We start from the raw sequence: 47358 nt of genomic DNA on the forward strand, positions 1-47358 counted from the left end.
CCCGAGCGCTCCGCGGCTCCTCCGGTCGAGCCGCAGGCCCCGCCGCCCGCCGCACCCCGGCCGCCGCGCCCCGCCGGGGGACGCCGCCCCGGGGGCCCTCGCCGCCGGCGCCGGCTCACCGCCCTGGTCCTGCTGCTCGTCGTCTGCCTCGTGGCCTACCCGCTGGCGCTGGGCTGGAAGGGCTGGTCCTCGGTCGGGCACGTCGCGGCCGCCTCGACCGGCGCGCGCCCCGCGGACACCCCGGGCACGACCTACCTCATCGTCGGCAGCGACTCGCGCGCCGGGATGTCGGAGGAGGAGCTCAGCGCCCTGTCCGCCGGCGGCACCGACGGCATGGGCCAGCGCACCGACACGATCATGCTGATGCACGTGCCGGCCGGCGGCGGGCCCGTCGCCCTCATCAGCGTGCCGCGCGACAGCTACGTCCCCATCCCCGGTCACGGGCGCAGCAAGATCAACGCCGCGTTCTCCCTGGGCGGCCCGGAGCTGCTCACGCAGACCCTCGAGGACGTCTCGGGCCTGCGCATCGACCACTACGTCGAGACGGGCTTCGGGGGCTTCGCGAAGATCGTCGACGCGGTCGGCGGGGTCGAGATGTGCCCCGCGGTGGCCGTCGACGACGTGCGCGCCGGGCTGGACATCCCCGCGGGCTGCCAGCAGATGGACGGGGCCACGGCGCTGGGCTACGCCCGCTACCGCTACACCGACCCGCTGGGCGACCTGGGACGCGCGAACCGCCAGCGGGCCCTGCTCGCGGCCATCACGCAGCGCGCCGCGAGCCCCGCGACGCTGCTCAACCCGTTCAAGGCCTTCCCGCTGGCGTCCTCGGGCGGCTCGGCCATCACCGTCGACGACGGCAGCAGCCCGCTCGCCCTGGTCACCTTCGCGCGCGGCATGCGCGCCGCGTCGGGCAGCGACGGCATCTCGATGACGGTGCCGATCAGCAACCCGGCGCTGCCCACGTCCTCCGGCACCGCCGTGAAGTGGGACAGCACCAAGGCCCTGCAGATGTTCGCCGACCTCAAGGCCGACGACACGGCCGCGCTGCGGGCGCTGCTGCCGGCCTGAGGCCGCTCAGCTCCCGATCGCCCGCGGGCCCACCGCGGGCAGCGTGACCGGCGCCCCCGGCAGGGCGACGCCCTCCGCCGACAGCGGCACCGTCAGGGCGTCCACGAGGACCTCCAGGGCCCGCGTGACCTCCCGCGCCCGCTCGGGCCCGATGAGCTGCAGCACCGCGTCGGTGCTGCGCAGCGTCATCGCCTCGATGTGCTCCAGCACGGCCCGGCCCGCGTCGGTGAGCTCGACGTGGCGGTCGCCCGGCCGCGGCGGGGCCGGCTGGACGTAGCCGTCGTCGCAGAGCTGGTCCAGCGTCGACTGCACGCTCGCGGTGTCGGCCCCGACCTGCCGGCCGATCGCGCGGGGGTGGCGGTGACCGGCGGCGACCGCCTGCAGCACGAAGATCGCCAGCCGGCGCAGCCCGGTCGCGGACTCGATCGATCCCAGCAGCGGCTCGGCGACGGCCTGCAGCCGCCCGATGCGCAGGAGCAGGGCGTCGGCCGCGGCCAGGTCGTGGGGCGGGGTGTCGACGAGCCCGCGCAGCACGGCGTCGCCCGCCGCGAGCTGGTGGCGCCCCTCGCCGGGGGCGACGACGGCCGGCGGCCGGTCCAGGGCCGCCTCGCGGGGCCGGTCGACGACGGCCTCACGGGCGGTGGCGCCGTCGCGGGGGGCGTCGAGGACGACGTCGAGGGTCTCGTCGAACGCGGGGTCGACGGTGGCGTCGACGGTCGGGCCGGCGTCGAGGCGGGGGTCGTGCGGGAAGGGGTGGGGCACCGGGCGCTCCGAGGGGTCTGGTCGGTGGCGTGCGGGGGTCGGCGGTGGAGGCGGACGGGCGGTCCAGGGTCAACGGTCGGCACCGGCCGGGAGTTCTCGGCTCCCGCCCGGCACCGTCGCCGGGGGCGGCTCAGCCGCCGAAGCCCACCCCGGGCCGGCGGGTGCGGGCGCGCAGCTTCTCGCCCTTGGCGAGCGCGCTGTCTCGCAGGGACGCCTGGAAGTCGACCATCCGCTCCTGCAGCGCCGGGTCGGACGCGGCCAGGATGCGCACCGCGAGCAGCCCCGCGTTGCGCGCCCCCGCCACGGACACCGTGGCGACGGGGACACCCGAGGGCATCTGCACGATGGACAGCAGCGAGTCCATGCCGTCGAGGTGGCGCAGGGGGACGGGCACGCCGATGACGGGCAGCGGCGTGAGGCTCGCGAGCATCCCGGGCAGGTGGGCGGCGCCGCCCGCACCGGCGATGACGACCTTCAGCCCGCGTCCGGCCGCCGCGGTGCCCCACGCGACCATGTCCTGCGGCATGCGGTGCGCGGAGACGACGTCGGCCTCGTAGGGCACGCCGAACTCCTCCAGCGCCTTCGCGGCCTCCTCCATGACGGGCCAGTCGGAGTCGGAGCCCATGACGACGCCCACGACCGGTGCTGCGCTGCTGCTCACTCGTCGATCTCCCCTGCGATGAAGGCGGCCGCGTGCCGGGCCCGGTCGCGGACGGTGTCCAGGTCGTCGCCGTAGACGGTGACGTGTCCCAGCTTGCGCCCCGGGCGCTGCTCCTTGCCGTACAGGTGCACCTTGACGCCGGGGTCGTGGGCCATGACGTGCAGGTAGGAGCGGTACAGGTCCGCGTGGCGGGGCTCCACCTCGCGCGGGCCGAGCACGTTGACCATGACGGTCCAGGGCGCGCGGGGCGCCGGGGAGCCGAGCGGCAGGTCCAGCACCGCGCGCAGGTGCTGCTCGAACTGGCTGGTCACCGACCCCTCGATGCTCCAGTGGCCGGAGTTGTGCGGGCGCATCGCGAGCTCGTTGACGAGCACCTCGCGGCGGCCGTCGCGCTCGACCTCGAACAGCTCGACGGCCAGCACGCCCGTGACGCCGAGCCCGCCGGCGATGTCGAGGGCGATCCGGGAGGCCTGCGCGGCGAGGTCGGGGTCGAGGTCCGGCGCGGGCGCCACCACCTCGCGGCAGACGCCGCCGGCCTGGACCGTCTCCACGACCGGCCACGACGCGGCCTGCCCGGAGGGGCTGCGGGCCACGAGCGCCGCGAGCTCGCGGACGAAGGGGACGTGCTCCTCGGCGAGCAGGGGCCCGCGCTCGGCCCAGTCCTCGAACCAGCCGGTCGCGGTGGCCAGCCCGGCCGGGTCCAGCTGCGGGTCGGCGACGACGAGGACGCCCTTGCCGTCGTAGCCGCCGCGCGGGGTCTTGAGCACGACGGGCCAGCCGGCCTCGGCGGCGAAGGCGCGCAGCTCCTCGACGCCCGCGACGGCCGCGAAGCGCGGGCAGGGGACGCCCAGCGCCGTGAGCCGCTCGCGCATGACGAGCTTGTCCTGCGCGTGCAGCAGCGCGTCGGCGGAGGGCTGCACGGACGTGAGCTCGGCCATGGCGCGCAACCCGGCGGGCGGCACGTGCTCGTGGTCGAAGGTGACGGCGTCGCAGTCCGCGGCGAAGGCGCGCAGCGCGTCGAGGTCGTCCGCGGCACCGACCGGGGCGGGCGAGATCACCTGCGCCGCGCTGACGTCGGGGCCCTCGGCGAGCACGCGCAGCCGCAGGCCGAGCGCGACGGCCGCGGGCTGCATCATGCGCGCCAGCTGCCCCCCGCCCACGACGCCGACGACGGGGAAGCCACCGGGCCGCGCGTAGGGGGCCGGGTCGGGGGTGTGGGTCACGTCTGCCGAGGGTAGGGCACCGTGCGGACCCGCTCCGGACACCGGCCGGCGGGTCCCCGGTCCGCCCCGGGAGGCGCCCGGCGGCACCGCACGGACGTGCTGCGGGCGCCGTCCTGCGGGAGGATCGGGCACGGGCGGCGCGGAGGACGTGCCGCCTCACCCATGGAAGGGGAACTGCCTGTGCTCACCGTGATCGCGTGTGTCGTCCTGGTCACCGTCGGCATCGTCGGAGCGATGAAGATGGAGAACCGCCTCGAGCCGTCGAAGGAGAGGACGCGCTCGGAGCGGTGAGCCGTCGGCGGCCTCCCAGCTCCGTCGGTCACACTCGGCGGGCGCGCCCCGAGGCATCCGGGGCGCCCCCCGCGCCGAACCAGCGGTGGCCGCCGGCCCCCGCCGGGACGCACGACGAGAGACGGAGCAGCGCAGACCGTGGCACCTGAAGGAGCAGCAGCACCCCGCGAGGGACTCGTGCGCCGCCTGCGCGCGACCTACGAGGTCCTGGCCCGCGAGGCCGCCAAGTTCGGCATCGTCGGTGGCGTCGCGTTCGTCGTGAACACGGGCACGTTCAACCTGCTCCGCTTCGCCGGCCCCGACCACGTCGGCGTCCTGCACGGCAAGCCGCTGACCGCGAACGTCATCGGGGTCGTCGTCTCCACGGTCGTCGCCTGGCTCGGCAACCGGCTCTGGACGTTCCGCCACCGCCGCCGGGCGTCCGCGCCCCGCGAGCTGCTGCTGTTCGCCGTGATGAACGCCGCCGGGCTCGCGATCTCCCTCGCCTGCCTCGGCTTCACCTACTACGTGCTCGACCTGCGCGGGGCCGTGGCCACCAACGTCTCGGCGAACGTCGTCGGCCTCGTGCTGGGCACCCTGTTCCGCTGGTGGGCCTACCGGCGCTTCGTCTTCACGACCGAGCTGGCCGAGGAGGGCTGGGACGTGCCGCCCGCCTCACGCGCGCCGCAGGTGGACGACGTCCGCGGCGGACAGGCTCGTCCGGGCTCCCCCGCCGCCCGCTGAGGTCCCCCCACCCGCGGGTCCGTCCCCGTCGGGGCGCAGCACCAGCCGGCCGTCCGCGTCGACGTCCTCGGCCAGCCCCTCCAGCGTCCGCCCGTCGGGCAGGTGGGCCCGCACCTGCGCGCCGAGGGTCGCGCACACCGCGCGGTAGGCCGCCGCGGTGCCCGCGGCCTCCGGGTCGCCGCCGGCCGCGGTGAAGTCGTCCAGGCGCTGCCGCAGCGCGCGCAGGTAGCGGCGCAGGACGGTGTCGCGGTCGGTGCTCGTGGCCCCCGCGAGCGCCAGCGACGTCGGGGGCGCCGACGGCCCCGGCCCGCCCGGCACCCCGGCCGCGGGCGGCAGCTCGTCGGCGCGCTGGCTGACGTTGATCCCCGCGCCGAGCACGACCACGTCGTCGCGGGCCTCCACGAGGACCCCGGCGACCTTCCCGACACCGGCGACCTTCCCGGCACCGTCGCCCGGCGTGCCGTCCGGCGGCCCGTCGACGAGCCCGACGAGCACGTCGTTGGGCCACTTCAGCCCCACCTGGACGCCGAGGCCCTCGAGCGCGTCGGCCACGGCGAGGCCCGTGAGCAGGGGCAGCCAGGACCACCGCTCGCGGGGCACGGCCGGGCGCACGAGCACCGAGACGGCGAGCGACGCGCGCGGCGGCGCCTCCCAGACCCGGCCCAGCCGGCCGCGGCCGCCGCTCTGGTGGTCGGCCACGAGGACGGTGCCGTCGGCCGGGCCGCTGCGGCCCAGCAGGTCCGCGTTCGTCGAGCCCGTGGTGGCCACGACGTCGAGGGCGGCCCAGCCGCCGTCGCCGAGCAGGGCGCGGCGCAGGGGCGTGGCCCGCAGCGGGGGCCGTCCGAGGTCGGTCCAGGCGGTGCTCACCCCGGCACGCTACGTCGCCACCCCGGCGACGGCGCAGGGGCGGCCCCGGCCCGGTCCGGCTCGTCCGCGGACCCCGGCTTGTCGACGGCCCGGTCCCTGTGGTGAGGTGAGGCTCCCCTCACCTCAGGAGTCGTCCGTGCCCGCTCGCCCGTCCCGCCGCTCCCTGCTCCTCGGCGTCCCCGCCGTCGCCGCCGTCCTGGCCGCGTGCGGCGACGGTGGCACGTCGTCCACCGGCGCAGCCTCGCCGTCGGGCTCGTCGGCGGCGGGCACCTTCCCCGTGACCGTCGAGCACGCCCTCGGGACCGTGACGATCGACAGCGCGCCCCAGCGCATCGTCACCGTCGGCTGGGGGTCGCAGGACGTGCTGTGGGCGCTGGGGATCCAGCCGGTGGCCGTGCCGCAGGTGACCTACGGCGGGCTGCCCGACGGGACCTACCCCTGGTGGGAGGGCCACTTCGACGCGGCGACGACGGCGTTCCTGCCGAGCCCCGACTCGGGCGAGCTGCCCTTCGAGCTCATCGCCGAGAAGGCGCCCGACCTGATCCTCGCCGTCTACTCCGGCATCACGGCCGAGGACTACGCGACGCTGTCGAAGATCGCGAAGACCGTCGCCTACCCGGACGCGCCGTGGAAGACGTCCTGGCAGGACCAGACCGTCCTCGTGGGCCGCGCCGTCGGCCGCGAGGCCGACGCCCGTGCCCTGGTCGAGACCGCTCAGGCCGACCTGACGTCGCGGGCCGCGGCCGCCCCGGCCCTGCAGGGCAAGACGTTCAGCTACGTCTACGGCGAGGAGAAGGGCCTGTCGGTCTACCTGCCGGGCGACTCCCGCGTCGACATGCTGCACGACCTCGGGATGGTCGACTCCCCCGGCGTGAAGACCCTGGCCGGGACGACGTCGGAGTTCTACACCGAGCTCGCCAAGGAGCGCAGCCTCGACGTCGCGGCCGACGTGGTCGTCGGCTACGGCGGGCTCACGGCCGCCCAGTTCAGCGCCGACCCCGTCTACGCGACGATCCCCGCGGTCGCCGCCGGCGCCGTCGCGTGGCTGGAGGACCAGACGCTCGTCTCGGCGACCTCGGCCACCGTGCTGAACCTGCCGTGGCAGCTGGACCGGCTCGTGCCGCTGCTGTCCGCCGCCGCGGAGAAGTCGCCCGCGTAGTCCCCTCCCGCGGCGCGGCCAGGCCCTAGGGTCGGCGCGGTGACGACCGACTCCACGACGGCCGGCTCCGCGCCGCGCCGCCCCACCGCCCTCGACGCCGTCGCCGAGGAGCACCTGGCCGGGACCCTGCGGCTGCAGCCGGCGCTCGCCCTGTCCCTCGGGGTGGCCGACGTCGCCCCGGGCCTCGGGGACCGCTCCCCCGCGGGGCTCGCGGACGTCGCCGACCTCGCCCGCGCCACCCTGCGGGCGGTCGAGGCCACCCCCGTCGCCGACGACGTCGACCGGGTGACCGCGGCGGCCCTGCGCGACCGGCTGGGCCTCGAGGTCGCCCTGCACGACGCCGGCGAGACCGTGGGTGACCTCAACGTCATCGCCAGCCCGCTGCAGGACGTCCGGATGGTCTTCGACCTCCTGCCGACCCGCACCGAGGCCGACTGGGCCGACGCGGCCGCGCGCCTGGCCGCCGTCCCCGCCGCGATCGAGGGCTACGTGGAGAGCCTGCGCACCGCCGCCGCCGCGGGCCGGGTCGCGCCCCGCCGGCAGGTGCGGGCGTGCGCCGCGGAGGCCCTCTCGCACGGCGCCGCGGACGGCATCTTCGCCGCCTACGCGCAGTCCGCGCGCACCGCGGACGGCCCGCTGCCCGCCGCGCTCGCGGGCGACGTCGCCCGGGGTGCCGAGGCGGCCGGCGAGGCCTACGGCCGCCTGGCCGAGGTGCTGGCCCGCGAGCTCCTGCCCGCCGCGCCCGAGGCCGACGCCTGCGGCCCCGACCGCTACGCGCTGTGGTCGCAGTACCAGCTCGGCGCGCGCGTCGACCTCGCCGAGACCTACGCGTGGGGCCTGGAGGAGGTCGCGCGGGTGCGCGCGGAGATGGCGGCCGTGGCCCGCGAGATCACCGGCAGCCCCGACGTCGCGCAGGCCGCCGCCGCCCTGGACGCCGACCCCGCCGTGACGATCGCGGGCGCGGAGGCGTTCCGCGACTGGATGCAGGAGCGCTCGGACGCGACCGTCGAGGCCCTGGCCGGCGTCCACTTCGACATCCCGGAGCAGGTGCGGCGGCTGGAGTGCCGGATCGCCCCCACCACCTCCGGCGGCATCTACTACACGGGCCCCAGCGAGGACTTCTCCCGCCCGGGGCAGATGTGGTGGGCCGTCCCGCCGGGGCAGACGACTTTCAGCACCTGGCGCGAGGCGACGACCGTGCACCACGAGGGCGTGCCGGGCCACCACCTGCAGATCGGCCAGACCGCCGTGCGCAGCGACGTCCTCAACCGCTGGCGGCGCTCGCTGGCCTCGTGGGTGTCGGGTCACGGCGAGGGCTGGGCCCTGTACGCGGAGCGGCTCATGGCCGACCTCGGTCACCTGCACGGCCCCGGCGAGCTGCTGGGCATGCTCGACGCGCAGCTGCTGCGCGCGGGCCGGGTCGTGATCGACGTCGGGGTGCACTGCGGGATGCCCGCCCCGGCCGAGGTCAGCGGCGGCGACTGGGACCACGACAAGGCCTGGCGGTACCTGACGTCGGTCTCCGGCAACGACGAGGGCGTCCTGCGCTTCGAGCTCGACCGCTACCTCGGCTGGCCGGGGCAGGCCCCCTCGTACAAGGTCGGCGAGCGCCTGTGGTCGTCGGTGCGCGAGGAGGTCCGGGCCCGCGAGGGCGCCGCCTTCGACCTCGCGGCCTTCCACCGGCGCGCGCTCGACCTCGGCTCCGTCGGCCTCGACGTCCTGCGCACCGCGCTGCTGCCCTGATCCCTCTGTGATCTTGCAGGTGATCCCTGCATGATCACGGAGGGGGCGGGTGGGAGGATGCCGCCGTGCCCACGTTCGTCCTCGCCTCCGCCTCCCCCGCCCGCCTCGCGACGCTGCGCGCCGTCGGGCTCGCCCCCGAGGTCGTCGTCTCCGACGTCGACGAGCCCGCGGTCGTCGCGCACTACGGCGTGACCGACGGCGAGGACGTCGCCCTGGTGCTCGCCAAGGCCAAGGCCGAGGACGTCGCGGCCCGCGACGAGATCGGCGACGACGCGCTGGTCCTGGGCTGCGACTCGGTGCTGGAGATCGACACCCCGGACGGGCGGCGCGTGCACGGCAAGCCCGCCGACGCCGCGGAGGCCGTGGCGCGCTGGAAGCTGATGCGCGGGCGCAGCGGCGTCCTGCACACGGGCCACTGGCTGGTCGACGCCCGCGACGGCGGCTCGGGCGCCACGCTCGGCGGCGTCGCCTCGGTGACCGTGCACTTCGCCGACGTCAGCGACGCCGAGGTCGACGCCTACGTCGCGACCGGCGAGCCGCTGCGCGTGGCGGGCGCGTTCACCCTCGACGGGCTGGGCGGCGCCTTCGTCCGCGGTGTCGAGGGCGACCCCCACGCCGTCGTCGGCGTCTCGCTGCCGCTGCTGCGCGACCTGCTGGGCGAGGCCGGCGTGGCGTGGACCGACGTCTGGCCCGCGCGGCCCTGAGCGGCGGTCCGCACCCGGCGGCAGTCGGTGGAGTCCAGGCCCGGGCAGTAGGGTCAGCCGTCGCGCCCCAGCCCCCGGACGGCGCGATCCCGCCCGCAGACCCCGGAGACGCCGCATGACCTCCCCCGACCCGATGCTCACCGGGACCGCCGCCGACTCCGCAGCGACCCACGACGCACCGGTGACGGGGCCCGTCACCAAGGTCCTGGTGGCCAACCGCGGCGAGATCGCCGTCCGCATCGTCCGGGCGGCCCGCGACTCCGGCATCGCCTCGGTGGCGGTCTACTCCGACTCCGACCGCGACGCGCTGCACGTGCGGATGGCGGACGAGGCGTTCGCCCTGGGCGGGGAGAGCGCCAAGGAGACCTACCTCGACGCGCAGAAGGTCATCGACGTCGCGCTGCGCGCCGGGGCCGACGCCGTCCACCCCGGCTACGGCTTCCTGAGCGAGAACGCGGGCTTCGCGCGCGCCGTGATCGCCGCGGGCCTCACCTGGGTCGGGCCGCCGCCCGCCGCCATCGAGTCCCTCGGCGACAAGGTCTCCGCGCGCCACCTCGCGGCCCGCGCCGGCGCCCCCCTCGTGGCGGGCACGGCCGACCCGGTGCCCGACGCGGACGCCGTCGTCGCCTTCGCCGACGAGCACGGCCTCCCGATCGCCATCAAGGCCGCCTTCGGCGGCGGCGGGCGCGGCCTGAAGGTCGCCCGCCACCGCGAGGAGATCCCCGAGCTGTTCGCCTCCGCGGTGCGCGAGGCCGAGGCCGCGTTCGGCCGCGGCGAGTGCTTCGTCGAGCGCTACCTCGACCGTCCGCGCCACGTCGAGACGCAGGTCCTCGCCGACGCCCACGGCGGCGCCGTCGTCGTCTCCACGCGCGACTGCTCCCTGCAGCGGCGCCACCAGAAGCTCGTCGAGGAGGCGCCCGCGCCGTTCCTCACGCCCGAGCAGGACGCCGAGCTGCGCCGCGCCTCCCTCGCGATCGTCGCCGAGGCCGGCTACGTCGGTGCGGGCACGGTCGAGTTCCTCGTCGCCACCGACGGCACGCTCGCGTTCCTCGAGGTCAACACGCGGCTGCAGGTCGAGCACCCCGTGACCGAGGAGATCAGCGGCCTCGACCTCGTCGTGGAGCAGTTCCGCATCGCCCGCGGCGAGCCGCTGGGCTACGACCACGTGAGCACCCGCGGGCACGCCATCGAGTTCCGCATCAACGGCGAGGACCCGCGCGCGAACTTCCTGCCGCGCGCCGGCCGCCTCACGCGCTTCTCGCTGCCGTCCGGCCCGGGCGTCCGCGTGGACACGGGCATCGACCCGCGTGCCGCCGCGGGCGACGGCGTCGAGATCTCGCAGAACTTCGACTCCCTGCTGGCCAAGCTGATCGTCACGGGCCGCAACCGCGAGCACGCGCTGCGCCGCGCGGCCCGCGCGCTCGGGGAGTTCCAGGTCGAGGGCGTGCCGACGGTGCTGGACTTCCACCGCGCCGTCGTCCGGCACCCGGACTTCGCGCCCGTCGCGGGCGACGACGCCACGCACTTCGACGTGCACACCCGCTGGATCGAGACCGACTTCGACGCGACGGGGCTCCCCGCCGCCGGCGCCCTCGAGGTCACCGAAGGCCCTGCGGCGCACCGCGAGACGATCGTCGTGGAGGTCGCGGGCAAGCGCGTGGAGGTGTCGCTGCCGGTCGAGACGCTGAACGCGCAGCTGACGCGCGTCGGGCACGAGCTCTCCCGCGCCGGGGTCGCGACCGGTGCGGCCGTGGCCCGCGCCTACCGCAGCACGACGCACCGCGGTGGCCGCGGCGGGCGGGGCAAGGCCAAGGCCGTCGGGTCGAGCGCGAACCCGAACGCGCTGCTGACGCCCATGCAGGGCACCATCGTCAAGATCGAGGTCGCCGAGGGCGACCACGTGGAGGAGGGCGACCTCGTCGCGGTGCTGGAGGCGATGAAGATGGAGCAGCCGCTGACGGCGCACCGCTCCGGCACGATCTCCGGCCTCACCGCGCAGCAGGGCGACACCACGACGACCGGCAGCGTCCTCTGCGAGATCGTCGACTGAGCGCTGCCCGTCCGGCGCGTCCGGGGCGGGCGCTACTCGTCGAGGGCGTCGGGTGAGCTGAGCGCGGCCCGCGGGGCGTGCCAGCCGCGCAGGATGCCGCCGATGCGCAGGGCCGCGCAGGCCGCCGCGCCGAGCAGCGACCAGGCGAGGGTGTCGGCGCCGAACTCGTCGCCCAGCACGGCCACGGACGCGCCGACCAGCGCGGGGACGGCGTAGAGCCCGCCGGTGAGGATGCTCGGGACCCGGCGCACGAGCACGTCACGCAGGGTGCCGCCGCCCACGGCGGTCAGGCCGCCGAGCAGGATGGCCTGCCCCCCACCGAGTCCGGACTCCAGCGCCGTCTGCGCGCCCGTGATGCAGAACAGCGACAGCCCGGCGGTGTCGAAGATGAGGATGGGCCGCGACAGCCGGCTCAGCAGGCGGTGCCCCCAGAACGCGGCGAGCGCGCCGGCCGTCGCCGTCGTCAGGTAGTACCAGGTCCGCAGCGACGCGGGCGGCAGCTCGCCCAGCAGGACGTCGCGCAGCAGACCGCCGCCGATGGCCGTGACGATGCCCAGGGTGACGACCCCGAAGAGGTCCAGGTGCGCCGAGCGCATGGCCGTGAGCGCCCCGTCGAGGGCGAAGGCGAAGACCCCGACGAGTTCCAGCGCGAGCAGCACGTCGAGGAGGTCCACGCGTCCAGCGTGACAGGCCGCGCGGGCCCGCCCCGCCACGCCCGCCGGGGCGGTGCGGGGTCCGTCAGTCGGACATGACGTGCAGCTGCCGCGCGGCCTCGGCGACCGAGCCGGACAGCGACGGGTAGACCGTGAAGGCGTGCGCGACGTCGTCGACGTTGAGCCGCTTCTCCACCGCCAGCGTGACCGGGTAGATGAGCTCGCTGGCCCGGGGGGCCACGACGACCCCGCCGATGACGGTGCCGGACCCGGTGCGGCAGAACAGCTTCACGAACCCGTCGTGGATGCCGAGCATCTTGGCGCGCGCGTTCGTGGCCAGCGGCAGCTTGACGATGTCGCCCTGCGCCTCACCGGAGTCGATCTGCGCCTGCGTCCAGCCGACGGTGGCGATCTCGGGCGAGGTGAACACCGTGGAGCTCACCGACCGCAGCGCGAGCGGGCGCACGGCCTCCCCCAGCGCGTGCCACATGGCGATCCGGCCCTGCATGGCCGCGACCGAGGCCAGCGGGAACACCCCCGTGCAGTCCCCCGCCGCGTAGACGCCGCGGGCGGAGGTGCGCGACATCTTGTCGACCTCGATGTGCCCGGAGTCGGTGGTCCAGACGCCGGCCTCGGCGAGACCGAGGTCCTCGGTGTTCGGCAGGGCCCCGACGGCGACGAGGCAGTGCGAGCCCTCCACCGTGCGGCCGTCGGCGAGCGTCACCGTCACCGAGTCGCCGTGGCGCACCACGGACTCGGCGCGCGAGCGGGACATGACCGTCATGCCGCGACGGTGGAACACCTCCTCCAGCACCTCGGCCGCGTCGGCGTCCTCCCCGGGCAGGACCCGGTCGCGGGAGGACACGAGCGTCACGTGCGCGCCGAGCGCGTCGTAGGCGTTGGCGAACTCGGCGCCCGTGACGCCGGAGCCGACGACGATGAGGTGCTCCGGCAGCTCCTCGAGGTCGTAGACCTGCTTCCAGGTGAGGATCCGCTCGCCGTCGGGCTGGGCGTCGGGCAGCGTGCGGGGGCGGGCGCCCACGCTGATGAGCAGGACGTCGGCCTCGACGCGCTCCCCGGCGTCGTCGCCGTCGACGACCTCGATGGCCTCGGTGCCGTCCAGGCGCGCGCGGCCGGACAGGACGGTCACGCCCTCCTTCTCCAGCCGGGCGCGGATGTCGTGGGACTGCGCGGAGGCGAGCGCCTTGACGCGCTGGTTGACGCGGCCGATGTCGACGGTCACGGACCCCTCGGCCTCGTGGTCGTCGGTCCCGCCGCCGGGGAAGCGCACGCCCAGCTCGGTCGCCCCGGACACCGTGGCCATGATCTCGGCCGTGGCGATGAGGGTCTTCGAGGGCACGACGTCGGTGAGCACGGTGGAGCCGCCCAGGCCGTGGCTCTCCACGACCGTGACGTGGGCGCCGAGCTGCGCGGCGACCAGCGCCGCCTCGTAGCCGCCGGGGCCACCGCCGAGGATCGCGACGCGCTGCTGGTTGCCGAGCGAGGACGAGGAGAAGGGGCTCACGCCCCCATGGTCGCGCAGCGCGGCGTCCTGGTCACCCCCGACCCGTCACCGTTCCCCGGCTCGTCACCCCCCGGCCGTCACCCCGACCGGTCACCCCCGACCGGTCACCCCGGACGGCCCCAGGGCCTACGCTCATGCCCCGTGCCCGCCTACGCCGCGTACGCGACCAACCTCGACCCCGAGAAGATGTCGCAGAAGGCCCCCCACTCACCCCTGCGCTCGACGGGCTGGCTGACGGACTGGCGCCTGACCTTCGGTGGCGAGGACCGCAGCTTCCAGGGCCCCATCGCCACCGTCGTCGAGGCGCCGGGCGAGCAGGTCTACGTCGCCCTGTACGACCTCACGGAGGCCGACGAGGCCCGCCTCGACGCGGCCGAGGGCATGCAGATGGGCCTGTTCCGCAAGATCCGCGTGCGCGTGCAGACCCTCGACGGCGACGTCGTCGCCTGGACGTACGCCCTCGACGACTACGAGGGCGGGCTACCCACGGCCCGCTACCTGGGCGGGCTCGCGGACGCCGCCGAGGCGGGCGGCGCGCCCCACGACTACGTGCTCGCGATGCGCGCGCGGCCCTGCCGCTCCAACGACGCCTGAGACACCCGACCACCCCGGCGCCGCGGACGGCGGCCGATCTACAGTGACGCCGTGACCGACGACGCCACGCAGGACCTCTTCCGCTCGACGGACCCCTTCGCGCTGGCGGCCACGGCCGCCGCCCGCATCGCCGAGCTGACGGGCGTCGAGCGCCACGACGTCGCGCTCGTGCTCGGGTCTGGCTGGGCCGGGGCCGGTGCGGAGATCGGCGAGGTCGTCGCCGAGGTCCCCGCCACCGACGTCCCCGGGTTCTCCGCCCCCGCCGTCGTCGGGCACACCGGGTCGATCACGTCGCTGCGGGTCGAGGTCGCCGGCGGCGAGGCGCTGCACGCGATCGTCCTGCCGCGCACCCACGTCTACGAGGGCCGCGGCGTCCGCGCCGTCGCCCACGGCGTCCGCACGGCCGCGGCGGCGGGCTGCCGCACCATCGTGCTGACCAACGGCTGCGGCGGCCTCGACCCGGTCATCCCCGCCGGCTCCCCCGTGCTCATCGCCGACCACCTGAACTTCACGGGCACCTCGCCCCTGGAGGGCGCCACCTTCGTCGACATGACGGACCTGTACTCCGCGCGCCTGCGGGGCCTCGCGCGGGGCATCGACCCGGACCTGCCCGAGGGCGTCTACTGCCAGTTCCGCGGCCCGCAGTACGAGACCCCCGCCGAGGTGCGCATGGCCGGGATCCTCGGCGGCGACCTCGTGGGCATGTCGACGGCGCTGGAGGCCGTCGCGGCCCGCCACGTGGGCCTCGAGGTCCTCGGGCTGTCGCTCGTGACCAACCTCGCCGCCGGGGTCTCCGACGAGCCGCTCTCGCACGCCGAGGTCCTGGAGGCCGGCCGCGAGGCCGCCCCCCGCTGCGCGCGCCTGCTGGCCGGGATCGTCCCGCTGCTCTGAGCACGCCGCCGCCGCCTCGGGCGGCGGCGCGGATCAGGCGTGCGCGGCGAGCACGAGGTCCAGCGCGGCCGCGGGAACGCCGCGGCCGTCGCTGCGCGGCCAGTGCACGGACACCTCGTCGTAGCCGGCCGCCTCGAGCCCCGCGGTGAACGCCGCGTAGGCGTCCGCGTCGGCGAAGGGCGCGTGGTCGTCGAGGCCGACCTGCGCGATGCGCCGCAGCTGCCTGCCGGGCGCGTGCTCGGCGAGGGCCGCGTCCATCGCGGCGCCGAGCTCGGCGTAGTCGGAGTAGGTGACCCACCCCTGCCCGAGCCGGGCCGCGAGCCGCAGGGCCCGCGGCCCCACCGCCGCGACGGTGATCGGCACCCGCGGCCGCTGGACGCAGCCGGGGATGGTGCGGGCGTCGACGGCCGCGTAGTGCTCGCCGCGGTGGTCGGTGACCGGCTCCTCGAGCAGCCGCGCGAGCAGCGTCGTCCACTCCACGAACCGCTCGCTGCGCCGGCGCGGCGTCAGCGCCGGTTCCCCGAGCACGCTCGCGTCGGCCGCCGGGGTCCCCGCGCCGACCCCGAGCTCGAAGCGCCCGGCGCAGACGTGGTCCAGCGTCATGACCTCCTTGGCGAAGGGTACGGGGTGCCGGAAGTTCGGCGACGCCACCTGCGTGCCGAGCCGGATCCGCGACGTGCTCGCCCCAGCCGCCGCGAGCAGCGGCACGGCGCCGAACCACGGCCCGTCTCGCATGTCCCGCCACGAGAGGTGGTCGTAGGTCCAGGCCGTGCGCACCCCGGAGCCCTCGGCGTCGCGGACCTGCGCGACGAAGTCGGCCGGGGCCACGTCGGGCAGCACGATGACGGACAGGTCGAGGCTCACGCCGCCGACTCTAGGGCGGCGGCTCAGCGAGCCGCGGCCCGCTTGTACTGCCGCGTCGCGAGCGGCACGAAGACCAGCAGGATGACGGCGATCCACAGCAGCGTGTAGGGCACCGCGTGCTGCAGGGGCCAGCTGCCCGCCGGGTAGCCGGGCGGCAGGTTGCCGAACTGCTCGCGCGCCGCCCGCACGAGGGAGGACACGGGGTTCCACTCGGCGATCGTCCGCAGCACGGCCGGGAAGTTCTGCGTCGGCGCGAACGTGTCGGCGACGAAGGTGATCGGGAAGATGGTGATGAACGTGAGGTTGTTGAACGCCTCGGGCGTGCGCACGATCAGCCCGAGCAGCGCCATGATCCAGGACACGGCGTAGGCGAACAGCAGGAGCAGCACGAAGCCGACGGCCGCGTCGAGGAACGACGTGCGGATCCGCCAGCCGACGACCAGGCCGGTCGAGACCATGATGATGACGACCAGCACGTTGGTGATGACGTCGGACGCCGTGCGCCCCACCAGGACCGCGGACTGCGCCATGGGCAGCGAGCGGAACCGGTCGATGATCCCCTTCTGCATGTCGTCGGCCAGGCCGGAGCCCGTGATGGTCGCCCCGAAGATGACGGTCTGGGCGAAGATGCCCGGCACCAGGAACTCCTTGTAGTCCACCCCGGGCACGGCGATGGACCCGCCGAACACGTAGGCGAACAGCAGGATGAACATGATGGGCGAGATGAGCGTGCCGACGAGGAGGTCGGGGATCCGCTTGATCTTGATGATGTTCCGCTTGGCGATGACCGAGCTGTCGGCCAGCACCATCCCGATCGAGCTCACGCGTGGGCCTCCTGCGTCCTCGTGGCGTCCCTGTCGTCGTCGGCGTCCGCGCCGGCGACCTCCTCGGCCGGGCGGCCGGTCAGGGTGAGGAAGACGTCGTCCATGGTGGGCCGGCGCAGCCCCGCGTCGAGCGGGACGATGCCCGCCGCCGCGAGCCGGCTCAGCGCCTCGACGAGGTCGGCCGTCCCGCCGCTGACCGACGCGGTGACGCGCCGGGCGCGCTGCTGGACGACGACGTCGCGCCCGACGAGGTCGCGCAGGACCCGCTCGGCCTCGCGCAGCTCGCGGTCGCTCGCGAGGACCACCTCGATGCGCTGGCCGCCCACCTGGGTCTTCAGCTCGTCGGCCGTGCCGCGCGCGATGACCCGGCCGTGGTCGATGACGATGATGTCGTCGGCCAGGCGCTCGGCCTCCTCCAGGTACTGGGTGGTCAGCAGCAGGGTGGTGCCCCGCCCGACCATCGCCGACAGCAGCTCCCACATGTCGTTGCGGCTGCGCGGGTCGAGGCCCGTGGTCGGCTCGTCGAGGAACAGGACCGGCGGGTCCGCCACCAGGGCGCCGGCGAGGTCGAGGCGGCGGCGCATGCCGCCGGAGTAGGTCTTCGCGACCCGGTCGGCGGCGTCGGTGAGCGCGAACTGCTCCAGGAGCTCGCGCGCCCGCTCCCGGGACTTCTTCCGGCCCAGGTGGTACAGCCGCCCCACCATGTCGAGGTTCTCGAACCCCGTGAGGTTCTCGTCGACCGCGGCGTACTGCCCCGACAGCCCGATGCGCCGGCGGACCTCGCGCGGGTCGGCCACCACGTCCACGCCCGCGACGGTGGCCGTGCCCCCGTCGGGCACGAGCAGCGTGGTGAGCATCCGCACCGTCGTCGTCTTGCCCGCCCCGTTCGGTCCCAGCAGCGCCAGGACCGTCCCCTCCGGGACCTCGAGGTCGACGCCCGCGACCGCCGTCACGTCGCCGTAGCGCTTGACCAGCCCTCGTGCCACCACAGCGTCTGCCATGGTCCTGACAGTAGGTGCCCCCACCGACACGTCGCCTCCCTGTTCCCGTCGTCCGTCGAGGGGGTGGACCGGCGGGTGGCGCGGAAGTCATCGGTGCGGCGGCGCGCGGTCGGCGACGGTGGTCGGCGGGCCTCAGCCGGTGCTGCGCAGCACGCCCATCATGGCCAGCTCGTCGTCGAGGAGGTCGCCGGTGCGCACGCACGCCGCCAGCCCCGCGCGCAGGCCGTCGGCGTCCAGGCCCGCGCCGACGAGCACGAGCTCGGTGCGGTGCGGGCGCCCCGCCGGCCACGCGGTCCGCTCGAAGCGCACGGCCGCACCCACCGCGTGTAGGACGAAGCGCTGCTCGTGCCCGCGCACCGCGAAGCGCACGAAGCCCTTGACGCGGAACACCCCCGAGGGCCGGGCGTCGAGGAACGCGACGAACGCCCGGGGGTCCAGCGGCTCGTCGGACGTGAACGCGACGCTGTCGTAGAGGGCGTGCAGGTGCTCGCCGTGCGACCCGTCCGCGGCCCCGTCCTCCGCTGCTCCGTCCGCGTCGTCGACCACCTCGCCCAGCGCGAGCTGGCGCTGCCGCGGCGGCGGCCGGTCGAACAGCAGCCGCGCGTCGAGCTCGCCGCGGGCCGCGGGGACCACGGGCGCCCACGGGTTCAGCTGCCGGCAGCGGGCGACGAGCGCCTCGACGGCCGCGGGCCCGACCAGGTCGGTCTTCGTGACGAGCACGACGTCGGCCATGCCGACGTGGTCGGCGAGGACCGGGTGGCGCCGCAGGGTCGCGTCGAACTCGACCGCGTCGACCGCCACGACCAGCCCGCCGTAGGTCACGCCGGGCACCGCCGAGGTGAGCACCTGGCGGACCATGGCCCCGGGCTCCGCCACGCCGCTGGCCTCGATGACGATCGCGTCGAGCGGCTCCCCCGGGCGGCGGGTGAGGGCCGTGAGCAGCTCGTCGACGCTGCCGTCCTCGGTGCTGCAGCAGAGGCAGCCGTTCTCCAGGGACACCGTGCTGTCCGCCCAGCCCGCGACGAGGAGCGCGTCGATGCCGACGGCCCCGAAGTCGTTGACGACGACGCCGAGGCGCACGTCGGTGGCCGAGCGCAGCAGCTGGTTCAACACGGTCGTCTTGCCCGCGCCGAGGAACCCCGCGAGCACGACCACCGGCACCTGCGCGACCACGACCGCTCCTCCCCCGCTGCCCGCGCAGCACCCGCCCAGGGTCCACCACGGCCCAGGGTCCCCCGCGGCGGGGCGGCACCCCCGCGCGGGGCCCGCCCGCCCTAGGCTCGCGCGGTGAGCACGCCCGCCCTGACCGAGGACCTGCGGCGCCGGGCGGAGGCCTGGCTGACCGACGATCCGGACGACACCGACCGCGCCGAGCTGTCGGCCCTGCTGGGGGCCGCAGCCGCCGGGGACGCCGCGGCCGCGGCCGACCTCGCCGGCCGGTTCTCCGGCGCCCTGGAGTTCGGCACCGCGGGGCTGCGCGGCGCCGTCGGGGCCGGGGAGCACCGGATGAACCGCGCGGTCGTGCAGCGCGCGGCGGCGGGGCTCGGGGCCTGGCTCACGGCCCGCCTCGACCGGCCCCGCGTCGTCGTGGGCCTCGACGCCCGGCACCGCTCGCGGGAGTTCGCCGACGACTCGGCCGCGGTGCTCACGGCCGCGGGCTGCGAGGTCCTGCTGCTGCCCGGTCCGCTGCCCACGCCGGTGCTGGCGTTCGCGGTGCGCCACCTGGGCGCCGACGCGGGCGTCATGGTCACGGCGAGCCACAACCCCAAGCAGGACAACGGGTACAAGGTCTACCTCGGGGGCCGGGCGAGCGACGACGACGGCCGTGGCGTGCAGATCGTCCCGCCCGTGGACGCGGAGATCGCCGCGGAGATCGCCGCGGTCGGGGCGCTGCGGGACCTGCCGCGCGCCGACGGCGGCTGGCGCGTGCTCGGCGAGGACGTCGTGGCCGACTACCTGACCGCCGTCACGACCGCGCTCGCTGACGGCGGTGGCGGTGGTGCTGGTGGGGCGACCGCCGGCCGCGGCCCGCGCGTGGTCGTCACCGCCCTGCACGGCGTCGGCGGCCCCGTCCTCGTCGAGGCGCTGCGGCGCAGCGGGTTCGAGGACGTGCACGTCGTGGCGGAGCAGTTCGAGCCCGACCCGGAGTTCCCGACCGTGGCGTTCCCGAACCCCGAGGAACCCGGCGCGCTGGACCGGGCGCTGGCCCTGGCCGCCGACGTCGGCGCCGACCTCGTGCTCGCCGTCGACCCGGACGCGGACCGCTGCTGCGCCGCGGTGCCCGGCTCCGAGGGCTGGCGCGTCCTGACGGGCGACGAGCTCGGCGCGGTGCTGGGCGACCGGCTGGCGCAGGACGGCGCCGTCCTGGCCTGCTCGATCGTCAGCTCGCAGCTCCTCGCCGCCGTCGCGCGGGCCCGCGGGGCGCGGTTCTCCCCCGCCCTCACGGGGTTCAAGTGGATCGCCCGCGTCCCGGGCCTGACGTTCGGCTACGAGGAGGCGCTCGGCTACTGCGTCGCCCCGGACGTCGTGCGCGACAAGGACGGCGTCTCCGCGTCCGTGCTCGTGGCCGGGGTCGTCCGCGACGGGCTGCGCACCGGCCGGACGCTGCTGGACCTGCTGGACGACCTGGCCCGCCGCCACGGCGTGCACGCCACGGGCCCCGTCTCGCTGCGCGTGGCCGACCTCGCCCTCATCCCCGCGGCGATGGGGCGCCTGCGGGCGGACCCCCCGCGGACCCTCGGCGGCTCGGCCGTGACCGGCGTCGACGACCTCACCGACGGCGGTGACGGCCTGCCGCCCACCGACGGGCTGCGCTTCCGCACGGCGGGCGGCGCGCGGGTCGTGGTGCGGCCCAGCGGGACCGAGCCGAAGCTCAAGTGCTACTGCGAGGTGGTCGTGCCCGTCGCGGCGGACGTCGACGGGCCCGGCCTCACCGCCGCGCGCGCCGAGGCGTCGGCCCGGCTGGACGCGCTGCGCGCCGACGTCGCCGCCGCGACCGGCCTGCAGGGCCCGCGGTGACGGAAGCTCCCGACGTCCTGCTGCGCGACGTCGTCCTGGACGGCGCGCACCGCGACGTCCTGCTGTCCGGCGGCCGGGTCGCGGCCGTCGGCGACCGGCTGTCCGCGGGCACCGTCGCCGGGGGCGTGGTGGTCGACGCCGGGGGCGCGGTGCTGCGGCCGGGGCTGCGCGACGAGCACGTCCACCTGACGCAGTGGGCCACGGCGCGGCGCCGGGTCGACGTCAGCGCGGCGGGTTCCGCGCGGCACGTCGCGGAGCTCCTCGCGCAGGCGGCACCCGCCGTGGACGGGCTGCTGGTCGGCCACGGGTTCCGCGACGCCCTGTGGGCCGAGCCGCCCCACCGCGAGCTCCTCGACGCGGCGCTGCCCGGCCGCCCCGTCGTGGTCGTCAGCCAGGACCTGCACACGGTGTGGGTCAACTCCGCTGCGGCGCAGCGCTTCGGGGTCACCGAGCCGAGCGGGGTCCTGGTCGAGGGCCCCGCGATGGACCTCATCGCCGCCGCGGGCGACGTGGAGGCCGACGTGCTCGACGGCTGGGTCCTGGCCGCGACCGACGCCGCCGCGGCTCGCGGCGTCACCGGTGTCGTCGACCTCGAGTACGCCCCGCCCGGCGACTGGGTGCGCCGCACCGCGACCCGCCCGCCCGGGGTGCGGGTGCGGGTCGGGATCTGGCCGGAGTTCCTGCCGGGCGTCGTCGAGGCGGGCCTGCGCAGCGGTGACCCGCTGCCCGGGCTCCTCGACCCGCTGACGCGCGACCGGCTGAGGACCGGGCCGCTGAAGCTCTTCGTCGACGGCTCCCTCGGCACCCGCACGGCGTTCTGCCACGACCCCTACCCGGACGTCGAGGGACCATCGGCAGCGGGTGCGGCGCCGCGGCACGGCCTGCTGCGCCTCAGTCCGCAGGAGCTCCGGCAGCAGCTGCGACGCGCGCACGACGCGGGCCTGGACCTCGCGGTCCACGCCATCGGCGACGCCGCGGTGACGGTGGCGCTGGACGCCTTCGAGGCCGAGGGGGTGGGTGGCCGGATCGAGCACGCCCAGCAGGTGGGCCCGGCCGACGTGCCCCGCTTCGCCGCGCTGGGCGTCGTCGCGAGCGTCCAGCCCCGCCACGCGGTCGACGACCGCGACGCGTGCGACGTGCACTGGGCCGCGGGCGTGGACCGCGCGTTCCCCTACGCCGCGCTGCTCGCCGCGGGCGCCGAGGTCGTCCTGGGTTCCGACGCCCCCGTCGCCCCGCTGGACCCGTGGGACGCCGTGGCGAGCGCCGTGCACCGCTCCCTCGACGCCCGCCCCGCCTGGCACCCCGAGCAGCACCTGTCCCTCGACGACGCGCTGGCCGCGGCGTCCGGCGGGCGCCGCGGCGTGCGGGTCGGCGAGGTCGCCGACCTCGTCCTGCTCGCCCGGGACCCCGCCGCGGTGCTCGCCGACGGGGGCCCGGACGCGCTGCGCCGCAGCGAGGTCCTGGCGACGCTGGTGGGCGGCGCGTTCACGCACCGCGCCGGCGTCTGAGGGGGTTCAGCCGGCCAGCACCGGGTGCGCGCGGTGGAACCCCGTCACCTGCTGGAAGGCGTGCGCCGCCTGCAGCAGCAGCGGTTCGCCGAGGTCCGTCGCGACGAACTGGAACCCGATCGGGGTGCCCCGGTCGGTGAAGCCGCAGGGCAGGGTGATCGTCGGGTTCCCCGCGACGTTGAAGGGGCTGGTGGGCTTGGTGATCGCCTCCAGCAGCGGCTTGTCGGTCGCGAGGGAGGTGATCTGCGCGGTGGTCGGCGAGGCGACGCCGACCGCGGGCACGACCACCAGGTCGACGTCGCGGAAGAACCGGCGCAGGCGGCCGGTGAAGTCGCGCCGCCGCTGCAGGATCCGCTGGTAGTCGATGCCCGAGCGGGACCGCCCGACCTCGATGAGGTGGGTCAGCGCGGTGCCGTACTCACCGGCGCGCGCGGGGTAGGTCGCCTCGTGGGCCAGCGCCGTCTCGATGCCGCAGTGCGCCTCCCAGTCGGCGACCACCCCGGACACGTCGGGCAGCCGGACGTCGCTGACGGTCCAGCCCAGCCCGCGCAGGACGGCCACGACGGCGTCGAGCGCCTCCCGCGTGGGAGCGTCGAAGGTGCTGCTGAACGAGGGGTCGATGCCCACCCGCGGGAGCACGGGGGTCCCGAGGTCGCCCAGGTAGTCCGGGACCGGCGCGTCGAGGGCCGTCGGGTCCAGCGGGTCGCGGCCGGCGATCGCGGCGAGCAGGGCGGCGCAGTCGGCGGCGCTGCGGGCCATGGGCCCGACGTGGTCCAGGCTGGCGGCGAGCTCGAAGACGCCGTGGCGGCTGACCCGTCCCCAGGTGGGCTTGAGGCCCGTCAGCCCGTTCGCGGCCGAGGGCAGGCGGATCGACCCGCCGGTGTCGGAACCCAGCGAGCCGAAGCACAGCCCGGCCGCCGTCGCGACGCCGGACCCGCTCGAGGAGGAACCCGCCCACGTGTCCGGGTCCCAGGGGTTCAGCGGGGTGGGGAGGTCGGGGTGGTGGTCGGTGTAGGCGCCCTCGGTCATCCGCAGCTTGCCGAGGACGACGGCGCCGGCTTCCCGCAGGCGCCGGACGACCGTCGAGTCCGTGTCGGGGACGACGTCGGCGCGCACGACCGTCCCGGCGGCGGACGGGACCCCGGCCACGTCGCACAGGTCCTTGACCGCGACGGGGATGCCGTGCAGCGGACCGCGGTAGACGCCGCGGTCGAGTTCCCGCTCGGCCGCGAGGGCGGCGGCCGAGGCCGCCTCCTCGAGCACGACGGCGTAGCTGTTCAGGGTCCCGTCGTGGCGGCGGATGCGGTCGAGCATCGAGCGGGTGAGCTCGACCGGGGAGACCCGGCGGGTGCGGACCAGTTCCGCGACGTCGGTGAACGGGGCGAAGGACAGGTCGTCGAGGGCGTCGGGGGACGCGGACGCGTCGGGGGACGTGTTCAGGCTCACGGTGGGGACCTCCTGGGCTCGGTGGGTGCTGCGTGGTGGATCGGTGCGCTGGATCGGTGCGCTGGTGCGGTGCTCTGTCGTGGTGGCGGGGGCGGCGGGTTTCCCCCCCGTGTCGTCGCTGTCAACTTCTCGTGACGGCCCTCCCGCAGGGGGTCACGGCGGACCGGGACCGACCTAGGGTTCGGTCATGGACTGGCAGACGGCCGCGAGCGCGGCGGGTCGGATCGCGGGTGCCGCCGCGCAGGACGCGCCGCAGGGGTTGCGGGCCCTGGAGACCCTCGAGGAGCTGCGCGGGCTGATCCCCTTCCTGGGCGCGTCGCTGAGCGCCTGGGACGAGCAGCGGGGCGAGCACGTCGTGGTGGCGGAGGCCGGCTACCGCGACGAGACCCTGGGCGCCCTGAACGGCCAGTCCTACCTCGACGACCCGACCTGGCACGTCACCTACGGACGACGCGTCCCGGTCCCCTGGCGCGACATGCCGTTCGCCCCGGAGGAGTCGCCGATCATCCGCGACAGCCTCCTGCCCTGCGGCTACCGGGAGGGGATGACGGCCCCCTTCTTCCGCTCCGACGGCGGGTACTCGGGGATGCTCACGCTCAACACGGACTCCGTGTCCGAACCCTCCGAGGCGGCGCTGGAGATGCTCCGCCTGCTCTCCCCCCGGTTGTCCGACGTGGTGGACGGGGCGCCCGCGGCGAGCACCCCGTCCGGCCCCGGCCCCGGCCAGCACCGCCTCGCGGTCTCCGCCGGTGGTCTCTGCACCCCGCTCGACGACGACCGCGTCCCCCCGCCCGAACTCGTCGAGACGATCCGCGGCTGCCTGCGCGCCGGCCCCGGTGCGGCGAGCTTCCTCGTCTGGGAACGCGGCGAACGGCTGCCGTGGCACGTCGCCGTCGAGACGGCGGCCGAGGCGGGACTCGCCGGCATCGTCACCTGCACGCGCAGTTCCGTCCCCGAGCGGCTCTCCCGCCGCGAGCTGGAGGTCCTCGCGGGACTCGTCGTCGGTCTGTCGAACCAGGAGATCGCGGACGCGCTGCGAGCGAGCCGCCGCACGATCTCGACGCACGTCGAGCACATCCTCGCCAAGCTCGGGGTGCGCAGCCGCACCGAGGCGGCCACCCGCGCGGCGCGCGAGGGGCTGCACCTGCCCGGGGCCCTGCTCACCGCCACCTGAGGAGCTCACGGCAGCAGCACCTCCTCGGCCCACGCCACGGCCGCGTCGACCGCACCGCGCAGCGCCGAGCCGTCCCGGGCGCAGATCCGCACCGCGACCCCGGCGCCGCCGGGCAGTCCGCTCACCGCCGCGACGGCGGGCGCCCCCGTCGAGACGTCGCCCGGGTGCGGGAACCCCTCCGCCCACCCGGTGGCCCGGCCCGGGGCGAGGACGTGCACGACCGAGAACGCCGGCCACCGGTGCAGGCTGGCGGGAACCCCGTCGAGGTGCGTGCGCTCGACGACCACGGGCTCGGCGTCCGGTGCGGTGGCGACCTCGAGCAGCGACCCGAGCACGGGGGCGGGCGCCCCGCGGTCCAGGCAGGAGGGGTGCAGCACGGTCGCGTCGACGGTCACCGCGGTCGCCCCCGGCTCGAGGAGGACCGTGACGTCCTGCTCCAGCCGGGCCCGCGGCAGGAGGATCCGCACCCCCGGCCGGTGCAGCAGCCCACCACCGCGGCGCACCCGCAGGGTGGTCGACTCCGCGGCCGGCCCGCGGCCCGCGACCCCGTGCACGAGAACGGCTCCCTGCCCGAGGACCCGGGGCCGGACGCCCTCGCCGACCACGACCCGCTGGCGGCGCACGTCACCGGGGTGCGTCCCGCCCCCGGCCTGCTGGACGACCAGGCAGCCCGCGCGCGGGCCCCGGGCCGGGCCCCCGGCGGCGCTCTCCCCCGCCACCGGGTCGACGAACAGCCGGCCGACGACGAACGGCCACCGGCAGCGGCGCCCGAGGAGGCGGACGCGTCCCCCGGCCGCGGCGAACTCCAGGTCGAGGTCGAGGTCGGGGCCGGCGTCGGGTCCCGGGTTCCGCACGTCCTCGCGGACGCGCGGGCGGACGGGCAGGTCGAGGACGCTCACGCGAACAGCACCTCGCGGTCCAGCAGGTCGACGACCGCCTCGACGCCGACCCCCGCGCGCAGGTCCGTGCAGAGGACCGGGCGGCCGTCGCGCACCTCCGCCGCCTCCCGCAGCATCCTCGGCAGGTCGGCGCCGACGTGCGGCGCCAGGTCGACCTTGTTGACGACGAGCAGGTCGGCGCGCACGACGCCCGGCCCGCGCTTGCGGGGGATGTCGTCGCCACCGGCCACGTCGATGACGAACATCCAGTAGTCCACGAGGTCGCGCGAGAACGTCGAGGCCAGGTTGTCCCCGCCGCTCTCCAGCAGGACGACCTCGGTGCCCGGGTGCTCGCGCTCGAGGCGGTCCGCCGCGGCGAGGTTCAGCGACGGGTCCTCGCGGATGACGGTGTGCGGGCAGCCGCCCGCCTCCACCGCGAGCACCCGCGCGGGGTCGATGAGGCCCGAGCGGCGCACCCGCTCGGCGTCCTCGGTCGTGACGAGGTCGTTGGTGATGACCGAGACGCTGCGCCCGCGCGTCGCGAACACCGCGAGCAGCCGTTCGACCAGGGCGGTCTTGCCGCTGCCGACGGGCCCGCCGATCCCGATGCGGGCCGCGGGCCGGAACTCGTTCGCCTCGGTCATCGCAGCAGGTACCTCCGGTTCAGGGGGACCCGGCGCGCCGGCGGCGCGTCGAGCAGGACGCCGTCGGCGCGGACCTCGTAGGTCCGCGGGTCGACCTCGACGTGCGGGAGGGCGTCGTTGCGCACCATGTCGGCCTTGCGCAGCCCCCGGACGGAGTCGATCCGGACGACCCGCTTGCGCAGGCCGAGCCGTTCCGCGACCCCGTCGTCGACCGCCAGTGAGGACATGAGCGTCACCCCGAGCTCCGCGGGCGCCCGGCCGTACGCGCCCCAGTTCGGCCGCTGCAGCACGGGTTCGGAGCTGGAGATGCTGCCGTTCGCGTCGCCGAGGGCGGCCCACGCGACGAAGCCCGCCTTCAGGACCATCGCCGGCTTCACGCCGAAGGAGGCCCGCGGCCACAGCACCAGGTCGGCGAGGCGGCCGACCTGCACCGAGCCGAGCAGGTCCCCGGCGCCGACGGAGATCGCGGGGTTCACCGTGTACTTGGCGACGTAGCGCTTGACGCGCTCGTTGTCCGCGCGCTGCGTCGTCTCCTCGGGCAGCCGCCCGGTGCGCTCCTTCATGACGGACGCCAGCTGCCAGCAGTTCGCGATGTTCTCCGCCACGCGGCCCATGCCCTGGGTGTCGCTGCCGAAGATGGAGATCGCTCCGCTGTCGTGCAGGAAGTCCTCGGCGACCATCGTGCCGGGCCGGATGCGGGCCTCGGCGAACGCCACGTCCTCGGGCGACTCGGGGTCCATGAGGTGGGCGACCATCGTCATCGGCACCCCCTCCTCCAGGCCGGCCGCGGTGAACGGGTTCGTGGGGTTCGTCGAGGCCGGGATGACGTTGGGCAGTCCCACGCACCGGATGACGTCCGGGGCGTGGCCGCCGCCCGCACCCTCGACGTGGTACATGTGGATCGTCCGGTCGCCGATCACGTCGAGCGTGCGCTCGGCGAAGCCGAACTCGTTGATGGAGTCGGTGTGCAGGTGCACGGCGAAGTCGTGCGCGTCCGCGGCCCGCAGCGTCGCGTCGATCACCGCGGGGCTCGCCCCGAAGTCCTCGTGGATCTTCACGGCGCCCGCGCCGGCGCGGACGGACTCGACGACCGCGTCGGGGGACGACGCGCCCCGGCCGAAGGCGACGACGTTGACGGGCAGGTCGTCGGCGGCCTGGAGGAACAGGCCGAGGTTCCGGGTGCCGCCGGAACCCACCTCGAACGCCGGCCCGGGACTGCCGCCGATCAGCGTCGTGGTGCCCGTGGCGAGGGCGTGGTCGGCCTGCTGCGGCGAGATCAGGTGCGCGTGCGTCTCGATGCCGCCCGCGGTCACGACCATGCCGTGCGCGGGGATCGGCGTCGTCATGTGCCCGACGACGAGGTCCGGGTGCACCCCCGGCATGACGTCCGGGTTCCCGGCCTTGCCGATCCCGACGATGCGCCCGTCGCGGATGCCGATGTCCGCCTTGACGATGCCCAGCACCGCGTCGACGATCGTCGCCCCGGTGATCACGTGGTCGAGGGCGCCCGACGACGAGGTCGTCGTGGGCCGGTACCCCTCGCCGTCGCGGACGGTCTTCCCGGCCCCGGCGAGGAGCTCGTAGCCGGGCACGGTGAGGTCCCGCTCGATCTCGACGAGGAGGTCGGTGTCGCCCAGGCGCACGAGGTCACCCGTCGTGGGGCCGTGGTTGCGGGCGTGGCGGGCGCGGTCGACGGCGGTCACGCGTCGCCCTGCCGGCCGGCTCCGACGGGCGCACCCGGGCCACCGCGGACCCCGAGGAAACCCTGCTCGGCGGCGCGGCGCTCGGCGTCCTCGAGGGCCCCGGGGGCGTCGAGGGGCCCGTCGACGAGTCCCGCGAACCCGAACACCACGCGGTCCCCGGCCACCGGCACGAGGGCGACCTCGACGGGGATGCCGGGTTCGAAGCGCACCCCGCCGCCCGCGGGCACGTCGAGGGTGCGGCCCCAGGCCGCGCGCCGGTCGAAGTCGAGCGCCGGGTTCACCTCGAAGAAGTGCGTCTGGCTGCGGACCTGCACGTCTCGGTCCCCGGTGTTCAGCACGCTCACGCGGACCCGCTCCACCCCGCCGAACAGCTCCACGGGTTCCGCGCCGACGAACACCTCACCCGGGACGAGCGCACCCTCGGTCCCCGGGATCGGGTCGAAGACGGCGACGAGCTTGGTCCCCTCGGCGAAGGGCGCGTCGACCATGACGACGCGGACCATCTCGGCCACCCCGGGTTCGACCTGGTCGGCGCGCAGCAGGCGGCCCGCGCCGTCGCGCACGTCGGGGTAGTCCGCGCCGCGGCGGGCCGCGAGCATCACCTCGTCGGTCAGGTACGCGACGGCCTCGGGGTGGCTCAGCGGGATCCCCTCGCGGAGGTTGCGGCGGGCGAACTCGGCGGCGAGGAACACCGTCAGGCGTTCCAGCTCGGTGGGCAGGAGGTTCACGGGGTCCTTCCGGTGGCACGGGAGCGGGGGGACTCAGGTGGCGAAGAGGTGCCCGTCCCGGTGCGGGCGCTCGGCCAGCACGTCGACGAGGGGCGTGCAGGTGCTGGGGTGCGGCGGGGGTTCGAGGCGCAGCAGCTGCTCGGCCTCCGCGACGGCGCGGGCGACGACCCGCTGGGCGCCGAGGTGCCCGACGAGCCCGAGCCGGAGCGCGGCCGACGCGGTCTGGGAGACGACGTTCCAGCAGGTGACCGTCTCCACCTGGGCGAGGTCGAGCCCCCGGCCGAGGAGGCACACGGCCTGGGCCGCGACGAGGTGGCCCGGGGACCGGCCCGCGAGGACCGCCTCCCGCAGCGCCGCGGCCGGTGCGCTGCCGAGGGCGTCGAAGGTGCCCAGCAGCGCGAGCCCCGCCTGGCGCGATCCCCGGCGCAGCACGTCGACGACGGAGCTCCGCTCGACCAGGGCGTCGAGGGCCAGCGCCTGCCGCGGGCCGGGGTCGGCGGCGTAGCGGCGCAGGAGGACCCGGTCGAAGGTGTGCCAGCGGTGCCTCAGCTGCTCGGCCAGGAACACGCCGACGCCGTGCTCGTCGAGGACGTGACCCGCGGCCCGCGCCGCCTCCAGCCCGGAGGAGAAGGCGAAGCCCCCGGTGGGGAACGAGGAGTCGGCGAGGGCGAGGACGTGCAGGGCGCCCGCCGGCGGCCCCTCACCCACGGCGCCTCACCCACCGGCCCTCGCGATCGCGCCCGAGTCCAGCAGGTCCGCGACGCGGTCGAGGTAGTCCTGCTCCGGCGCCTGCAGCACGACCTCGAGGACCCCGTCGTCCATCCGGCAGACCCAGTGCAGGTGACCGGCGAGGAACCCCAGCCGCATGGCCGCGGCGGCGCCCTCGGCGCGCAGGCGCAGGCGGGGCGCGGAGCGCGCCCGGACGACCACGACGCGCTGCGGCCCGTCGCCGGCGACCGCGAGGACGCTGCCGTCGCCGAGCGCACTGCCCCGGTCCAGGGCCACGGCGTAGGTGGTCCCGCGCGCGGACGTCAGCCGCAGGCGACGGCGCGGGAGGTCCCCCTCCTCGATGTCGACCTCGTCCACGCCGTCGCGGTGGCGCAGCTCGTGCAGCCGCTCCGCCAGGCCGGGGTCGTCCTCGTGACCGAGGACCTCCGTGAGCGCCACGACCGCCTCCTGCGCGGTGGGACCCACGTCGGTGCTCACGCCGCTGCTCACGGCCGGCCCGCGAGCGTCGGCTCCAGGACGGCGTCCAGCAGCAGCTGCGTCGTCTCCGTCTGCGGGTCGCTGAGGAGCTGGTCGACGGGGCCGCTCTCGACCAGCCGGCCGCGTTCGAGGACGCCCGCGTGGTCGCACATGTGCTCGACGAGGGCGAGGTTGTGCGTCACGAGGAGCAGGGTCAGGCCCCGCTCCGCCTGCAGGTCCTTGAGCAGGTTGAGCACCTGCGCCTGCACGGAGACGTCGAGCGCCGCGGTCGGCTCGTCGAGCACGACGAAGTCCGGGTCGGTGATGAGGGCGCGGGCGATCCCGAGCCGCTGGCGCTGACCGCCGGAGAACTCGTGGATGTAGCGGTCCAGGTGCGCCGCCTCCATCCCCACCCGCTCCACGAGGTCGACCACGCGGCCGTGGACCTCGCGGTCGGGCACGAGGCCGAAGCGGCGCAGCCCGAACCCGATCTGGTCACCGACCGTGCGCCGGGGGTTGAACGCGGACCCGTTGTCCTGGAACACCATCCGCATCCGGCTGCGCAGCGCCTGCACGGCCCGGGGCCGCGCCTTGACGATCTCGGTGCCGTCGAAGTCGACGGACCCGCCGCTGGCGGTCTCCAGCCCCAGGACCATGCGGCCGGTCGTCGTCTTGCCCGACCCCGACTCCCCGATGAGGCCCCACGTCTGCCCGCGGCGGACGTCGAGGGACACCCCGTCCACCGCGACGACCTCGTGGCCGCCGGAACCGCGGAAGACCTTCCGCAGGTCGCGCACGACCAGCAGGTCCTCGTACCGGGACCGCTTGCCGCTGCGGGACTTCTCGATCGCCACGCTCACCCCTCCACTGCCGTCAGGACCTCGGTGAACTCCGGCAGCCTGCGCTGCTGCCGCGGGACCGCCCGCTCGTCGGCCCCCAGCCGCAGCCGCGGCACGGCCTTGACCAGCGCCTGCGTGTACGGGTGCTCGGGGGCGGTGAGGACGCGTTCCGTCGTCCCCGCCTCCAGCACCCGCCCGCGGCGCATCACGGTCACCGTCCGGCACAGGTGCGAGACGACCCCGAAGTCGTGGGTGACGACGAGGATCGCGGTGCCCAGCTCGGCGTTCAGGGACAGCAGCAGGTCGAGGATCTGCTTCTGCACCGTCGCGTCGAGCGCCGTCGTGGGTTCGTCCGCCAGCAGCAGCTCGGGCCGGCAGGCCAGCGCGAGCGCGATGACCACGCGCTGGCGCTGACCACCGCTCAGCTCGTGCGGGTAGGCCCGCAGGCGCCGCTCGGCGTCCGGCAGCGCGACGAGCTGCAGCGACTCCAGGGCCCGCGCCCGCGCCGTCCGGCGGTCGAGCCGCTGGTGGCGCCGCAGGACCTCCACCAGCTGGGCCCCGATCGTGAAGGAGGGGTCGAGGGCGCTGAGGGCGTTCTGCGACACCAGCCCGATGTGCCTGCCGCGCAGGGCGCGCAGCTCCGCCGGCGACTTCTGCAGCAGGTCCTCGCCGCGGAAGAGGATCCGTCCGCTGGTGATCCTCGCGCGCCGCGTGCCGAGCAGCCCGAGGACGGCCAGCGACGTCACGCTCTTGCCGGAGCCCGACTCCCCCACGAGGCCGAGGATCCCGGACTCGGGGACGGACATGTCGGCGTGCGAGACCGCGTGCACGACGCCGCCGTCGGTGTGGAACTCGACGCTCAGGTCCTGCACGTCGAGGAGCGGTGCGGTCACGGCAGGGTCCTCCCTCACGGGAACGGGGACGGGGACGGGGCGCGCCATCAGGTGGTCTGCTTGCGCGGGTCGAGGGCGTCGCGCAGGCCGTCGCCGATGAGGTTGAACGACAGCGCCACGACGAGGATCACCAGGCCGGGGATGGTCGCGACGTGGAACTTGCCCTCGAGCAGGACGGACGCCCCGTCGGAGGTCATGATCCCCCAGTCGGGCGTCGGCGGGATGACGCCGACGCCGAGGAAGCTGAGCCCCGCGGCGACGACGATCATGAGGCCGCACAGCGTGGTCGCGTAGACGAGCAGCGCCGAGACGACGTTCGGCACCAGTTCGCGCAGCAGCAGGTCGCGCGTGGTGGCGCCGGAGGCCCGCGCGGCCTCGACGTACTCCTTGCCGACCTCCTGCACGGTCGTCGTGTACGCGACGCGCGCCATGTAGGGGATGAGGGTGATGCCGATGGCCAGCATCACGTTGCCGAGGCCCGCGCCCAGGACGGCGGCCAGCGCGATGGCGAGCAGCACGAGCGGGAAGGCGAACAGCACGTCGAGCAGCCGCATGATCAGGTCGCCGAGGTGGCCGCGCGTGTAGCCCGCGACCAGGCCGGCCAGCAGCGCGATCGGGAAGACCACCAGCACGGGCACGACCGCCACCGCGAGGGAGTTCCGCCCGCCCCACAGCAGGCGGGAGAGGACGTCGCGGCCCTGCCCGTCCAGCCCCAGGGGGTGGCCGGGCGTCCCGATGCCCTGCAGCCGCAGGCTCGCGTCCCCGGCCGTCGGGCTGAACGGGGCGAGCAGCGGCGCGAACAGCGAGGCGAGCACCACCAGCAGCAGCACGGCGAGCGCGACGACGGCGACCCGGTCGCGGGCGAACGCCCGCACGGCGAGGCGCGTGCGCGAGGGACGCGCGGGCGGCTGGCCGCGGCGCGGCCGCGGGACCCGGGCCACCTCCGGCGCGGTCGGGGCCGTGGCGGGCAAGCCCGTCGGGGCCTCGGTCTCGTTCACGCGCGCACCGCCCGTCGGCTGCGCGGGTCCAGCACGCCGACCGCGGCGTCCGCGAGGAGGTTCACGAGCACGAACGCCACCGCGACGAACAGGACGCCCGCCTGCACGACGGGCAGGTCGCGCTGGGTGATCGAGGTGTAGAGCTGCTGCCCGAGACCCGGCCAGCCGAAGACGACCTCCACGAAGATCACCCCACCGAGCAGGTACCCGACCTGCAGTCCGACGATGTTGACGATGGGCGGCAGGGCGTTGCGCAGCCCGTGCCGCCAGAGGATCGAGGCCTCCGACAGGCCGGAGGCCCGCAGCGTCCGGATGTAGTCCTGCTGGAGCACGTCGACGAAGACGCTGCGCGACATGCGCGCGATGACCGCGAGCGGGACGAGCGCCGCGGTGAAGGCCGGCAGCACGAGGTGGGCGAGGAGGTCCTCGAACCCGCCCGGGTTCCTCGAGTTGTACATGCCCGACGTGGGCAGCAGGTCCAGCGACAGGCCGAGCACGCCGACCAGGACGAGACCGAACCAGTAGACGGGGACGCAGGCCCCCGCCAGGGCGACGAACATCGAGATCCGGTCGAAGAGCCCGTACTGGTGGCGGGCCGCGAGGATGCCGAGCGGGATGCCGACGACGAGGCAGACCAGGAGCGCCGCCCCGGTCAGGACCAGCGTGTTCTCCAGCCGCGGGAGCAGGAGCTGGGAGACGTCCTGGTTGACGGTGAGGGACCGCCCGAAGTCACCGCGCAGCAGGCCCCCGAGGTAGTCGAGGAACTGCACGGCCAGCGGCTTGTCCAGCCCCAGCTGGGCGCGGACGGCGGCGAGCGACTCCTGCGTGGCCCCGGCGCCGAGCACCGCCCGCGCCGGGTCGCCCGGCACCAGCTGCAGCAGCAGGAAGACGATGAGGCTGACCCCGAGGAGCACCAGCACGGTCGAGCCGAGCCGGCGCAGCACGGCGATCACACGTCCTCCAGGCTCACGGAGCGCAGGTCGTACCACTCCTCGCTGGCCGAGACGAAGCCCTTGACGTAGGAGGCCAGGACGTAGGGCGCCTTGTCGTTGACGATGGGGGCGAGGGCGGCGTCGTCGGTGACGATGTCGTTGGCCTGGCGCCAGAGGTCGTTGGCCGTCTCCTCGTCGGTGGCCTGGATGGCCGAGGACATGACGGCGTCCAGCTCGGGGTTGCTGTAGTAGCCGACGTTCGGGCCGTTCGGCGCCTGCAGCGTGCTCGAGGTGACGATGTAGAGCCAGTAGGGCGTCGTCATGCCCCAGGAGATCTGCATCATGCCGACGCCCTCCTGGGCCCCCTTCGCCCAGGTGCTGAGGTAGGAGATCCACTCCTGGGTCTCGATCTTCACCTTGATGCCGACCTCGGCGAGGTTCTGCTGGATGTACTCCGCCATGGGCGCCGGGACGATCTGCCCCGAGCCGTCCACCGACGTCGTCAGGGTCGTCTCGAAGCCCCCGCTGAGCCCGGCCGCGGCCAGGAGGTCCTTCGCGCGGGCGACGTTGCGGCTGTACTCCGCGGTCCGCTCGACGTAGGCCGCGTTGGCCGGGGCCTGGACGTCGTAGGCGGGGTTCACGGTGCCGGCGAGGAGGTTCTTCGCCATCCCCTCGCGGTCGATCGCGAGGTTGATGGCCTGGCGGACCTCCTTGATGCCGGTGTAGCGGTCCTTCATGTTGAACGAGAGGTACCAGACGTGCGGCGGGATCCCCTCGGAGAGCTGGAAGCCGGCCGAGACGAGGCTCGCGACGCTGTCGGGGCTGGGCACCGAGATCATGTCGACGTCGCCGCTGCGCAGGGCGGCCACCCGGGCGGAGGCGTCGGGGATCGGGCGGAACACCACGCCGTCGAGCGCGGGCTTGGTGCCCCAGTAGGTGTCGTTGCGCAGCAGGCTGATGCGCTCGCCGCGGATGCGCTCGTCGAAGGTGAAGGGCCCCGTGCCGACGGGGTGGTCGGCGACGTCCTCGCCGAACTCCTGCAGCGCCTTGGGGCTCATGATGGCGGTGGACCCGTTGCCGCCCTGGGCGAGCATGCGCAGGAACGGCGAGAACGGCTGGCTCATGGTGACGACGACCGTCGCGGGGTCGGGGGCCTGCACGTCGGTGACGAAGGTCCAGATGAAGTTGGTCTGCCCGGCCGCCTTCGCGTTGTACTGCGGCGAGGTCTCGTCCCACATGCGCCGGATGTTGTACTCGACCGCCGCCGCGTCCAGGGCCGTGCCGTCGTGGAAGGTGACGCCCTGGCGGACGTGGAAGGTGTAGACCTTCCCGTCCTCCGACACGTCCCACGACTCGGCCAGGCCCGGGGTCAGCTCCGGCACCGCCGCCTCGCTGGAGGGCGTCGTCAGGTCCTCGTCGACGAGCGCCTCGAAGATCTGGCGGTTGATCCGCCAGGTGACCCAGCCGCCGGCGACCTGGGGGTCGAGGACGTCGGCCTCCGACTCGATGCCGATGACCAGCGTCTGGCTGCCGCCACCGCCGCCCTCACCGCCGCCGCCGCTCCCGCTGCCTCCGCCGCAGGCGGTCGGGACGAACATCGCGGCCAGGCCGGCGGTGACCACACCGCGCCGGCCTACGCGCATCTCGCTCTTGGGCACAGCAACTCCTCGTCAGCGCATCGGGACCCCCGGGGGAAGGTGGTGGTCCGACGCCGCTGGCGGTCCCTCCGGGGTGGTTGCCGGGAACAGTAGGCAGCGTGGCGCGGGCGCGGCAATACGTCGCCGTACGTATGCCGGGGCCGCGGCGACTGCCTCGAAAGCGATTGTTGCGCAGACGTTTCCGGTGCGTGACGAACGCCGCGTACGTCGCTCGACGTATGTCGGCGAGCCGGTTCCCGTGGGTAGCGTCCGGGCACCGCCCCCTCGATCAGACGGAGAAGCAGGATGAGCAGATCCCTGGACGCCGCCGCTCTCGGCGCGCTGGCCACCCTGACCCAGCTCGACATGCCGGTCGAGCGCGCCGTCGCCGCCCTCGCGTCCTACAACGACGCGCTCGTGACCCTGGCCCCGCTGGGCGAGGTCCACCTCGGTGAGACGCCGCCGGCCGCCGCCTTCAACGCAAGCTGGGAGTGATCCGTGGAACCGTACGAGCTGAGCCTGTCCGACGCCGCCGCCGCCATCGCGGCGACGGAGCTGTCCCCCGTCGAGCTCACGGACTCCGTGCTCGGTCGCATCGAGGCCGTCGAGGGCGACCTGAACGCCTTCGTCACCGTCACGGCCGACCTGGCCCGGGCCTCGGCCGCCGCGGCGGCCGAGGAGATCGCGCACGGCGGTCACCGCGGCCCCCTGCACGGGATCCCGATCGCCCTGAAGGACCTCTACGACACCGCGGGCGTCCTCACGACGTCCAGCTCCGCGGTCCGGGCGACGTACGTCCCCGAGCGCGACAGCGCCGTGGCGGAGCGGTTCGCCGCCGCCGGCGCCGTGCTCGTCGGCAAGACCCACACCCACGAGTTCGCCTACGGGGCGACGACCCCGACCACGCGCAACCCCTGGGACACGACCCGCGTGCCGGGCGGGTCCAGCGGCGGCTCCGGGGCGGCCGTGGCGGCGGGTGAGTGCATGGTCGGCATGGGCAGCGACACCGGGGGCTCGATCCGCATCCCCGCGTCGGTGTGCGGGGTCGTCGGCCTCAAGCCCACCTACGGCCGGGTCTCCCGGCGCGGGGTGGCGTCGCTGTCGTGGAGCCTCGACCACGTCGGGCCGCTCACCCGCACCGTGCGCGACGCCGCCCTGACGCTGAACGCCCTCGCGGGCTACGACCGGGCCGACCCGGGGTCGGTCGACCGCCCGGTCCCGGACTTCACCGCCCTCATCGGCCGCGACCTGACCGGGATGCGGGTGGGCGTGCCCACCACCTACTTCACCGAGCGCCTGCAGGACGACGTCCGCGCCTCGGTCGCGGCGTCGGTGGCCCGGCTGGAGGCCCTCGGCGCGACGCTGGTCGAGGTCGAGGTCCCGATGGCCTCGCAGATGGCCGCCGTGGAGTGGGGCCTCATGCTGCCGGAGGCCTCGGCCTACCACCAGGAGGCCCTGCGGGCGACGCCCGAGCTCTTCACGGCCGAGACCCGGGGCCTGCTCGACATCGGGGAGCTGGTCCTCGCGACCGACTACATCAAGGCGCAGCGGGTGCGCGGTCTGGTGCAGGCCGCCTGGGCGGAGATGTTCACCTCGATCGACGTGCTCGCCGCGCCCACGCTGACGTGCACCGCCACCCTGGCCGGCCAGGACGCGGTCACCTGGCCCGACGGCAGCACGGAGAGCCCGACGGGCACGTACGTGCGCTTCTCCCAGCCGGCCAACGTCACGGGCCTGCCGTCGATCACCGTGCCCACCGGGGTGGACGCCGGCGGGCTGCCGATCGGGATGCAGATCGTGGGCCGGCCGTTCGAGGAGGACGTCGTCATCGGGGTGGCGGCCGCCTACGAGGCCGACTCGGGGCTCGGCGGCCAGCTCGCACCGCTGCGCCGCGAGCTCGCCACGGCCTGAACGCAGGAGGTGGTGCGCGCCCGCGGGCGCGCACCACCTCCTCGCCCCGGGGCCGTCAGCCCCGTCGCCCGCGGACCCGCCTCAGGCGGTCGCCGGGGCCGGTGCGGGCACGGCCGCGTCGTCGGAGAACGCGCCGCGGTAGCGGGCGGCGGGGTGCCGCTCGTTGATCCGCGCCTGGCCGAACAGCTTCTGCCGCAGCGGGCCCTCGGCGTACTCGCGCTGGGCGAGCCCGCGGTCGCGCAGGACGGGCAGCACGTGGTCGGCGAACTCGGCGAAGGAGCCGGGGATGACCCAGTTCACGACGTTGACGCCGTCGACGCCCGCGGCCTGCCACTCCTCGAGGCGGTCGGCGATCTGCTCGGGCGTCCCGACGATCCGGCTGCTCGTGGCGCGCTGGCGCGCCAGGTCGGCGACGCGGGGCTCGCGGTCGGTGATGTGCTTGCGCATCCACTCCGTGAAGCCCTTGGCGTTGTTGGCGTCCACGTCGCGCAGCAGCGTCTCCGGCGGGTAGACCCGGCCGGTGCGGTCGACGACGGCGGAGTGCGCCAGGTAGCCGTCGACGCTGATCCACTCGTCGTGCTCGGCGGCCTTCGCCTGCGCCTCCGCCTCGGTCGAGCCGATGACGAAGCTGAGGCCCTGGAAGAACTTGAGGTCGTCGTCGCGGCGGCCGAAGTTCCGCGCCAGCGCCCGGGTCTCGGCGATCTGCTCGGCCGCGAGCTTCGGCGACGGCGAGACGATGAACACCGCCTCGGCGTGGCGGGCGGCGAACGTCCGCCCCGACACCGAGGACCCGGCCTGGAACAGCAGCGGCGTGCGCTGCGGCGAGGGCGAGGGCAGGTGCGGGCCCTCGACGCGGTAGCGCTCCCCGACGTGGTTGATCTTGTGGACCTTGGCGGGGTCGGAGTAGCGGCTGCCGGCGCGGTCCTTGAGGACGGCGCCCTCGTCCCACGAGCCCTCCCACAGCTTGTAGGCGACGTCGACGTACTCCTCCGCCCACCGGTAGCGCTCGGCGTGGTCCGTCAGGCCGGGCAGCCCGAAGTTGCGGGCGCCGTTGTCCTGCATGCCCGTGACGACGTTCCAGGCGACGCGGCCGCGGGAGATGTGGTCGAGGGTGGAGATCTGCCGCGCGAACGTGAACGGGTGCGCCTGCACGATGTTCGACGTCGTCGCCAGCCCGAGGTGCTCGGTGCTGACGGCCAGGGCGCTCAGCAGCACCGTCGGGTCGTTGCTGGGGATCTGCAGGCCCTCGCGCAGGTAGACGTCGAAGTCGGCGTCCGCGTCGCCGTAGAGGCCGCTGACGTCGGCGAAGAACATCGCGTCGAACTTCGCGGCCTCCAGCAGCTTCGCGAGGTCGACCCACGTCGAGACGTCGGTGAACTCGGTCTGGTGCGCGTCCGGCCGCCGCCACTGCCCGTGCTGGATGTGGGAGGTGGTGTTCATGACGAACGCGTTGAAGTGCAGCGGGCGGGTCATCGGGTCTCCCCCGTGGTGCTGTTGCCGGTGGTGGGGCGGGCGTCGGCGAGGCGGGGCAGCGAGCCCACGAGCTCCTGCGTGTACGCCTCCTGCGGGCGCCGGAACACGTCGTCCGCGGTGCCCCGCTCGACGACGCGGCCGTCCTTCATGACGAGGACCTCGTCGCTGACGTGGTGGATCACGCCGAGGTCGTGGGAGATGAACAGGTAGCTGAGGCCCAGGCGCTCCTGCAGGTCGGCCAGGAGGTCGAGCACCTGCGCCTGCACGGACACGTCGAGCGCCGAGACCGCCTCGTCGAGCACGAGGATGCTGGGTTCGGACCCCAGCGCCCGGGCGATGGCGACGCGCTGGCGCTGCCCGCCCGACAGCCGCAGCGGCGAGCGCGGCAGCACCTCCTCGCCGAGACCGACCTGCTCGAGCAGCTCCCGGACGCGGGCCGCGCGGCCGGTGTGCCCGGCGGGCAGGCTGTCGAGCAGGATCCGCTCGACGTCCCAGCGGGGGTCGAAGGAGCTCAGCGGGTCCTGCTGCACCACGGCGATCGAGGACCGCCGGGCGCGGCGGCGCGTCTCGGGCACCGTGGACCACGCCTCGCCGAGCAGCGTCACGTCGCCCTCGTCGGGGGCCGTGAGGGCGAGGGCGAGGCGTGCCGTGGTGCTCTTGCCCGACCCGGACTCCCCCACGATCCCCAGCGTCCGCCCGCGGTGCAGGGAGAACGAGACCCCGTCGACGGCCGTGCGGCGCAGCCCGCCCGCGGTCGCGAACCGCTTGACGAGACCGCGGGCCTCCAGCAGGGGTTCCGGGGCCGGTTCGTGCCGGCGCGGCGCGGGGACCGGCGCGGCGTCCGCGCCCGGGGCGGGCGGTACCAGCCGCGTCCCCTTGGTGTGCTCGCCGGGGACGGCCGCGATGAGCGCCTTCGTGTACTCGTGCTGCGGGTCGGTGAGGACCTGCTGCGCGGTGCCGCGCTCGACGACCTCGCCGCCGCGCATCACGAGGACGAGGTCGGCCAGGCGGGCGACCACGGACAGGTCGTGGCTGATGAGCAGGATCGAGACCCCGCGGTCCTTGGTCTGCGCCAGCAGGTCGAGGACCTGCGCCTGCACCGTGACGTCCAGCGCCGTCGTGGGTTCGTCGGCGATGACCACGTCCGGGTCCAGGGCCAGCGCGGAGGCGATGAGGGCGCGCTGCCGCAGGCCCCCGGAGAGCTCCCCGGAGCGCTGTCCCGCGCGCAGCTGCGGCGACGGGACGCCCACGGAGGTGAGCAGGTCCACGACCTTGCGGGCGCGGGAGCGTCGCGAACCCCAGCCGTGCAGGCGCAGCGCCTCGTCGATCTCCGCGCCGACGGGCCGCAGCGGGTCGAGGGAGACCAGCGCGTCCTGCAGGACGAACCCGATGCCGGCACCGCGCACGCGCCGCCACTCCCGCTCGCTGAACTCCGCGACGTCGCGGCCCTCGAACTGCAGCCGCTCCGCCGTGACGGTGGAACCGGCCCCGGTCAGGCCGACCAGGGTCCGCGCCGTGACGCTCTTGCCGGACCCGGACTCCCCGACGATCGCGACGCACTGGCCGGGGAACAGGTCGAAGCTCAGGCCGGAGACGACCCGGCGGTGCGTGCCCGCGCGGGTGAACCCGACGTCGAGGCCCGCGACGCTGAACCGCGGTCGTGCCTTCTCGACGGCGAGGGTGTCCGCCGGAGACGCCTCCCGTCCGGGGCGGGTGGTGGTGGTCGGTCCGGCGTCCGCGAGGACGTCCTCGGTGCGGCTCATCGGTCGTTCCTCTCCAGGGAGGCCTGCAGGTGCTTGCCGAGGGTGGTCGCGGTCAGCGCGAGGACCACGATCACCAGGCCCGGGACGATCGTCAGCCACCAGGCGTGGGTGAGGTAGAGCCGTCCCGCGTCGAGCAGGGCGCCCCACTCCGACGACGGCGGGGCGACGCCCAGGCCGAGGAAGGAGAGGCTGGAGGCCCAGACGATGGACTGCCCGACCGAGAGCGCGAACACCGCGACGAGCGGCCGCACGGCGTTCGGCAGGACGTGCTGGCGCAGGATGCGGGTGCGGGAGTGCCCGAGGGTCACGGCCGCCTCGACGTAGGGCGAGCTCTTCGTCGCGAGGATCTGCCCGCGGATCATCCGGGCGTAGCCGGGGGCGGTGCCGACGCCCACGGCGACGGCCTCGGTCAGCGCCGACTGCCCCAGCAGGGCGACCAGCAGCAGCGCGAGCAGCAGGCTGGGGAAGGAGAACAGCACCTCCACGACCCGGTCGACGACGCTCGCGACGGGGCGCGCGGCCAGCGCCGCGAGCCCGCCGAGCAGGAGGGCCAGGGCGAGGCTCACGAGGCTGGCCCCGAAGCCGATCGCCAGCGCCGGCGCGGTGCCGTGCACGATCCGGCTGTAGAGGTCGCGCCCGGCCTCGTCGGTGCCGAGCAGGTGGTGCGGACCGGGCGCGGCGAGCGCGGAGTCCAGGTGCAGCTCCAGCGGGTCGCCCGGCGCGAGCAGGCCCGGCCACAGCGCCGACACCGCGAACCACGCGGTGAGGAGCAGGGCGACGTGCAGGCCCCAGGGGCGGGCCGCGCGGGTGCGGAACCGGGGCAGGGCGGGGGCGGAGGTCGTGGTCGTCATGACGCCTTCAGCCGGGGGTCGAGGAGGTGGTGGACGAGGTCGACGACGAGGTTCGCGACGACGTAGAGGGCGGCGACGAGCACGACCACCCCGGTGACGATGGGCAGGTCCTGGGAGTTCACGGCCGTCACGAGGACGGAGCCGATCCCCCGCCGGGTGAACACCGACTCCACGACGACGACGCCGGAGATGGTCGCGCCGAGCGCCCAGCCGGACAGCGTCACGGCCGGCAGGGCCGAGTGGCGCAGGACGTGGCGCAGCCGGACGCCGAGGTCGCCCTGGCCGCGCATGCGGGCCGAGACGACGAACGGCTGCTCCAGGGCCCGCTCGAACTCCGTGCGGGTGGCCTGCCCCATGAACCCGGCCAGCGGGACGGCCAGGGTCAGCGCGGGCAGCACGAGCCCGACGGGCCCGCCGTCGCTGATGACGGGGAACCACCCGAGCCGCTGGGCGAACAGCAGCAGCAGCAGGATGCCGAGCCAGTAGTGCGGCAGGGCCGCGGTGACCGTGTCGAGCGCCGCGCCGAGCCCGGACGTGCGGGGCCCGCGGCCGGCGGTCAGGGTCACCCACACCACCATGACGACCCACGCGAGGGCGATGGCTGTGAGCGTCAGGACGATCGTGGAACCGACCTGCTCCCCGAGGATCTGCGTCACCGGGCGGTACTGCTGGTAGGAGCGGCCGAGGTCGCCGTGCAGCAGGCCGCGCAGGTAGTCGAGGTACTGCACGAGCACGGGGTGCTGCAGCCCGTACTGCGCGTTGACGGCGGCGAGCTCCTCCGCGGTCCGCTCGATGGGCTGCCCCGCACGGGTGTTGAAGATGATCGTCGCGCGGTCGCCGGGCAGGGCGACCTGGGCGAGGAACGCGACGGTCGCCGCGCCCCACAGGACGACCACGGCCCCGGCCACGCGGGCGAGGACGCGGCGGGCGGTGCGGCCCGCGGACCGCGACGGCGGGGCCTGGGTCAGGCCCGCGTCGAGCGCGGGGTCAGTCGACGAAGTGAGCGTCATGGAAGACCGGCCCTCCCTGGGCGTTCTCCTGCCACACGCCCTTCAGGCGCGGGGACACGGCGAGCGTGCTCAGCCGGTCGAACAGGCCGATGGACAGTGCGTGGTCGGCGATGTACTCCTGCGCCCGGCCGTAGAGCGCGTTCTGCGCGTCCACGTCCGCGGTCGAGTTCGCCTGCAGGATGAGGTCCTCGAGGACCGGGTCGTTGTAGAACGCCGCGTTGCTGTAGTTCGGGGTGGCCTCGAGGTTCTGCCGCCAGTTGACGTAGAGGATCCCCGCGGTGACCGAGGTCCAGTACCCGGCGGCGATGTCGCGCTCCGCCGGCTTGCTGTACGCCCCGCCGAAGAACCCGCTCGGCGGGACCGGGATGAGGTCCACCTCGAACCCCGCGGCCCGGGCCTCCTGCTGCACGCCCTGGAGGATGGCGGCGCCGTCGGCGTCGATGATCGTGCCGGAGTTGTAGGGCAGCCGGACCGTGAGGCGCTTCCCGTCCTTCGTCCGGTACCCCTCCTCGTCCACCGCGTCCCAGCCCGCGGCCTCCAGCAGGGCGATCGCCTTCGGCAGGTCGTGGTCGTAGGTGTCGGCGGCCGCCTGGCTGTACCCGGGGGTGCTCCGGCTGACCGCGCCGTTGCCCTCGTAGGGGATGACCCCCTGGCCGATCGTCTCGACCAGCTTGCGGCGGTCCAGGCTGTAGGCGAACGCCTTGCGGACGGACTCGTCCGTGAACGGGCCCGCGACGGTGTTGAAGGACAGCTGCTGCGGACGGCCCTTGGTGACGTGCTTCAGCTCCTGGAACCCGTCGGCCCCGACCGCGGCGTAGTCGACGGCGGGGACGTCGTAGATGGCGTCGGTCTCGCCGGCGCGCAGCGACGCGACGCGGGTCGTGGGGTTGGAGACGAACCGCCAGTCGATGCGGTCGACGTAGGCGGGGCCCGCGTGCTGGGAGTTCGCCGGCCACGAGGTGTAGTCCGGGTTCTTCAGGAGCACGATCTCCTGACCGCGGTCCCAGTGGTCGACCGTGAAGGCGCCGCTGCCGATGGGCGCCTCGCAGTTCTCCTGGGCGCTTCGGGTCTCCAGCGCGTGCTGGGACTGGATGCCGAAGTAGCCCTGCGCCAGCGTGACGTCCAGGCGCGGGTAGGGCCGCGACAGGTGCAGCTGCAGCGTGTGGTCGTCGAGGGCCGTCGCGGACTCGTAGTACCCGCCGAGCCAGACCTGGGCGGTGCTGTTGCCGCCGTTCATCCAGTAGTCGACGTTGTAGGCGACCGCCGCGGCCGTCAGCGGCGTGCCGTCGGTGAACTCCACCCCGCGCTTGAGGTCGAACGTCCAGGTCAGGCCGTCGGCGGAGGTCTGCCAGGACTGCGCCAGCCACGGGACGGCGCGGCCGTCGGTGTCCAGCGACGTGAGGTCGTCGAGGACCTGCGTGGACAGGTAGGCCTGCTCGATCCACCCGCCGAAGACGCAGGCGGGTTCCTGCTGGTGGCCGTAGACGATGGTCCCGCCGGTCAGCGGCTTCGCGTCGGCGGCGGGCTGGACGGCGCGGCCGCCGCTGCCGGCGCACCCGGCGAGCAGGACGGTCAGGGCGGCCGTGGCCGCGAGCGCTCGGGGGGTCCGGCGGGGGCGGCGGCCGGGGCGGGGCCGGCCGTCCGAGGGGGTGCGGGGAGGTCGGGAGGGCATGCGGGAGGGACTCCTGGCGGCGGGCGTGCGGCGGGCGGAGGAGGGCGTGCGGGAGTGACCCGGGAGTTCCGGGGGAGCGGGTGGTGCGGTGTTGCTCGGTGCCGGTGGGTGCGCGTCAGCGCGGACAGACCGCGCTGTCGGTGCGCTGCAGGTCGATGTGGCGACGCGCGGTCAGCACCGTCCCCTGCGGGATGGGTGGTTCCGTCATGGGGAACTCCTGGTTCGAGGCTCCGCAGAGCCGCACTTGCCGGACGCCTCGTCCGGCCGGGTCGTCACCTGGGGCACCCCGCCGCGGGGGAGGGTTGCCGGACAGCGAGCCAGGGCTTCGCGCTGTCACTCATGACCTGTGAATGAAACTAGGGGGGTTCCGCGGGAGGTGTCAACCGGTGGCCGGTCATCCCCCGCGGAACCCGTCAGTCGCGGCACCCCCGTGCGGGGGGGCTCCTCACTCGACGTCGACGAACACCGGGTTCGTGTAGCACCAGAGGTCGTCCCACGGGTCGGAGTCCCCGACGCGGTCGACGCGCGGGTGCCCGTCGGCGTCGGCGTGGCGGCCGTCGCTGCCGCGGAACCGCACGTACAGCGGGTCGGCGACCCCGCGCAGGGTGGTCGTGAACCGCTGGCGGCCCGTGGCGCGCGGCGACACCTCGAAGCTCTCCACGACGCGCGTCCCGGGCGCGGAGAACAGGTCCCGGTCGGTGTCGGCCACCCGGCCCGTGACCGTGCCGACGATGACGTCCCAGCGCGCGGAGCGCGGGACCTCGCCGCCGCCGTTGGGGGCCGTGGCCGGGTCGATCAGCAGTTCCACCTCGACGTCCCCGCCGCGGCGCACGGTCGTGCGGGCGCCGAACGTCACGCCGGGGCCCTCCCCGCCGGCGCGCACGCGGCCCTCGACGGCGCGCACCAGGCCGCCGTGCACGACGAACACCCGGCCGTTGCGCAGACCCGCCATGACCGAGCGGTAGTCGCGGTGGTCGGCGCCCACGACGGTGCGGCTGTAGAACCCCGGCGCGAAGTCGACGTAGCCGTGCTGGACGCGGCCGGTGTCGACAGGCTGCCCGCGGTGGCCGTGCTCGAGGTAGTGCTCGCGGCTGGGGTTCCCCACCCGCCAGGTGTCCCCGGTGTCGAAGTGGTTGTCGGAGTTCGCGGTCACCCACCACGGCAGGCCCTCCGCCAGCAGCGAGTCCCACACCCCGCCCATGCGGGCGGTTCCGGCGTCGAAACCCCCCCACGTCCGGTACTGGTCGCGGTCGTAGCCCGGGAACGACAGGGGCCCGGGGCTCTCGTCGTACTGGCCCCTCCCCCGCGCGCGGCTGCGCGGTGCGGCGAGGGCGGCGGCCTGGTGGCCCGGCGCGCCCTCCCAGCCGACGAACACCCCGGGCGCGGCGTCGCGCCAGCCGCGGACCTTCGACGGGGAGACGCGGCCGGTGCGCATGGGGTGGTTGGACAGCACGAGCGCCTCGTCGACCGTGCCCCGGCGCAGCTCCTCCACGAGCCACGCGAGCGCGTCGAGGCCGAGCTGCTCGGCCGCCGGACCCGCCTCGTAGGAGTGGTGGATCAGCCGGGGGCCGGTGGGGTTCTGCACGGCCGCGACGACGTCGCCGTCGAAGCGGCGCTCGAACGCCTGCAGCAGCTCGGGGGTGCGCTCGTGGTTCGGCGCGATGACCGTCGCGTGCTCCGCGCCGGGGATGTTCCACTCCATGCCCTGGAACACCAGGACGGGGTGGTCCTCGCGGGCCTGCGCGATGAGCGGCGTCTGCAGCGCCACCGACTGCTTGGCGTGGTCGGGACCGCCGTGGTCGGTGAGGACCATCCAGTCCAGACCGCACTCGGCGCCGCGGCGCACCTGGTCGTCGACGGAGTACATGGCGTCGCGGGAGAACATCGTGTGGATGTGGTGGTCCCCCGCGTACCAGGCGAACTCGCGGGCGTCCCCGTCGCTGCTCACGGGGTCGACGAACGGCGCGGACTGACCCTCGGAGTGCACGGGCCACAGCCTGCCAGGACTGCGGGACCGCCCGCCCGCTGGCCCGTCCCGACTAGACTCGCTCGCTGTGACCATGCCGCTACCGGAGCCGGAGAGCGTCGCGCCGCGCGCCCGCCGCGCGCCCCGGCGGCGGCTCGAGGACGCGCGCGTCGCCGAGCTCCCCCCGCGGTGCCGGGCCACCCCCGCGGACGGTGGCGGCACCCCCGGGGGCGAGGCGTCCGGGCCGCTGCTGGACGTGCCCGACCCCACGACGGGCAGCGTCCTGACCCGGGTGGTCGACACCGGCCCGGTCGAGGCCGCCGCCGTGCTCGGCCGCTGCGCCGCGAGCGCCCGGGAGGGCTGGGCCTGGCTCAGCGGGGAGGACCGCGCGCGCCACCTCTACGCGCTCGCCGACGCGCTGGAACCGGCCGCGCGCCCCCTGGCCGTCACGACCGCGCTGGTCGCGGGCCGCCCCGTGCGCGACGGCCTGGACGTCGACGGGCCCGCCCTGCTGGACGCCGCCTTCTCGGCCGCCGGGTGGGCGGACAAGCTCGCCGCGGTGGGGGTGCGCCCGCGCCCGGGCGGCGTGGTCGTCGTCGTCGCCACGTGGCGGACGCCCGCGGCCCGGCTCGCCGCCGCGGTCGTCACCGCCCTGGCCGTGGGCTCCGGCGTCCTGCTGCGCGCTCGGCCCGCGGCGGCCCCGCTCGCCCTGCGGCTGGCCCGGGCCTGCGAGGAGGCGGGCCTGCCCGCGGGCCTCGTCGGCGTGGTCCCCGGCGAGGACCCGGACGCCGACGCCGCGCTCTGGGACGCGAGCGACCTCGTCGCCGTCGTCGCGGACGGCCCGGCCGCCGACCTGCGGGAGCTGGCGCTCGACCTCGCCGACCGGGGCACTCCGCTGCTCGCGCAGCCCGACCCGGCCGGGGTCGACGTCGTCCTGGCGGGCGCCGACCTCGACGCCGCGTGCGCCGCGGTGCTGCGGGCCGTCGCGGGCGGGGCCTGGCGGCGACCGGGGGGTTCCCGGGTCCTCGTCGCCGAGACCCTCGCCGCCGGTGTACTGGCCCGCCTCACCGAGGGCGCCGCGTCCCTGCGGGTGGGGCACCCGCTGAACCGGGCGACCGACGTCGGGCCGTGCCCGTCGGCGGAGGCGGCCCGCGCGGCCGCGAGCGCCCGCACCCGTCCCGCCGCCGTGCCGGCCGACCTGCCCGAGGGCGGCTGGTGGGCCCTGCCGGGCGTCCTGGTCGCGGGGCCGCGCACGCCGGCGCCCCCGCCCGGCCCCCTGGTCGGCGTCCGGACGCTGAAGACCGAGGCCGAGGTGCCCGCCCTGCTGGTGGGCGCGGGTGAGGTCACCGTGTGGGGCGGCCGCCACGGCCCGGGCCCGCACCGGGCGCCCGGCTCCGCGGGCCTCGACCTGCTGCGGGCGCTCGGTGGCTGAGCCCGGCGGCCGTCCCGCCCTGCGGCCGCGGGTGCGCCGCGGTGGCGACGACGTGAGCGCGGGCGTCGCGGGGGCCGCCCGCGCGGCTGCCGCG

Annotated in this window: 43 protein-coding genes and 1 riboswitch; of the genes, 14 read left to right on the forward strand and 29 right to left on the reverse strand. The window is 75.4% G+C overall.

Translation table 11 applies throughout. The features are described from left to right. On the forward strand, positions 1-1068 hold a 1068-nt coding region (locus tag F1544_RS15225; RefSeq protein ID WP_167586868.1), incomplete at its 5' end, for an LCP family protein. A gap of 6 nt (positions 1069-1074) precedes the next feature. On the opposite strand, the gene F1544_RS15230 is transcribed toward F1544_RS15225, so the two are convergent. From F1544_RS15230 to F1544_RS15240, 3 genes are all read right to left on the reverse strand, one after another. Beyond that, positions 1075-1830 carry a MarR family winged helix-turn-helix transcriptional regulator gene (locus tag F1544_RS15230; protein WP_167586870.1) on the reverse strand — a complete coding sequence of 252 codons (756 nt, stop codon included), beginning with the start codon at positions 1828-1830 and terminating at the stop codon, positions 1075-1077. A 130-nt stretch (positions 1831-1960) separates the two neighbouring features. After that, positions 1961-2455 carry a 5-(carboxyamino)imidazole ribonucleotide mutase gene (gene purE / locus F1544_RS15235; RefSeq protein WP_167586934.1) on the reverse strand — a complete coding sequence of 165 codons (495 nt, stop codon included), beginning with the start codon at positions 2453-2455 and terminating at the stop codon, positions 1961-1963. Positions 2456-2487: 32 nt separating this feature from the next. After that, positions 2488-3714 (reverse strand): 5-(carboxyamino)imidazole ribonucleotide synthase, encoded by a 1227-nt coding sequence (locus F1544_RS15240; protein ID WP_308470106.1) that lies wholly within the window; start codon positions 3712-3714, stop codon positions 2488-2490. 429 nt (positions 3715-4143) lie between these two features. Between F1544_RS15240 and F1544_RS15245 the strand changes: the two genes are divergently transcribed. Continuing rightward, positions 4144-4728 (forward strand): GtrA family protein, encoded by a 585-nt coding sequence (locus F1544_RS15245; protein WP_167586872.1) that lies wholly within the window; start codon positions 4144-4146, stop codon positions 4726-4728. Here F1544_RS15245 and F1544_RS15250 read toward each other — a convergent pair. Continuing rightward, positions 4660-5595, reverse strand: a complete 936-nt coding sequence (locus F1544_RS15250; protein WP_167586873.1) for a biotin--[acetyl-CoA-carboxylase] ligase — start codon at positions 5593-5595, stop codon at positions 4660-4662. The two genes, F1544_RS15245 and F1544_RS15250, sit on opposite strands and share 69 nt — an antisense overlap. 136 nt (positions 5596-5731) lie before the next feature. Here F1544_RS15250 and F1544_RS15255 point away from each other — a divergent pair, with 136 nt between their 5' ends. The 4 genes from F1544_RS15255 to F1544_RS15270 all read left to right on the forward strand — a co-directional run bounded on the left by F1544_RS15255 (position 5732) and on the right by F1544_RS15270 (position 11251). Beyond that, a complete protein-coding gene (locus F1544_RS15255) occupies positions 5732-6754 on the forward strand; it encodes an ABC transporter substrate-binding protein (protein WP_167586875.1) in 1023 nt (340 codons plus the stop codon). Between the two features lie 39 nt (positions 6755-6793). Next, on the forward strand, positions 6794-8497 hold the full coding sequence (locus F1544_RS15260; protein ID WP_167586877.1) for a DUF885 domain-containing protein: 1704 nt from the start codon (positions 6794-6796) through the stop codon (positions 8495-8497). Positions 8498-8562: 65 nt separating this feature from the next. Beyond that, the gene (locus tag F1544_RS15265; protein ID WP_167586879.1) at positions 8563-9201 is read left to right on the forward strand and encodes a Maf family protein; all 639 of its coding nucleotides are present in this window, start codon (positions 8563-8565) and stop codon (positions 9199-9201) included. Between the two features lie 115 nt (positions 9202-9316). Further along, a complete protein-coding gene (locus tag F1544_RS15270) occupies positions 9317-11251 on the forward strand; it encodes an ATP-binding protein (RefSeq protein ID WP_167586881.1) in 1935 nt (644 codons plus the stop codon). Between the two features lie 32 nt (positions 11252-11283). Here F1544_RS15270 and F1544_RS15275 read toward each other — a convergent pair whose 3' ends face one another. Together F1544_RS15275 and F1544_RS15280 are read right to left on the reverse strand one after the other, a co-directional pair. Beyond that, complete coding sequence (locus F1544_RS15275; RefSeq protein ID WP_167586883.1) at positions 11284-11925, reverse strand: trimeric intracellular cation channel family protein; 642 nt, start codon at positions 11923-11925, stop codon at positions 11284-11286. A gap of 64 nt (positions 11926-11989) precedes the next feature. Continuing rightward, entirely contained in the window at positions 11990-13429 is a 1440-nt protein-coding gene (locus tag F1544_RS15280) for an NAD(P)H-quinone dehydrogenase (RefSeq protein WP_167586885.1), read from the reverse strand. A gap of 141 nt (positions 13430-13570) precedes the next feature. Here F1544_RS15280 and F1544_RS15285 point away from each other — a divergent pair, with 141 nt between their 5' ends. Then, a complete protein-coding gene (locus F1544_RS15285; RefSeq protein WP_167586887.1) occupies positions 13571-14023 on the forward strand; it encodes a gamma-glutamylcyclotransferase family protein in 453 nt (150 codons plus the stop codon). A gap of 51 nt (positions 14024-14074) precedes the next feature. Next, entirely contained in the window at positions 14075-14914 is an 840-nt protein-coding gene (locus F1544_RS15290) for a purine-nucleoside phosphorylase (RefSeq protein WP_308470107.1), read from the forward strand. A 33-nt stretch (positions 14915-14947) separates the two neighbouring features. On the opposite strand, the gene F1544_RS15295 is transcribed toward F1544_RS15290, so the two are convergent. The 4 genes from F1544_RS15295 to F1544_RS15310 all read right to left on the reverse strand — a co-directional run bounded on the left by F1544_RS15295 (position 14948) and on the right by F1544_RS15310 (position 18776). Then, positions 14948-15778, reverse strand: coding sequence for an LLM class flavin-dependent oxidoreductase (locus tag F1544_RS15295; protein WP_167586889.1), 831 nt, complete (start codon positions 15776-15778; stop codon positions 14948-14950). Between the two features lie 23 nt (positions 15779-15801). Continuing rightward, positions 15802-16587, reverse strand: a complete 786-nt coding sequence (locus F1544_RS15300) for an ABC transporter permease (RefSeq protein ID WP_167586940.1) — start codon at positions 16585-16587, stop codon at positions 15802-15804. 11 nt (positions 16588-16598) lie between these two features. Further along, on the reverse strand, positions 16599-17603 hold the full coding sequence (locus tag F1544_RS15305; RefSeq protein ID WP_167586892.1) for an ATP-binding cassette domain-containing protein: 1005 nt from the start codon (positions 17601-17603) through the stop codon (positions 16599-16601). A gap of 132 nt (positions 17604-17735) precedes the next feature. Continuing rightward, positions 17736-18776 (reverse strand): CobW family GTP-binding protein, encoded by a 1041-nt coding sequence (locus F1544_RS15310; RefSeq protein ID WP_167586894.1) that lies wholly within the window; start codon positions 18774-18776, stop codon positions 17736-17738. A 114-nt stretch (positions 18777-18890) separates the two neighbouring features. Here F1544_RS15310 and F1544_RS15315 point away from each other — a divergent pair, with 114 nt between their 5' ends. Both F1544_RS15315 and F1544_RS15320 read left to right on the forward strand, forming a co-directional pair. After that, complete coding sequence (locus F1544_RS15315) at positions 18891-20621, forward strand: phospho-sugar mutase (RefSeq protein WP_167586896.1); 1731 nt, start codon at positions 18891-18893, stop codon at positions 20619-20621. After that, the gene (locus F1544_RS15320) at positions 20618-22129 is read left to right on the forward strand and encodes an amidohydrolase (protein ID WP_167586898.1); all 1512 of its coding nucleotides are present in this window, start codon (positions 20618-20620) and stop codon (positions 22127-22129) included. Before F1544_RS15315 ends, F1544_RS15320 begins: the two co-directional genes overlap by 4 nt. Before the next feature lie 6 nt (positions 22130-22135). Here the strand turns inward: F1544_RS15320 and F1544_RS15325 are convergent, their stop codons facing one another. Then, on the reverse strand, positions 22136-23575 hold the full coding sequence (locus F1544_RS15325; RefSeq protein ID WP_208971952.1) for an amidase: 1440 nt from the start codon (positions 23573-23575) through the stop codon (positions 22136-22138). A gap of 187 nt (positions 23576-23762) precedes the next feature. On the opposite strand from F1544_RS15325, the gene F1544_RS24690 reads away from it, so the two are divergent. Then, the gene (locus tag F1544_RS24690) at positions 23763-24749 is read left to right on the forward strand and encodes a helix-turn-helix transcriptional regulator (RefSeq protein WP_167586900.1); all 987 of its coding nucleotides are present in this window, start codon (positions 23763-23765) and stop codon (positions 24747-24749) included. Positions 24750-24754: 5 nt separating this feature from the next. On the opposite strand, the gene F1544_RS15335 is transcribed toward F1544_RS24690, so the two are convergent. From F1544_RS15335 to F1544_RS15385, 11 genes are read right to left on the reverse strand one after another with little or no spacing between them, the layout of a single operon-like run. Beyond that, positions 24755-25648, reverse strand: a complete 894-nt coding sequence (locus tag F1544_RS15335) for an urease accessory protein UreD (protein ID WP_167586902.1) — start codon at positions 25646-25648, stop codon at positions 24755-24757. Then, on the reverse strand, positions 25645-26271 hold the full coding sequence (gene ureG / locus F1544_RS15340; RefSeq protein ID WP_167586904.1) for an urease accessory protein UreG: 627 nt from the start codon (positions 26269-26271) through the stop codon (positions 25645-25647). The genes F1544_RS15335 and ureG overlap by 4 nt, the downstream gene beginning before the upstream one ends. After that, a complete protein-coding gene (ureC, locus tag F1544_RS15345) occupies positions 26268-27974 on the reverse strand; it encodes an urease subunit alpha (RefSeq protein ID WP_167586906.1) in 1707 nt (568 codons plus the stop codon). The genes ureG and ureC overlap by 4 nt, the downstream gene beginning before the upstream one ends. Continuing rightward, positions 27971-28702 carry an urease subunit beta gene (gene ureB / locus F1544_RS15350; RefSeq protein ID WP_167586908.1) on the reverse strand — a complete coding sequence of 244 codons (732 nt, stop codon included), beginning with the start codon at positions 28700-28702 and terminating at the stop codon, positions 27971-27973. Before ureB ends, ureC begins: the two co-directional genes overlap by 4 nt. Before the next feature lie 33 nt (positions 28703-28735). After that, positions 28736-29410 (reverse strand): urease accessory protein UreF, encoded by a 675-nt coding sequence (locus tag F1544_RS15355; protein ID WP_208971953.1) that lies wholly within the window; start codon positions 29408-29410, stop codon positions 28736-28738. Positions 29411-29416: 6 nt separating this feature from the next. Beyond that, positions 29417-29908: an urease accessory protein UreE gene (locus F1544_RS15360; RefSeq protein WP_167586910.1), complete on the reverse strand. Its 492-nt coding sequence runs from the start codon at positions 29906-29908 to the stop codon at positions 29417-29419. Between the two features lie 8 nt (positions 29909-29916). Beyond that, positions 29917-30741 (reverse strand): ATP-binding cassette domain-containing protein, encoded by an 825-nt coding sequence (locus F1544_RS15365; RefSeq protein WP_208971954.1) that lies wholly within the window; start codon positions 30739-30741, stop codon positions 29917-29919. A gap of 2 nt (positions 30742-30743) precedes the next feature. After that, positions 30744-31619 (reverse strand): ABC transporter ATP-binding protein, encoded by an 876-nt coding sequence (locus F1544_RS15370; protein WP_208971955.1) that lies wholly within the window; start codon positions 31617-31619, stop codon positions 30744-30746. A 47-nt stretch (positions 31620-31666) separates the two neighbouring features. Next, positions 31667-32617, reverse strand: a complete 951-nt coding sequence (locus F1544_RS15375) for an ABC transporter permease (RefSeq protein ID WP_208971956.1) — start codon at positions 32615-32617, stop codon at positions 31667-31669. Beyond that, positions 32614-33570: an ABC transporter permease gene (locus F1544_RS15380; RefSeq protein ID WP_167586914.1), complete on the reverse strand. Its 957-nt coding sequence runs from the start codon at positions 33568-33570 to the stop codon at positions 32614-32616. The genes F1544_RS15375 and F1544_RS15380 overlap by 4 nt, the downstream gene beginning before the upstream one ends. Next, the gene (locus F1544_RS15385; RefSeq protein ID WP_208971957.1) at positions 33567-35207 is read right to left on the reverse strand and encodes an ABC transporter substrate-binding protein; all 1641 of its coding nucleotides are present in this window, start codon (positions 35205-35207) and stop codon (positions 33567-33569) included. The genes F1544_RS15380 and F1544_RS15385 overlap by 4 nt, the downstream gene beginning before the upstream one ends. Positions 35208-35492: 285 nt before the next feature. Between F1544_RS15385 and F1544_RS15390 the strand changes: the two genes are divergently transcribed. Next, positions 35493-35681, forward strand: a complete 189-nt coding sequence (locus F1544_RS15390; protein ID WP_167586916.1) for a hypothetical protein — start codon at positions 35493-35495, stop codon at positions 35679-35681. A 3-nt stretch (positions 35682-35684) separates the two neighbouring features. After that, positions 35685-37097 carry an amidase gene (locus F1544_RS15395; RefSeq protein ID WP_167586918.1) on the forward strand — a complete coding sequence of 471 codons (1413 nt, stop codon included), beginning with the start codon at positions 35685-35687 and terminating at the stop codon, positions 37095-37097. A gap of 81 nt (positions 37098-37178) precedes the next feature. On the opposite strand, the gene F1544_RS15400 is transcribed toward F1544_RS15395, so the two are convergent. The 7 genes from F1544_RS15400 to F1544_RS15425 form a co-directional block, all read right to left on the reverse strand. Then, entirely contained in the window at positions 37179-38570 is a 1392-nt protein-coding gene (locus tag F1544_RS15400; RefSeq protein ID WP_167586920.1) for an NtaA/DmoA family FMN-dependent monooxygenase, read from the reverse strand. Next, on the reverse strand, positions 38567-40333 hold the full coding sequence (locus tag F1544_RS15405; RefSeq protein ID WP_167586922.1) for a dipeptide ABC transporter ATP-binding protein: 1767 nt from the start codon (positions 40331-40333) through the stop codon (positions 38567-38569). Before F1544_RS15405 ends, F1544_RS15400 begins: the two co-directional genes overlap by 4 nt. Then, positions 40330-41184 carry an ABC transporter permease gene (locus tag F1544_RS15410; RefSeq protein ID WP_167586924.1) on the reverse strand — a complete coding sequence of 285 codons (855 nt, stop codon included), beginning with the start codon at positions 41182-41184 and terminating at the stop codon, positions 40330-40332. Before F1544_RS15410 ends, F1544_RS15405 begins: the two co-directional genes overlap by 4 nt. After that, positions 41181-42194: an ABC transporter permease gene (locus F1544_RS15415; RefSeq protein WP_167586926.1), complete on the reverse strand. Its 1014-nt coding sequence runs from the start codon at positions 42192-42194 to the stop codon at positions 41181-41183. Before F1544_RS15415 ends, F1544_RS15410 begins: the two co-directional genes overlap by 4 nt. Further along, positions 42172-43866, reverse strand: coding sequence for an ABC transporter substrate-binding protein (locus tag F1544_RS15420; protein ID WP_167586928.1), 1695 nt, complete (start codon positions 43864-43866; stop codon positions 42172-42174). Before F1544_RS15420 ends, F1544_RS15415 begins: the two co-directional genes overlap by 23 nt. Before the next feature lie 115 nt (positions 43867-43981). Continuing rightward, positions 43982-44074 carry a putative leader peptide gene (locus F1544_RS26855; RefSeq protein ID WP_373368087.1) on the reverse strand — a complete coding sequence of 31 codons (93 nt, stop codon included), beginning with the start codon at positions 44072-44074 and terminating at the stop codon, positions 43982-43984. A 27-nt stretch (positions 44075-44101) separates the two neighbouring features. Next, positions 44102-44211, reverse strand: a riboswitch (SAM riboswitch). 100 nt (positions 44212-44311) lie between these two features. Continuing rightward, positions 44312-45853: a PHP domain-containing protein gene (locus F1544_RS15425; RefSeq protein ID WP_167586930.1), complete on the reverse strand. Its 1542-nt coding sequence runs from the start codon at positions 45851-45853 to the stop codon at positions 44312-44314. A 73-nt stretch (positions 45854-45926) separates the two neighbouring features. On the opposite strand from F1544_RS15425, the gene F1544_RS15430 reads away from it, so the two are divergent. After that, complete coding sequence (locus F1544_RS15430) at positions 45927-47264, forward strand: aldehyde dehydrogenase family protein (RefSeq protein WP_244308765.1); 1338 nt, start codon at positions 45927-45929, stop codon at positions 47262-47264. Positions 47265-47358: the final 94 nt, after the last annotated feature.

It is taken from the genome of Kineococcus rubinsiae (assembly GCF_011839805.1).
In the GTDB taxonomy this organism is placed as follows: Bacteria; Actinomycetota; Actinomycetes; order Actinomycetales; family Kineococcaceae; genus Kineococcus; species Kineococcus rubinsiae.

Bases quoted from the DNA above. Each gene is read 5' to 3' on its own strand.
- F1544_RS15415 (WP_167586926.1), bottom strand. From the start codon at position 42,194: ATGACGCTCACTTCGTCGACTGACCCCGCGCTCGACGCGGGCCTGACC.
- F1544_RS15400 (WP_167586920.1), bottom strand. From the start codon at position 38,570: ATGACCCGCCCGCTGCACTTCAACGCGTTCGTCATGAACACCACCTCC.
- purE (WP_167586934.1), bottom strand. From the start codon at position 2,455: ATGGGCTCCGACTCCGACTGGCCCGTCATGGAGGAGGCCGCGAAGGCG.
- ureG (WP_167586904.1), bottom strand. From the start codon at position 26,271: ATGACCGAGGCGAACGAGTTCCGGCCCGCGGCCCGCATCGGGATCGGC.
- F1544_RS15300 (WP_167586940.1), bottom strand. From the start codon at position 16,587: ATGGTGCTGGCCGACAGCTCGGTCATCGCCAAGCGGAACATCATCAAG.
- F1544_RS15305 (WP_167586892.1), bottom strand. From the start codon at position 17,603: ATGGCAGACGCTGTGGTGGCACGAGGGCTGGTCAAGCGCTACGGCGAC.
- F1544_RS26855 (WP_373368087.1), bottom strand. From the start codon at position 44,074: ATGACGGAACCACCCATCCCGCAGGGGACGGTGCTGACCGCGCGTCGC.
- F1544_RS15390 (WP_167586916.1), top strand. From the start codon at position 35,493: ATGAGCAGATCCCTGGACGCCGCCGCTCTCGGCGCGCTGGCCACCCTG.
- F1544_RS15430 (WP_244308765.1), top strand. From the start codon at position 45,927: ATGCCGCTACCGGAGCCGGAGAGCGTCGCGCCGCGCGCCCGCCGCGCG.
- F1544_RS15270 (WP_167586881.1), top strand. From the start codon at position 9,317: ATGACCTCCCCCGACCCGATGCTCACCGGGACCGCCGCCGACTCCGCA.
- F1544_RS15405 (WP_167586922.1), bottom strand. From the start codon at position 40,333: ATGAGCCGCACCGAGGACGTCCTCGCGGACGCCGGACCGACCACCACC.
- F1544_RS15410 (WP_167586924.1), bottom strand. From the start codon at position 41,184: ATGACGACCACGACCTCCGCCCCCGCCCTGCCCCGGTTCCGCACCCGC.
- F1544_RS15420 (WP_167586928.1), bottom strand. From the start codon at position 43,866: ATGCCCTCCCGACCTCCCCGCACCCCCTCGGACGGCCGGCCCCGCCCC.
- F1544_RS24690 (WP_167586900.1), top strand. From the start codon at position 23,763: ATGGACTGGCAGACGGCCGCGAGCGCGGCGGGTCGGATCGCGGGTGCC.